The sequence below is a fragment of the Kitasatospora sp. NPDC002543 genome, assembly GCF_053594915.1.
On sequence record NZ_JBSFWR010000056.1, the window covers coordinates 1 to 52,363 of the forward strand.

Here is a 52,363-nt window from a genome sequence, read left to right on the forward strand (position 1 = left end):
TCGACGAGATCTACGAGTCCTTCGAGACCTTCGTGGGCCGGATCGTGCCCGGCGGCACCCTGGTCGTCTCCGCCGACCACGACGGCGCCCGCGAGGCGCCGGTAGGAGTCAGCCCGCGGCGGGGAAGCGCTCCCAGACGCGGTGCGTGCCGAGTTGATCGACCAGCGCGGAGACGGCCCGTTCACCGTCCGTCTCGGTGAACACGCCCGGGGCGTGCGGATCGACCCCCGCCGCCGACCAGAGGGCACGGGCGTCCGCGAGGCCGGCGATCGGCTTGGCGTGCCGGTAGGCCTCGTTCACCAGCAGGACGACCCGGGAGTCGAGCGTCCGCTGGCCGCCCGCGACCGCGCCGGACTTGGCATCCCGTGCCCCCCGGTCATCGGCACCCGGCTCGGGAGCGTGGGCCACCAGGAGCGCGTCGAACTCGACGGACCGGGCGGCGGCGAAGGTCCGCTGCACACCGAGGTCGTCGGCCAGCGGTGCTCCGGTGGGGCCGACGACCAGCGGCAGCAGGCCCGCCGCACGGGCGGCGTCGCGCATGCCGCGGACGACGGCGGGGTCCCCGCCGGGGCCGGCGACGATGCCGAGCACCCGGCCGGTCGCGGGCCACCGCTGCCCGACCTGGGACAGGGCAGGGCTCGGGGTGATGTCGGCCCGCACCGCGGCGCTCGGTGCCGGCAGGCCCAGTCCGGCGGCCACCTCCCGGCAGAGCTCGTCGTCGATCCGCGCCAGGACGGTCAGCACGCGTTCCCTGATCGCCTGCTCGTAGCACTTGGACAGTTCGAAGGTGTAGGCGGCGATCACGTGCTCGCGCTCCACCGGGCTCAGGCTCAGCCAGAACAGTCGGGGCTGGCTGAAGTGGTCGTCGAACGAGGCGGGTGCCTCGCGCACCTTGGCTCCGGCGGCGACCGGGGTGGGGTGCTCCACGAAGGCGTGGTCGGCGGTGCCGGCGAAGAACGGGCAGCCGCCGTCGAGCGAGTTCGGCTTGTACGGCGCGACGCCGGTGTGGACGGCGTCCTGGTGGAAGCCGTCACGGAGCATGTCGTTGACCGGGGCGTGGGTGCGGTTGACCGGGATCTGGGCGAAGTTCGGGCCGCCGAGCCGCGTGATCTGGGTGTCGAGGTAGGAGAACAGGCGGCCGGAGAGCAGCGGGTCGTCGGTGATGTCGATGCCGGGCACGAGGTGGCCCGGGTGGAAGGCGACCTGCTCGGTCTCGGCGAAGTAGTCGGTGGGGTTGGCGTTGAGCGTCATCAGGCCGATCGGCCGGACCGGGGCGAGTTCCTCGGGGACGATCTTGGTCGGGTCGAGCAGGTCGATGCCCTCGAAGGTCTGCTCCGGCGAGTCCGGGAACGTCTGGATGCCGAGCTCCCACTGCGGGAACGCCCCGGCCTCGATCGCGTCCGCCAGGTCCCGGCGGTGGAAGTCGGGGTCCGCGCCGCCGATCAGCTGCGCCTCCTCCCACACCAGCGAGTGCACCCCCGCCTTCGGCTTCCAGTGGAACTTCACCAGGGTGCTCGCGCCCTCGGCGTCGACCAGACGGAAGGTGTGGATCCCGAAGCCCTCCATCATCCGGTAGGAGCGCGGGATGCCGCGGTCGGACATGTTCCACAGGGTGTGGTGGGTGGCCTCGGTGTGCAGGGAGACGAAGTCCCAGAACGTGTCGTGCGCGCTCTGTGCCTGCGGGATCTCCCGGTCCGGGTGCGGCTTGGCGGCATGGACGATGTCAGGGAACTTGATCGCGTCCTGGATGAAGAACACCGGGATGTTGTTGCCGACCAGGTCGAAGACGCCCTGGCCGGTGTAGAACTTGGTGGCGAACCCGCGGGTGTCACGGACCGTGTCCGCCGAGCCGCGCGAACCCAGCACGGTGGAGAACCGCACGAACACCGGTGTCTCCACCCCCTCGGCCAGGAACGCCGCCTTGGTCACCCCCGCCGCCGTGCCGTAGCCCCGGAAGACGCCGTGCGCCGCCGCGCCGCGGGCGTGCACCACGCGCTCCGGGATCCGCTCGTGATCGAAGTGCGTGATCTTCTCGCGCAGGTGGTGGTCCTGCAGCAGCACGGGGCCACGGGGCCCGGCCTTGAGCGAGTGGTCGCCGTCGGGCAGGCGGACGCCCTGCGCCGTGGTCAGGAATCCGCCGTTCTGGGCCCGCGCGGCCTCGGTGCCGGCGGCTCGACCGGTCGCCGACACCGGGGCGGGCGCCTCCTGGTCGGGCTTCGGCGGCAGCGGCGCCCGCGGCTCGGTCGGTTCCGCCACGGACGGCGCCTGCGGACCGGGGGCACCGGGCCCCTGGTCGGTCGGCCGGCGTGCGGGATTGGGCTTGTCCATCAGTACTCCGATCGGAAGACTCGCCCCGCCGGGGGTCGGCGGGGCGCCGGACACTCGATCCGGGCCGTCCCGACGCCCGGGCGCTGTGATCGCGAGGCCGGCCCACCGCCGTCTGCCCGCGTTCGGCGGGAGCACGCGGCCAGAGGCCCGAGAGGGGCCGGCAGTCGCTCGACGATCCTCGCCCGCCGAGTCTCCCCCGCACGCGCCGCCCCGTCCCGCACCGCGTCCGCGGTTCACCCTGGCGCTGCTCCGAACGGGCCGTGGCCGCCGGGTCAGGACGCGCGGGAGCCGGTGGGGGTCAGGTCCGCGACCAGGAGCGCCAGCAGCTCCGCCGGTGCCTCGATGAACCGGTAGTGGCCCCCTTCCAGGAGTTCGAAGGTCGTGTCGCCGCAGGCCGACCAGCCGGCCATCAGGGACGGCGCGATGCCCGTGTCCTCGGTCCAGCCGACCGCGGTGACCGGGCACGGCAGCCGGACCGGCTCGGCGACGTGGTAGCGCTTGTTCATCTCGACGTCGTTGCGCAGGACGCCGAGGTAGAGCGCGAGCAGGCTCGGTTCCAGGGTGCCGCCCAGCTCCGCGACCAGTCCGCGCAGTTCGGCGGCCAGCTCGTCGTCGCTCATGCCGAGGAAGCGGCCGTAGGGGCCGTCCTGCGGCGCGACCTCGGAGGAGACGAACAGCCTGGCCGGGGCCGGGCAGCCCCGCCGGACCAGCCGTACGGCGGTCTCGTACGCCGCCAGCGCGGACCCGCAGTGGCCGAACAGGGCGTAGGGGCGGTCCAGGTACGGGCCCAGCGCTTCGCAGAGGTCGTCGGCCAGCGCCTCGTAGGTGGTGTGGGCGGGCTCGCGCATCCGGTTCTCCCGGCCGGGCGGCTGCACGGGGCAGACCTCGACGCCGTCGACCGACGACGGCCACTGGCGGTACATGCTCGCACCGCACCCGGAGTAGGGCAGGCAGAACAGCCGCGCCGGTGCCACCGGCGACGGCTCGCGCAGGAACCACTTGTTGCGGGTACGGGCCGTCGGAGCGTCCACTGATGACCTTCCGTGTGGGGTTTCTTCTCGGGTGCGCGGCGATGAGGGCGCCGCGGTGACGGCGGCCGGGGCGGCGGCCGCTACCGGGGCCGTGCGGTGATCGGCAGGTGGGTGAAGCCCGCGATGACGTTCGAGCGCATGCGCTGCGGCGCCCCGGCGAGCTCGAACCCGGTGAACCGGCCGAGCAGTTCGGCGAACAGGATCCGCAGGGCCACCCGCGCGACGGTGTGGCCGATGCAGTAGTGCGCGCCGACGCCGAAGGCGATGTGCCTGTTGGGCCGCCGCCGGATGTCGAAGGTGTACGGATCGGCGAACACGCTCTCGTCGCGGTTGGCCGACGCCAGCCAGACGACGACCGCGTCCCCCGCGGGGATCGGCACGCCCCGGACCTCGACGTCCCGGGTGGCGTGGCGCATGAAGTGCTGGGTGGGCGACGCCCATCGCAGGGCCTCCTCCACGCCGCTGCCGAGCAGCTCCGGGTGGGCCGCCCAGTCGTCCGGGACACCGGTCCCGGCCAGTTCGGCCATCGCCGCGACGGGCGGCTGGGCGGTGGTGACGGTCGCGCCGAGCAGCAGGCTGTAGCAGTTGGACACGATCTCGCCCGGCGACAGCCGGCGCCCGTCCAGTTCCATCGTGAGCAGCACGCTGACCAGGTCGTCACCCGGTGCGCGACGGCGCGCGGTGACGAGGTCCTGGAAGTAGGCGAACAGTTCGCGGTGGGCGGTCACCAGGGTGGCCTCGGGTCCGTCGGCGAGCTGGAACTCGGGGTCGTCCGCGGCGATGCAGGCGTGGGCGAGCCGGACCAGCCGCGGCCAGTCCGGTCGCGGCAGCGCCATCATGGTGCCGATCACCGCCATCGGCAGGGTGGCCATGGCGGCCGCGAAGTCGTACGGACCGCCGTCGGCCAGCGGCCGGAGCAGTTCGACGACGACCCCTCGGATGGCCTCCCGGTCGTTCTCCACCGTCTTGATCGACAGCGCCTGTTGCAGCGGGCCGCGCAGGTGCGCGTGCCGGGGCGGGTCGGTCGCGGCCATCTGGCGGCCGCCGGCCGGGTCGCCCTTGCCGAGGAGGTTGAGCAGGGTGCCCTGTTCGGAGGTGAACGCGGCGTGGTCGCGGAGGACCCGGTTGGCCTCGGCGTGGCCGACGATCGACCAGTAGCCGATGTCGCCGACCGGCTGCCAGCTCACCGGGGCCTCGCGGCGCAGCCGTCGCCACGCCTCGTGCGCCCCGCCCGTGCGGTAGAGGTCGGGGTCGATCAGGTCGACCGGCCGCGGGGCGAGGACGGGGCAGCGCGGGGTCGGGGGGACCGCCGTCATCGGGGCCGCTCCTCCCCCGCCGCGTCGGCCGGAACCTCCGCCGCGCCGGCCGGGCTCCCGCTCCCGGCCGGGCCGTCCGCCGGGCCGTCCGCCGGGCCGTCCGGGCGCGAGGTCCGCGTCCGCTCGGTGAGGGCCGCCGCCAGCTCGGCGACGGTCGGCGACATGTACAGGGTCTGCGCGGGGAGGTCCACGTCGAACTCGCGCTGGGTGGCGACCAGGAGGTCGGTGGCCAGCAGGGAGTGTCCGCCGAGGTCGAAGAAGTCGTCGTCGACACCGACCGGTTCGACGCCGAGGACGTCGCCCCACAGGTCGGCCAGCCGCGTCTGCACCTCGGTGCGGGGCGGGACGAACTCGTTGGGCACGTTGCGCGGTACCCGGGTGGCGGTGGGCAGGGCCCGGCGGTCGATCTTGCCGTTGCGGTTCACCGGCAGTTCGGGACGGACGAGGATCGCCCAGGGGATCAGGTAGTCCGGGAGCCTGTCCCGCAGTTCGTGGCGCAGCCGCCGGCCGAGGTCGGCGCTGCCCTCCGGACCGGACTCCGCGGGCACCACGTAGGCCAGCAGCCGGGTGCCGCCCGCAGGGTCGGACTGCGGCAGCACGACCGCGTGCCGTACGCCGGGGAGCCGTTCCAACTCGACCTCGACGGCGCGCGGTTCGGCGCGGTAGCCCTGGACCTTGACCTGGTCGTCCGCGCGTCCCACGAACTCCAGGGTGCCGTCCGGCAGCCGGCGCACGAGGTCGCCGGTCCGGTACATCCGGGCGCCGGGCTCGGTGCCGAACGGATCGGGCAGGAACCGTTCGGCGGTCGCGGCCGGGCGGCCCAGGTAGCCGCGGGCCAGGCCCGCCCCGGCCACGTACAGCTCCCCGCACTCGCCGACGGGCACCGGCCGGAGCCCGTCGTCGAGCACGGCGACCCTGGTGCCGCTGATCGGGCGGCCGATCGGCACGCTCCGCAGCTCCGGGAGGGTGCTGCTGGTCCAGCAGGTCGTGTACGTGGTGTTCTCGGTCGGTCCGTAGCCGTTGGTGAAGAGCAGTTGCGGGTGGCGGGCCAGCAGGTGCCGGACGTGGCCCGGGGAGGCCACGTCGCCCCCGGTGAGGACGTGCCGCACGTCGGCGAACGCCTCTGGGTGGGAGCTCACCATCTGGTGGAGGAGGCCGGTGGTCAGCAGCAGGACCGTCACGCGCTCGGCCCGGACGACGCGCGCCACGTGCTCCAGCGTGATGGCGACCGGGGGGAAGAGGACCAGTCGGCAGCCGTTGACCAGGGGGGCCCAGATCTCGAACGTGGACGCGTCGAAGGCGACCGGCGCGAGGTGGAAGAAGACGTCCCCGGCCCGGATGTCCACCCAGTCCGCGCCCCGGACGAGCCGGTCGATCGCCCGGTGGGGCACGCCGACGCCCTTGGGCTCGCCGGTGGAGCCGGAGGTGTAGCTGACGTAGGCGAGCCGGTCGGGGTCGCAGGGGCGGGCCGGTGCCGCCGACGCGGCGGCGGGCTCCCGCACGGGGCCGCCCTCCGTCACCGTGACGACGGTGCCGGGCAGTTGCCCCCGCCGGGCCTCCCCGGTGATCACCATGCCCGCGCCGGCGTCCTCCAGCAGCAGCGCGTGGCGGGCGGCCGGGTCGTCCGGTTCGAGTCCGAGGTAGGCGCCGCCCGCGATGAGGACGGCGAGCAGGGCCACGATCAGCTCCGGTGACCGGGGCACCAGCACACCGACGACGTCCTCCTGTGCCAGTCCGGCGGCCCGCAGCCGCTCGGCGAGCCGGTTGGCGCGGTCGTTGAGCTGCCGGTAGGTCAGGGTCCGTCCGTCGCAGGTGACGGCGGGCGCGTGCGGGGCCCGCTCCGCCTGTTCGGCGACCAGCTCGTGGATCGCCCGGGCTTCGAACGGCGGCCGTCCGGTGCCGACGAACGCCGGGATGTCGGAGGTGAGGACCGTGTTGGTCAACTGCTTCCCGCTTTCCTGTGCTGAAGGGTGTCCCCGTCGGGGTTGAAGGCGCGACCGCGAGGGCGGTCGCCGCCGGGTGCCGCTGCGGCCGTTTCGGCTGCCGCGGCCGTTGTGACCATTGCGGCCCGTCGTGGCCGGGCCTCAGACCGCCGGCACGTGGAAGAAGGTGTCCCGCGCGGCGATGCGGCCCTGCGGCGTCATCCGGAAGAAGTCCGCGAACCGCAGCTCGACCTCGTCGCCGCCGTGCAGCACGCCGCGGAACAGGCCGTGCACGGCCACCTCGTCATCGGTCGTGACCACGGTGGCCAGGGTGTGCACACCGGAGCGGATCACCCGCTGGTCGCGGTAGAAGCGTTCCAGTTCGGCGTGCCCGACCATGGGCGGGTATCCGGGGCGGTGGTAGCGGGCGTCCGGGGTGAACAGGGCGACCAGTGCGGGTACGTCGCCGGCGTCGACGAGCCGGTAGTACCGGCGGACCTGGGACACCGCCGGTGGCGGGGCCGTCGGGGCTTCCGGTGTCACGGACGGTGTCGTGGGCGGTGTCGCGGGCGGTGCCGGGGTCTCGTCGGATCGGGAAGGGCTGTGGACCATGCCGAAGGTGCTTCCTGTGATCGCCGTCAGGGGGCTCGGAGTCGGGTACGGGGTGAGAGGGCCGGCGCGGCCGCGGCGTCCGGGGCGTCCTCGATCGCTTCGGCCAGGCGCGCCGGCGTGGCCGCCTGGAACAGGGCGCCGAGGGTGATCTCCCGGCCGAACCGCGCCCGCACCCGGTTGACCAGCCGGGTCGCGAGCAGGGAGTTGCCGCCCAGCGCGAAGAAGCCGTCGTCGACGCCCACTTCGGGCCGGCCGAGCACCTCGGCGAACAGCGCGCACACCGCCTGCTCGGCCGGGGTGCGCGGGGCCGGCCCGGCCGGTGCCGGTGCCGGGTCCGGGACGGGCAGCGCGGCCCGGTCGATCTTCCCCCGGGGCGTCAGGGGGAAGGCCTCGAGCGTGACGATCGCCGAGGGCACCATGTAGTCCGGCAGCGCCGCGGCGGCGTGCTCCCGCACCGAGGCCGGATCGAGCGCCCGGTCCCCGGCGGGGACGACGTAACCGATCAGGCGCCTGCCGGGCGAGGCGCCCCGGCCGGCGACCACGGTCGCCTGGGCGACGGCGGGGTGCCCGGCCAGGACCGCCTCGATCTCGCCCAGCTCGATGCGGAAGCCGTGGAGTTTGACCTGCTCGTCCGCGCGGCCGAGGAACTCCAGCTCCCCCTCGGCGTTCCAGCGGACCACATCGCCCGTGCGGTACATCCGCTCCCCCGGTTCGCCGAACGGGCACGGCAGGAACTGGGAGGCCGTCCGGCGGGGGTGGCCGAGGTATCCGCGGGCCACGCCCGGACCGGCGACGTACAGCACGCCGGCCACTCCCGGCGGCACCGGCGACAGCGCCTCGTCCAGGACGTACACCCGCCGGTTGTCCACCGGCCGGCCGAGGGGGACGACGTCGGGCACGGCCCGGCCGGGGCGGAGCACCCGGCGCGTGGTGAACGTGGTGGCCTCGGTCGGGCCGTACCCGGCGACCACCACGGAGTCCGGGCACCGGGCCAGCACGCGCCGGACCGCGTCGGCCGGCACGATGTCGCCGCCGGTCCACACCTGGCCGACCCCGGCCAGCGTGCCGGGGGACTCCTCGGCGAACACCCGGAACAACCCGGCCGTCAGCCAGAGCGCGCCGACCTCGTGCTCGACGATGAGACGGTGGAGGTCCGCGAGCGCCAGCTCGCCGGGCGGGGCCACGACCACCCGGCCCCCGTTGAGCAGCGGCACCCACCACTCGAAGGTGGACGCGTCGAAGGCGTGCGGGGAGTGCGCGAGGACCCGCGGGCCGTCCGCCTCGCGCCAGCAGTGCTGCGCGGTCAGGCTGATGACGTTGCGGTGGCTCAGCGCCACCCCCTTCGGCGTGCCCGTGGACCCCGAGGTGTACAGGACGCAGGCCAGGTGGTCCGGGCGCAGCGGCACGACGGGGTCGGTGGCCGGCTGGTCGGCGAGGCCCGGGTCGGCGTCGACGACGACACCCGGTGTGCCGGGGGACGGCACCTGCTCCCGGGTCGCCCGGTGGGTGAGCAGCACTGCCGCCCCGGTGTCGTCCAGGACGCGGCGCTGGCGGGCCGCCGGGGCCCGGGTGTCCAGCGGCACGTAGGCGCCGCCGGCCTTGCTGACCGCCAGGACCGCGACCACCACGTCGACGGAGCGTTCCATGAGCACGGCCACCGTGCTGTCGCAGCGGACGCCGAGGGCGATGAGCCGGTGGGCCAGCCGGTTGGCCCGGGCGTTCAACTCCGCGTAGGTCAGGGTGGTTTCGCCGCACACCACGGCGGGCGAGTCGGGCGTGCGCGCGACCTCGGCGGCGAAGGCCGACGGCACCGTCGGGTGCGGCAGCGGCCGCGCGGTGCGGTTGGCGGCCACGACGGTCCGGTGCCGTTCCCCGGGCGTGAGGAGGTCGGGCCGGCCGATCGGCCGGTCCGGGTCGGCGGAGGCCACCGCGTCCAGGAACCGGAGGAACCGCCGCTGGTGGGCGGCGAGTTCGGCCTCGGAGTAGAGCGCGGGGTTCGCGTCGACGTCGAGCCGGGGCTCGGTGCCGTCGGAGCGGTCGTAGACGGAGAAGGAGAGGTCCTCGACCGGCCCGTTGGACAGGTTGTGCACGGTGGCCCGGACGCCCGCGAAGTCCAGGTGGTAGTAGAAGGACATGATGTTGACGACGGGCCCGAACAGGACCCGCTCCGACCGGGCCGGATCCAGCTCCCTGCGCAGGTCCTCGCTGCGGTGGCGCTGGTGGCGGCGCAGGGCGGCGACCTCCTCGGCCACCTGCCGCACGAGCGCGGACAGCCCCTGTTCGGGGCGGACGCTCAGCCGCAGCGGCACCACGTTCGCCACCATGCCGGGCACGGCCGGCGCGCCGGAGCCGGTGCGCCCGGTCACCGGCATGCTGAGCACGATGTCCCGCTCGCCGCTGAGACGGTGGAGGTACGCGGCGACCGTCGCGGTGAAGGCGGCGGGCCAGCTCGCCCCGGCGGGTCGCGCGGCCCGCCGCAGCGCGGCCAGGGTGGGCGCGTCGAGGCTGCCGGTCCGGCGCAGAAAGCCGTCCGAGGCGGGTGCCGAGCGGCGGGCGAGGCTGACCGGGTCCGGCCGTCCGGCGAGCCGGCCTGCCCAGAACTCCCGGTCCTGTCGGGGATGTTCGGACGCGCGGTAGGCGGCGTCGTGCTCCAGCAGCAGGCTCAGCGGCCCGAAGGCCGGTCCGGCGCCGGCCCTGCCCTGGACGAGAGCGGTGTAGGTCCTGGCGACGCGGCGCGCGATGAGCGACATGCTGAAGCCGTCGACCACGATGTGGTGGACGCGCTGGTACCAGACGTGGCGGTCCGGCGCGAGGGTGAACAGGGCCTGGCGGAAGAGCGGGCCCCGGGTGAGCCCGACCGGGGTGGACAGGTCCGCCCGCATCCAGCGCTCGGCCGCCCGCAGCGGATCCGGTGCCGATGTGAGGTCGGCGTGGTGCATCGACCAGTCAGGCGACGCGGTGACGACCTGGCGGGGGCCCTCGGCACCGTCGGTGAGGCGGACGCGCAGGGACTCGGTCTCGTCCACCACCCGCCGCACGGCCGTCTCGAACAGCTCCGGGTCGATCGGCCCGGGGATGTCCACGTACTCGCCGGTGTTGTAGGCGGGGCTGTCGGGGCGCAGCTGGTGGGCGAACCAGACGCCGGACTGCGCCGACGACAGCGGCAACTCGGGTCCGTGACTCATCCGAGCTCCTCCAGGACGGCCGACAGCGCGTCGGCGAAGGATGCGACGTGCGGCGGCGACAGCATGTCGTGGTGGTTTCCGGGGACTTCGAGCACGCTCAGCGCCCCCCGGGTGCGGTCCCGCCACCGGGCGGGGTCCACGGCCGGGCCGGCGAGTTCGGGGTGGGTCTCGGCGCTCGTGAACAGGTGGATCGGCGTCCTCAGCCGGGCCGTCGACCGGTAGCGCCGGGCGGCGGCCCCGTTGGCGGTGAACACCCGTGCCATGCGCCGCAGTTGCTCGGTTCGTCCGCGCTCGGGCAGGTGCTCGCCGGCGTGCGCGTCGTGGAACAGCAGGGAGAGGGCCTCCTGCTCGTCGGGTTCGTGGAGGTCCCCGCCCGGCCCGTCGACGGCTCCACCGGTGGACGCGGGCGCTCCGACGTCGATGATCCCGAGGAATTCCGGGGGGTTGCCCTGCTCCTCCAGCAGGCGGGCCATCTCGAAGGCGACCAGCCCGCCGAAGGACCAGCCGGCCAGCAGGTACGGGCCGTCGGGCAGGACGGAGCGCAGCTCCCTCAGGTAGCGTCGCGCCTGCTCCTCGACGGTGGCCAGGGGCGGCTCGTCGGTGTTGTAGCCGACGGCCTCCAGGCCGAGGACGGGCCGGGCACCCCCGGGGGATTCGGCGGGGTGCTCCGCCAGCCGTCCGGCCAGGTGCAGGAAGGAGGACACGTCCCCGCTCTGCGGGTGCACCAGGACCAGCGGCGCCCGGCGCCGGTCCCCTTCGGCCAGCGGGACGAGCAGCCGTCGCAGGGCCCGCGACGCGTCGGGCAGTTCCGCGCACAGCCCCTCGACGGTGGGGTGGCGGAACACCGTGTTGAGCGGCACGGTGACCCCCCACTCCCGCCGGATCGCCTCCACGAGCTCGACCGCCCTGAGGGAGTGCCCGCCCAGGGCGAAGAAGTCGTCCCGGACGCCGACCCTCGGGGTGCCCAGCACCCGCTCCCAGATCCTGGTCATCAGGAGTTCCGGCACGTCCCGCGGCGGGAGCGCGCCGGCCTCGTGGCCGTGGCGGGCGGGCGCGGGCAGGGCCGCGCGGTCCACCTTGCCGTTCGTCGTCAACGGGATCCGGTCGAGCGCGGTCAGCGTCGCGGGCACCATGAACTCGGGCAGGGTCTCGCGCAGGGAGCGGCGCACGTCCGCCAGGTCGCCGGGCCGGTCCTGCCACACCAGGTAGCCGGCCAGTTCGGCGTCCGTCCCGCCGCCCCGCACCGTCACCGCGGCCCTGGCGACACCGGGCCGCGCGCTCAGCGCGGCCTCGATCTCGCCCGGCTCGATGCGGTACCCGCGGATCTTCACCTGCTCGTCGGTGCGGCCGAGGAAGAGCAGGCTGCCGTCGGGCAGGTACCGGGCCAGGTCCCCGGTCCGGTACAGCCGGCCGCCGTCCGCGCCGAAGGGATCGGGCACGAAGCGTTCGGCGGTCAGCCCCGGCCGACCGGCGTACCCGCGGGTGACGCCGACCCCGCCGATGTGGATCTCCCCCGGGACGCCGACGGGCACCGGGGCGCCGGCCGGGTCCAGCAGGTAGATCCGGAGGTTGCCGAGCGGCCGGCCGATCGGAACGGACCCTCCCGGACGGGCGAGGTCCCGGTCGGCGTCCACCCGCCGGGTGACACAGCCGACGGAGGCCTCGGTGGGACCGTAGCCGTTCCACAGGGTGGAGACCCGCTCGAGGAGCCGCCGGGCCAGGGCGGGCTGGAGCGCTTCGCCCACGCAGATCGCCTGGAACCGGCCGCCCGGCCAGCCGCCGTCCAGCAGCAGGAGCCAGGTGGCCGGGGTGGCCATGAGCGTGGTGACGCCGAACTCGCGCATCATCTCCGTCAGGCGCGGGCCGTCGACCGCGACCTCCGACGGGGCGATCACCACGCTGGCGCCCCAGGCCAGCGGCATGAGCACCTGGGGGACGATGACGTCGAAGGAGATCGAGGCCACCGAGGCGACGACGTCGGCGCCGTCGAGGTCCAGCTGCCGGCCGCGGACCACCAGGTAGTTGACCACGCCCTCGTGCGGGACCAGCACGGCCTTGGGGCGTCCGGTCGAACCGGAGGTGTAGATCGAGTACGCCAGGTTGGCGGGCGTCGCGAGCGGCGGCAGCGCGTCCCCGGGCAGGTCCGCGACCAGCGGGGCCTCGGCGTCCAGCCACACCGTCTCGGCGCCGTGCCGCGGCAGCCGGTCGGCCAGGGAGCGCCGGGTGAGCAGCAGCGGCACGTAGGCGTCGGCGAGCATGAACGACATCCGCCGGGCCGGGAGGTCCGGGTCCAGCGGCAGGTAGGCGGCGCCCGACTTGAGGACGGCCAGCAGGGCCACCACCAGGTCCGCCGAGCGCGGCAGGCAGACGCCGACCAGGCGCTCGGGCCGTGCTCCCCTGGCCCGCAGGTGTCGGGCCAGGCGGTTGGCCCGTCGGTCGAGTTCCCGGTAGGTCAGTCGCTCGGTGCCGCAGCGGACCGCCACCGCGTCGGGGGTCAGCCGGGCCCGCTCCTCGACCAGCTCGTGCACGCAGAGGTCGGCGGGGACGGGTTCGTCGGTGGCGTTGGCGGCCACCAGCAGCGCCTCGCGCTCGGCCTCGGTGAGCAGGTCGAGGCGCGAGACGGGACGGTCGGGGTCGTCGGCCGCGGCGCCCAGCAGCCGGAGGTAGTGGCCGACCAGGCGCTCCACGGTCGCGCGGTCGAACAGGCCGGTGTCGAAGGCCACGGTCCCGGTCGTGCCGGCGGGCCCGGCCGGGCCGCTCGGCCGGTCGGCTATCACCAGGCTGAGGTCGACCTTGGCCGTGCCGTTGTCGACCTCCATCGGCTCCACCTCCGCCCCCGCCAGCCGGAGGGAGGCGGTCGGGTCGGACAGGCCGGCGACCATCACCTGGAACAGCGGGTTGCGGTCGAGGCCGCGGGCCGGCCGTAGCTCCTGCACCAGCCGCTCGAACGGCACGTCCTGGTGCGCGTAGGCGTCCAGGGCCGTCCGGCGGACCCGGTCGAGCAGTTCGGCGAAGCCAGGGTCGTCCGCGAGGTCGGTGCGCAGGACCACGGTGTTGATGAACGAGCCCACCAGCTGGTCGAGTTCCGGACGGGCGCGGCCCGCGACCGGTGTGCCGACCGCCACGTCGGACTGCCCGCTGTAGCGGGCGAGCAGGGCCTGGAACCCGGCGAGCATCGTCATGAACATCGTCGCGCCGTGCCGCCGGCCCAACCGCCGCAACCGCTCGGCCAGTTCCTCGGGCACCGTGAAGGTGATCCGCTCGCCCCGGCCCGCGCGGACCGGTCCGCGCGGCCGGTCGGTGGGCAGGTCCAGCGCCGATAGACCGGACAACTGCGCTCGCCAGTAGTCGAGTTGGCTCTGCAGGCGGTCGCCGGAGATCCGGGACCGCTGCCAGTGGGCGAAGTCCGCGTACTGGATCCGCGAGGGCGGCAGCCCGTGCTCGCGGCCTTCCAGCCGGCTCCGGTACATCGCCGACAGGTCGTCCCACAGCAGCGGCATCGACCAGCCGTCGACGGCGATGTGGTGGACGACCACCACCAGGACGTGCTCGTCCTCGTCGACCCGCAGCAGCGAGGCGCGCAGCAGCGGGGCGGCGGCCAGGTCGAACGGGCGCAGGATCTCGGAGTGGACGAGGTCGAGGGCCAGCCGCGTCCGGCGTTCCGCGGGCTCGGTCCGGAGGTCCGTGACGGGCAGGTCGACCGGCCGGGCCGGCTCGACCGAGGGAACGGGGCGCCCGTGCTTCTCGGGGAAGGCGGTCCGCAGCACTTCGTGGCGCCGCACCAGCTCGGTGAGGCCGTGCCCGAGGGCGGCCACGTCCAGCGGGCCGCGCAGCCGGAAGACCTCGTGGACGTTGTACAGCGCCGGGCCGTCGGACAGCCGCTCGACCAGCCACATGCGTTCCTGGGTGAACGACGTCACCCGTTCACCCGCCGGGCGGGGCGGGATCGCGGCCTCCGGCTCGCCCTCGGCGGCCCTGGCGCGGGCGGCGCGGACGCGTCGATCGAGCAGGGCCCGCGCACCGGCCGGCGTGGAACCGGCCCGTGGGCCGGGCTCGGGGTGACTGGGCTCGGGGTGACTGGGCTGTTCCTTCACGGGTGACGGGCCTTTCCGGCGGGGAGCGGGTCCGCCTCGGCGGCGCCGAGGTCGGCCAGCAGCGCCGCGTCGATGCCGTCGGCGAGTTCGGCGACGGTCGGGTGGTAGAAGAGCAGGACGACCGGCAGTTCGAGGTCGAGTGCCCGGCCGAGCCGGGACATGACCTTCGAGGCGAGGAGCGAGTGGCCGCCCAGCTCGAAGAAGTCGCTGTGCACACCGTCCGGGGTGACTCCGAGCACCTCGGCCCAGGTCTCCAGCACGAGGAGTTCGGTCTCGGTCCCGGTTCCGGCGGCGGGAGCGCCGGCCCGGTCGGCGCCGGGCCGCGGACCGGCGGGGCTCGGACCAGCGGGGCGCGGGGTGGGAGCGCCGGGAGCGGCGGGGCTCACCCGGAGGCCGGGTGGGGTCCCCCAGGCCGAGATCGGCCGGTCGGGAGCGCCGACGAGATGGTCGAGCAGCGCCGTGAAGCCCTCGGCGAGCTGCCGCACCGTGTCACGCTCGAAGAGGTCGGCGGCGTAGCGGATCACACCGGAGAGACGATCGCCGAGGTCCGTCAGGGAGACCTCGATGTCGAACTTCGCCACCCCGTTCGGGATCTGATGGGGACTCACCTCCAGGCCCGGCAGGCCGGACGGGATCGAGGGCGGATCCTCCAGCTGGAACATGACGGTGAACAGGGGGTGTTGGCCGAGATCGCGTTCGGGCCGCAGCTCCTGCACCAGCCGCTCGAAGGGGACGTCCTGGTGCGCGTAGGCGTCCACCGCGCACCGCCGCACCCGGGCGAGCACCTCGGTGAAGCCGGGGTCGCCCGACAGGTCGGTGCGCAGGACGAGCGTGTTGACGAAGAAGCCGACCAGCGGCTCCACCTCGATCCGGGTCCGCCCGGAGATCGGGGTGCCCACCGTCACGTCGGCCTGCCCCGTGCAGCGCGCGAGCAGGACCTGGAAGGCGGCCAGCAGCGTCATGAACGGCGTCACCTCGTGGGTGCGCCCCAGTGCGCGGATCCGGTCGGCGAGTTCCGCGGGGATCTCGATGCCGACCTGCTCGCCCCGACCCGACCACACCGCGGGGCGTGGCCGGTCCGTCGGGAGGGCCGACGGGGTCAGGTCGGACAAGTGCTCCCGCCAGTAGGCGAGTTGGCCTTGTAGTGCCGCTCCGTCGAGGTGGCTCCGCTGCCAGTCCGCGAAGTCGGCGTACTGGACGGGCAGGTCCGGCAGGGCGATCGGCCGACCGCCGACGGCGGCGCCGTACGCGGCGGAGAACTCCTGCCACAGCACCGGCAGCGACCAGCCGTCACAGGCGATGTGGTGGATCACCAGGACCAGCAGGTGGTCGTCGGTCGCGACGCGGACCAGTCGGGCCCGCAGCATCGGGGCGGTCCCGAGGTCGAAGGGGGTCGCCAGGTCGGCGGCCACCAGCTCCCGGGCCCGCTGCCAGGCCCGCTCCGCCGGGGTGCGGGTCAGATCGGTGACCGTCGGCACGAAGGTCCCGACCGGCTCCGTGACGTGGCACGGGCCGTCCTCCGAGTCGACGATCCTGCCGCGCAACACCTCGTGGCGCCGCACGACTTCGGTCAGCGCCCGGACGAGCGCCTCCTGGTCCAGCCGGCCACGCAGCCGGACCGCGGTCGGGACGTTGTGGTCGGGCCGGCCCGGCCGCAGCCGGTCGAGGAACCACAGCCGTTGCTGGGCGAAGGACAACGGGGTCGGAGCGTACGAGCTCCGATCGGAGCCAGGCATGACGGATCCACCTTTCACGGCGATCGGGACCGCATAAGCGTCCCGGAAATCCCCTCGCCGATTCGCTGGTTCGCGAACAGTACGGCGGATAGTAGGCAGCTCCCGTCTCACTCCGCAAGACGCGGAAGGGGGTCGGAGGCATCAGGACAATCTTTACGCCAGACCCCGGTAATCCTTATGCGGATTGAACGCACTCGACGGCTAACATCCGCGCGTCCGGCCGCGAGACCGGTCCTGACGTGCAGTCATGGTGCCGATCGGGCACACCACTTCCGTGGACGTGAACCACGTGATAATTCTTCTTTCGCCGGGAAGGCGGCCGGATGGGCCCCTTTCGTGTCGGCCCTTCATTGTTCCGAAAAAGATCGGTGAACCCATTGCATGAACTCATCCGTTGTCCATGGATCCCACCCTGTCGCATGAACTCGGAGAAGTCATGACGCAGCAGCAGAGCCTGGTGGGTTCATTCGTCTCGCACGCCGCCGACCACCCCGGCGATCCGGCCCTGGTGTGGCACGGGGAGGAGACGACCTACCGCGAACTCCACCGGCTGGCCGAGCGGGAGCGCCCGCGGATCGCCCGGCTCGCCCCGGACGAGGACGAGCCGATCGGCATCCCGGCCGCCAAGTCGCCCCCGACGATCGCCCTCGTGCTCGCCTGCCTGCTGGAAGGACGGCGCTTCCTGCTGCTGCCGGCGCCCACGGCGGAGGGGACCGCCTCCCACGCGTCGGCCGAGCGGGCCGGAATCCGGCACGTCCTGTCGCCGGCAGTCCCCCCGGCCCCCGGGCCGGAGGCCCCCGACCGGCGGGCGGAGCCGAGGGCGCCGCGCGCCACCGGAGCCGCCGACACGTCCTTCATGTTCACCACCTCCGGTTCCACCGGGCGGCCGAAGATCGTGCCCCTGAGCACGGGGGCGGTGGACCGCTTCACCACCTGGGCCGGCGAGCGGTTCGGCATCCGCCGGGGGACGACGGTCCTCAACTACGCCCCGCTCACCTTCGACCTGTGCCTGCTGGACGTCTGGACCACGCTCAAGTACGGCGGCCGCGTCGTCCTGGTCGATCCGGCCCGGGCCACCCAACCGGGCCACCTGCTGGACCTGCTGTCCCGCCACGAGGTCCGACTCGTCCAGGCGGTCCCGATGTTCTACCAACTGCTGGTCGACGGGACCGCGCGCAGCGGCCGGCGGTTCGACACCGTCGAGCACGTCGTCTTCACCGGCGACAGCCTGCCCGCCCGTTGCCTGGCCGAGCTTCCGCGCCTGTTCCCCGGCGCGCGGCTGCACAACGTCTACGGCTGCACCGAGACCAACGACAGCTTCCTGCACGAGGTGGACGGCACCGAGCCGGCGGACGGTCCGGTGCCGATCGGGCGTCCGCTGCCCGGAGTCCACGCGCTGATCGTCGGCGCCGACGGCGGGATCGTGACCGGGCCGGGCACCGGCGAACTCCACGTCGCGACGCCCTTCCAGACCGACGGCTACCTGGACCGGGCCCAGGACGCGGACAGGTTCGCGACCCACCACCACGACGGGGAGACGCGACGCTACTTCCGCAGCGGCGACCTCGTCCGGCGGGACGAGGACGGCCGCATCACCCTGGAAGGCCGGAACGACCACCAGGTCAAGGTCCGCGGCACCCGGGTCAACACCCACGAGGTCGAACAGGTGCTGCTCGACCACCCCGAGGTCGTCGAGGCCGCCGTGGTGGCCGTACCCGACCCGGTGGCCGGCCGCCTGCTGCGGAGCGTGGTCCGCCGCGCCCCGGGCAGCCGGCTGAACTCCCTGGCGCTGCGCCGGCACTGCGCACAGCGCCTCCCGCTCACCGCCGTCCCCTCGACCCTGCGGATCGTGGACGACCCGCTGCCCAGGACGTCCACCGGAAAGATCGACCGCAGGCCCGTCGAGCGCGACTGCTCCCCCTCCCAGCCCACCGAAGGATCGGCCACGTGAACCACGCCGCGGTAGTCACCCAGTTCATCATCGAGGAGTTCCTGCCCGACGTCGGCGCGGACGAGCTGGACTCCGACTACGACCTCGTGGACGGCGGGGTCATCGACAGCCTCGGTCTGCTCAAGACGATCGCCTGGCTGGAGGACCGCTTCGACGTGCGCGTCGAGGAGTTCGACCTCGACCCGGACAGCTTCCGCTCCGTCGGCTCGATCAGCAGGTTCATCGAGCAGGCCCAGCCGCAGCGGACGGACGCCCGCTAGTCATGCACGAGGTGCTGCGAGCGCTGATCCGCCGGGACCGCGCCGTCGACCAGGAACTGTGGGGGTCCTTCTGGGACCAGCTGCGGGACGGCGCCCTCCGGCCGGGCGAGTCGGTGGCGCTGCTGTCCTCGCTGTCCACCCGGATGCCCGACCGGGACACGCTGGTCGCGATGCTCCGCTCGCTGGACCAGCGGCGGCCGGCCGTCACCGCGCGGCTGGACGGCACGGCCAACATCGTCGGCACCGGGGGCGGGCCGGCCACCTTCAACATCTCCACGGCGGCGGCCTTCCTCGCCGCGGCCCTGGGCGTCCGCGTCGTCAAGACGGGATCCCGCGCCTACACGAGCACGTGCGGCTCCCACGACCTGCTCGACCGTCTCGGCATCGGAAGGACCGCCTCGTACGAGAGGACCGAGGCCCAGCTGGAACGCTTCGGCATCGCCTTCCCGGGGAACTTCGTCTACCCGCGGGAGGTGGCGCTGCTGGCCCGGAGCATCGTGCCGATGGACCTGCGGACGATCGGCGGGTTCGTCAACTCCGTCGGCCCCTTCCTGGCCGCGGTGCCGGTCTCCGCCCAGCTCGTCGGCGTCTCGGACCGTTCGCTGCTGCCGGCGCTGGGCGAGGTCGCCGCGACCGTCGCCGACCGGAGGATCTGGCTGTGCTCCAACGGGCTGGGAGTCGACGAGCTCGTCGACTCCGTCGACAACCTGGTCCTCAGCAACGACGGCACCGGCCCGATCCGGCTGCCGGCCGAGTCCACCGGCCCCGGGGCCGTGACCGCGACCTCGACCTCGACCTGGACCTCGACCTGGACCTCGACCGCGACCGGCACGATCGCCGGACTGCGGCCGGCCGGGGAGGGGGAGGACGTGGTCGACCACTTCCTCGGCGTGCTCTCCGGAGCGGGCACGGCGCCCGCCACCCGCACCGTCTGCCTGAACGCCGCCGCACTGGCCGTCGCGAGCGGGCTGATCGACGGGTGGCCGGAGGCGATCCGGGCGGCCGGCGAGGCCCTGCGCGGCGGTGCCGCCCGCGACCTCGTCGACCGCCTGCGCGCCCGGCCGGAGCGTGCCCGATGAGCGGGTTCTTCGCCCGCCGGCCGCCGGACCGGCCCGGCCTGGCGGTGTTCCTCAACGCCGGGGACCCATCGCTGCCCGTCCTGGCCGACGTCCTGCGGATGCTCGACGACTGCCGGGTGGACTGCCTGGAGCTGGCGGTGCCCTTCCCGGACTCGGCCACCGACGGGCCCGTCATCCGCCGCTCGGCCCAGCGGGCCCTGGCCGACGGCGTCGGACTCGACGAGGTGCTCGACTTCCTCGGCGGGGTCCTGCCCCGGCTGCGCCACCTGCGGGTGGCACTGCTGGCCGACTGGAGCCACACCGTCAGGGAGCTGACCGTGCCGGGCTTCGTCCGGCGGGTCGCCGACGCCGGCGTCCACGGGCTGCTGGTCCACGGACTGCCGCCGCGCCTGCGGGCCGGCTGCCTCGACGCGGTGCGGGAGGCGGGGCTTCCCCTGGTCGCCACCTGCTACGCCGCGTCGGCGCCCGAGGTGAAGGCCGCCGCCGCCGAGTGCGCCACCGCGTACCTGTACCTGGTGGCCCACTACGGCCGCAGCGGCGGCGGGCTCACGGCCGACCACCGGGAGCTGGCCGCCGCGCTGGCCGCGCTGCGGCCGCGGACCGCCGTACCGATCGCCGTCGGGTTCGGCGTCCGCTCCCGGGCGGACGCCGACCTGCTGCACGGCCTCGGCGCCGACGCCGTCGTCGTGGGCAGCGCCGGGGTCGCCCGGATCGAGCACGCCCTCGCCCGAGGGGCCGACGTGGTCGAGGAGTTCCACACCTTCGTTCAGACCGTTTCACCGCATTCGACAAGCCGCTAGGAGACACACCCGATGATCGTTCGACACCTTGCCGACGTGAAGACCGTGGACTGGGGCAACGGGCTCAGCCGCAGGTTCCTGCTCGAGTCCGACGGCCTGGGCTACACGATGACGGACACCACCGTCCGCGCCGGCACCAAGTCCCGGCTGGAGTACCGCCGCCACCTGGAGGCGTGCTACTGCATCGAGGGGAAGGGCGAGGTCGTGGACACCGACGGCACCTCCCACCCGCTCGAACCGGGCACCCTGTACGCGCTCGACCGGAACGACGCCCACTTCCTGATCGCGAGCCCGGACGAGGACCTCCGGCTGGTGTGCGTGTTCTCGCCCGCGCTGCGCGGCGACGAACGCCACGACCTCGACTCCGCCGAGTTCTCCGAGTACTGACGGGACCGACAGATGATCAGGTGGAACGACGACCAGATCGCCCTGGGCGAGGGGATCGCCCAGTGGTGCGAGGAGCTCAGCTCCGGCCACCTCGAAGGGGACGCCGAAGGAGCCTTCCCGTGGGACAAGTGGAAGCTGATCCAGAGGTCCGGAATCCTCGGCCTGCCCTTCGACGAGCAGTGGGGCGGCCTGGGCCAGGACCTGCTCACCACCATGCACGTGCTCGAACGACTCGGCACCGGATGCCGTGACGGCGGACTGAACTTCTCGGTCGCCACCCACCTGGTCGGCGTCGGGATCCCGCTGCAGCGGTTCGGCTCGCCGGAGCTCAAGGCGCGCCACCTGCCGGGGATCTGCTCGGGCGAGACGATCGGGGCGCACGCGATCAGCGAGACCGAGAGCGGCTCCGACGCGCTGGCGATGAGGACCACGGCCACCCGCGAGGGCGACGCCTTCGTCCTGCGGGGCGGCAAGGCCTTCATCACCAACGGACCGGTGGCCGACGTGTTCGTGGTGTACGCGCGCACCCACCCGAGCAGCGGCCCGCTCAGCGTCACCGCCTTCGTCGTGGAGCGGGACACCCCGGGCCTCGTCATCGGGCCGCCCGTCGCCACCATGGGCCTGCGGACCGCGCCGCTGAGCGAACTGCACTTCGACGACTGCAGGATCCCCGCGTCCGCCGTGATCGGCCGGGTCGGGTCCGGCTTCCTGGTCCTGGACCACGTGATGAAGTGGGAGATCCTCTGCTCCTTCGTCATCAGCACCGGACAGATGCGGTACCGGCTCGACCGCTGCGTCGAGTACGCCAAGGAACGCGTCCAGTTCGGGAGTCCGATCGGCTCGTACCAGTCGGTCTCCCACAAGCTCGTGGAGATGAGCATCGGCCTGGACACCGCGCGCAAGTGGCTCTACGACACGGCGGTCCGGCTGACGGCGGGCGAGAACGTCACACGGGACATCGCCGTCAGCAAACTCCTCGCCAGCGAGAGCAACCTCTCCTCCGCGCTGGCCGCCGTGCAGATCTTCGGCGGCAGCGGCTACCTGGCCGAGTACGGGCTGGAGAAGGACCTGCGCGACGCGGTCGCCGGCCCGATCTACTCGGGCACCTCGGAGATCCAACGCAACCGTGTCGCCGCCATGTTGGGACTGTGACGCCCGATGCTGCTCAAGATCTGCGGAGCCGCCTCGGCCGAGGACGTGGCATCGCTCGACCGGGCCGGAGCCGACCTCGTCGGCCTGTGGCACGGCGTTCCGGGCGGCCGCGCCGAACTGACGCTCCGTCAACTCACCACGGTCGCGCACGCCGTACACCGAACGGCGCGGCTGCGTCCGGTCCTCGTGACCTTCCTCGACGACGCCGGGGCGATTCGCACCGCGACGGGCGCCGGGCGGGTGCCGTGGGTCCAACTGCACGGCTACCAGCCGCCGGGACTGGTCCGCGCCCTGAAGAGCACCACGGACCTCACCGTGGTCAAGGTGCTGCACCTGGGTGCGGACACCCGCGCGGAGCGGTCGCTGATCCCGGCCTACGAGCGGGCGGGAACGGACCTCTTCCTGCTGGACGCGGTGGCCGGCGACGGCCGGATCGGCAGTACCGGGCGACCGGCCGACCGCGAGGCCGTCCTCGGGATCGCCGACCGCCTCTCCCGCCCCTTCCTGCTGGCCGGCGGCATCTCGGCCGACAACCGGGAGGACTACCGGGCGGTCGTGGACCACCCCCTGTTCCTGGGCGTCGACGTGGACACCGCGGCCAGGGACCCGGACGGACGGCTGAGCACCGACCGGATCACGGCCGTGCGGCGCGGCTGGCGGGTGCCGGACGGCGCCGGGGCTGCCGGAGGATCCGGATGACGGCCGCCTTCATCGAGGCGCTGCTGGACGCCCGCCGACCGGTGATCATGGAGCTCAAGCGCCAGGACGCCGCCGGGCGCGACCTGTTCGGCGGCAGGTCCGCCGCCCGGCTGGTCGCCGACTACCGGGACGCCGGCGCACCCTGCCTGTCGGTGGTGACCGGGCGGTGGTTCGGCGGCACCCCGGAGCTGCTGCGCGAGGTCGTGGAGGCGACGGACCTGCCCGTCCTGCAGAAGGACTTCATCACCCGCCGCGGCCAACTGCGCGAGGCCCGCGAGAACGGCGCGTCCGCCGTCCTGCTGACCGCCGCGCTGCTGCCGCGCGCCACCCTGGGCCACCTGGTCGAGCACGGCCTGCGCCTGGGCCTGACCCCGTTCGTCGAGGTCACCACCGAGGAGGAGATCAGCCGCGTACCGCGCGCCGAGGAGTGCGTGGTCGCGGTGAACAACAAGGACATCACCGACCGCGAGCGCGGCGCGGGCGACCTCGGGCGGAGCTCGTCGCTCCTGCCCGCGGTGCTGCGCGGCGGCACCCGGTGCCCGGTCAGCGCCGGAGCCGTCCGCTCCCCCGACGACGCCGCCCGCCTCCTCGACGAGGGCTTCGCCGGCGTGCTCATCGGCACGGGCCTGCTGCGCGCCCCCAGCCTGCCGGCCTGGCTGGACGGCCTCGACGCCCGCCTCGCCACCCACCTCGCCGCCCGTCGCGGCACCCGCCCCGACGCCGGCCACGAACCGGCTCCACTCTCCGCCGCCCGGCGGACCCCTTGAGCACCGACAACCGGAGGTAACGGCATGACCAGCACGACACCCGAGCAGTGGAAGGTCGTCGTCAACGACGAGGAGCAGTACTCGATCTGGTCCGCCGACCGCGAGACGCCGGCGGGCTGGCACGAGGCCGGCGTCCGGGGCGCCAAGGACGACTGCCTCGCGCACATCGAACGCGTGTGGACCGACATGCGCCCCCGCAGCCTGCGCCTGCGGTCCGTCCCGGAGGAGGGTGCGCGGTGAGCCCCGCGCTCGCGCCGCACGGCGCGCGCCCGGCTTCCGCGCCCGTGCTCTCCACCACCCTGAACCTCCCGGAGTGCCGGGCCCGCGGCTGGGTCGTCGTCGACTCCATGGTCGACGGCCTGGCCATGGGCGGCACCAGGATGACCCCGACGGTGACCGAGCAGGAGCTGGCCGGGCTCGCCAGGGCGATGACCCACAAGCTGGCACTGGTCGGCCTGCCCATCGGCGGCGCCAAGGCCGGCATCGCCCCCGATCCGGACGCCGCCGTCGAACGGCAGGAGGTGATGCGGGGGTTCGGCCGCGCCGCGGCCCCCCTGCTGCACGGCGGGGTGTACCTGGGCTGCGACCAGGGCACCACCTACGCCGACCGGCGGCTGGCCTTCGAGGCCGCCGGGTACGACGTCACCCGCCGCCCCGGCACCACCCGCCTCACCGTCGGCTGGGCCGAACTGTGGGACCACATGGCCGACATCACCGGCTACGGCGTGGCCGTCGCGGTGCTCGGCGCCCTGCGGGCCTCCGGTGCGCGGACCCCGCAGCGCGTCGCGATCCAGGGCTTCGGCACCGTCGGGCGCGCGGTCGCCGCCCACCTCGCCGCCCACGGCCACCTGGTGGTAGCGGTGGCCGACGTCCGGGGCACCGTCGAGGACCAGCAAGGACTGCCCGTCGCCGAACTCACCGCGCTCACCAGCAGCGACGGCACCATCGACCGCAGCCGGCTGCCCGCCCGGGTCACGGCCCACGGGCCCGGGCGGGCGTGGCTGCACGTCGACGCCGACGTGCTGGTGCTGGCCGCGTCCGCCTCCGCCGTCGACGAGGAGGCGGTCCCGGAGGTCCGGGCCCGCCTGGTGGTCGAGGGCGGGAACCTGAGCTGCACCGCACCGGCCCGCCGGCTGCTGCGCGAGGCCGGCCACACCGTCCTGCCGGACGTGGTCGTCAACGTCGGCGGGGCGGCGGCGACCGGGTGCGTGCTCACCGGCCTGGCCCCGTCCGACCTGCCGCTCCCGCGGCTGTCCGCGTGGCTGCGCGACTGGGTCTCCGGCAGGGTCGCCCGGAACTGCGAGCTGGTGCAGGAGCTGAGCGCCTCGGGCAGCGCCGACCCGGTCACCCAGCTCCTCGGTTCGCTGCCGGCCCGGGCCGGCGCCTCCGCACCGGAGGTGCCGGCCGAGCGGTGACCGGGCCGGCGGACGCGCCCTCGCGCCGGGCCGCTCATCGCGGAACCGCGGCGAGCGGCCCGGCGCGGCCCTCGCCGCCTCCGGCCCGCCGTCCGGCTGCCGCCTCCGCACCCGCCGCGCGGCGGCGCAGCCGGCCTGCGCCGAGGTCCGGCCGTCGCGGACCGCCTCCTGCCCCGGCGACCTCCTGGCCGCCCACCGCTCCCCCGGCGGCCCGCACCTCCCGGGTGAGGCCGTACCGCGGACCGGGTTCCTCCCGTAGCGTCGTCCTTCCACCGCGGGGACCCGCGGTGCACGAAGGGGAGGATTCCATGAACCCGCTTGTCTCGACGGCCCGTTGGCTGGGCTCCCTGGCGGTGGCGGGGGCGCTGCTGCTCACCGGGACCGGCACCGCCGGCGCCGTCGGCGGCACGTCCGGCAGCATGTCCGGCGGCACGTCCGGCGGACCGGTGGCGGGCGTCCCGCAGACCGTCGAACTGGACTCGTCACCCGCCTCGGTGGCCGTCAGCCCGGACGGGCGCAGGGCCTACGTCGCGGTGAAGGACACCACCAACGGCGCGAAGGTGAAGGTGGTCGACACCCAGAGCGGCGCGGTCACCGCGGTGGTGACCCTGTCCACCGGGTTCGGGGCCGGTCCGGGGCCGCTGGCCGTCAGCCCGGACGGCTCACGCGTCCACGTGCTGTTCTCGACCGCCCGCAAGGCACCGCTGTCCGTCCTGGGCACCATCGACACGGCCACCGGCACCGTCGTCTCCAGCACGGCGGCACCGGACCAGCCGCGACCCGACGGCACCCTCCCCGGGGCCCTCACCTCGCTGGCGGTCGGCCCGGACGGCGCCACCGTCTACGTCGGCCAGGACGGACCGGCCCGCTACCACCGCCCGGCCGAACCGGGCGCCCGGGTCCTGTCCTTCTCCCCGCAGCAGCAGGCCTTCACCGCCGCCGTGCCGGTACCCGGCCGCTACCTCGGCTCGATCGTCACGGCTCCGAACGGTGACACCGCGTACACCGCCACCGACGAGAACCTGGTCCGGCTGGACACCGGCACCGGGACCCCGACCGTCGCGGGAACCACCCCCGCCCCGATCGGCGCCGTCCCTAGCCTGGCCCTCTCCCCGGACGGCACCCGCCTCTACGGCGTGGGGAACAACGGCACCGGATACGCCGTCGACCTCGCCACCGACACCCTCGCCACCCTCGACATCGCCCCGGGCCAGTGGCTGCAGAACCCCTCGGTGGCCGCGGACGGCACCCGGCTGTACATGCTCCAGCAGGACCTCACCAGCTCCGACGGCAAGGCCTCGATCCTCGCTCTGGACACCGCGACCGGCGCCCTCGTCCCCGGCGAGGAGATCACCGGCCTCGCCTGGGTGACCGCCCTGGCCCTCGGCCCCGACGCCCACACCTTCTACCTCGCCGTCAATTCCACCCTGCGGATCCTCGCCCTCTGACCGGGCCCGCGCCGCCCCGCCCCGCCGCCGGGGCGGGGTGGCCGCGTCGGGCGGGGGCGGCCCCTGGAACACCTACCGCCCGGTACGGGGAGGAGGCCGTCGGAGGCCCGGGCCCGGGAACGAGCAGGCGCGTCTCCCCTGTGGACGTAATGAACGATTGTGTTCCCTATGTCCCGGGGATACCGTCGGTAGTGGTGAATGAATCCGTCTCCCCTACCCGCTCCTGACCCCTCACCCATTGGGGGACCTGCCATGGCCACCTCGCGCGCCCTGGCCGAGGCTTCGCCCGCGACCGCACGTCGGGGCCAGCACCCGGGGGTAGCACTCACCGTCATCGCGGCGACACAACTCATGGTCGTCCTGGACATCACGATCGTGAACATCGCGCTGCCGCACATCCAGCAGGCGCTGAGGTTCAACACCACCGACCTGTCCTGGGTCATCAACGCCTACACCCTCACCTTCGGCGGGCTGCTGCTGCTCGGCGGACGGGCCGGCGACATCCTGGGGCGGCGGCGGGTGTTCGTCGTCGGCGTGCTGCTGTTCGCCCTGGCCTCGCTGCTCGGCGGCGTCGCCCAGTCCTCCGCCTGGCTGCTGGCTGCCCGGGCGCTCCAGGGCGTGGGCGGGGCCATCGCCTCGCCGACCGCGCTGGCACTGATCGCCACCAACTTCAAGGAGGGCCAGGAACGCAACCGGGCGTTCGGCGTCTACTCCGCCGTCGCCGGGGCCGGCGGCGCGATCGGGCTGCTGCTCGGCGGCATGCTCACCTCCTGGCTGTCCTGGCGCTGGGTCCTGTTCGTCAATGTGCCGATCGGCATCGCGATCGCCCTGCTGGCGCCGCTCTACATCAACGAGTCCGAGCGCCACCCCGGCCGCTTCGACCTGCTCGGCGCCTTCACCGCCACCACCGGCATGGTCTCCCTGGTGTACGGCTTCATCCGCGCCTCCGACCACGGCTGGACGGACGCCGTGACGCTGACCTCGTTCAGCCTCGCCGTCGTGCTGATCGCCGCCTTCCTGGTCAACGAGCGTCGGGTGCCGCAGCCGATCACCCCGCTGCACCTGTTCCGCGACCGCAACCGCTCCGGCGCGTACGGGCTGCTGCTCTGCGTGGCCGCGACGATGTTCAGCATCTTCTTCTTCATCACCCTGTTCGTGCAGGAGATCCTGGGCTTCAGCCCGCTGCGGGCCGGCTTCGCGTTCCTGCCGATCAGCGTGGCCATCGTCGCCGCCGCCCAGTTCGCCGCCCGCAACCAGCTGCGCTTCGGGCCGAAACCCTTCCTGGTGACCGGCTCGCTGCTGGTGCTGGGCGGGGTGATCTGGGCGACCAGGATCGACCTCGGCACCAGCTACGTCGGCGGCGTCCTGGGGCCGACGATGATGTTCGGCTTCGGCATGGGTTCGATCTTCGTGCCCGCCACCCTCACCGTCGTCTCCCGGGTCTCCCCGCGCGAGACCGGCGCGGCCACCGGCATGCTCAACACCACCCAGCAGATCGGCGGCTCGCTCGGCCTGTCGATCCTCGTCACCGTGTACGGCACGGCGAGCGGCAACGAGGCCCGGCAGCAGGCCGCGGCCTTCCTCCGGCAGGCCACCCCGCAGCAGGCCGCCCAGTTCCGGGCGACCGGGCGGCTCCCGGCCCCGTACTCCTCGCAGGTGCTGGTGCACGGCATCGGCAGCGCCTTCCAGATGGGCCTGGTGTTCACGGCGCTGGCGGTGGCGATCGCGGTGTTCGTGATCAAGGTCGGCCGTCCGGTGCCGCAGCCCGCCGCCGGCCCTCCCGGGCGGGGTGCTTGACAGGGCGTCAGGGGGACCGGGAGAGTCTTCATTGCAATGGTTTTCATCTTCGACAACCGTTGCGGCCGACCGCTGCCCGCCATGCCCGGGCGCGGTCGGGCGTGCCTCGACACACCCCGGCACGCCCCCCGAACGCCCCGACACGCCCCCGAAAGAGGACACCCATGTCGCTCGACGTCTCCCCCGCCCTCCTCGCCCAGGCCCAGGAGGGCCGCGTCGACGAGGCCGACTTCCTCGACACCGTCCGCACCTCGCTCCCGTACGCCTACCAGGTCGTCGCCGGGCTCAGCACCGAACTCGCCACCGGTGAGCAGGAGTTCACCACCGACAACACCACGCCCAGCGACGAGCAGCGCGCCCAGCTGCTGCGCGCGCTCGCCAGCAACGCGATCCGGGGCAGCCTGGAGAACCACTTCGGGGTGAAGCTCGCCTTCGTCAACTGCCACCGGGTGGGCGCCTTCCGCCCCGGCACGGAGGACGGCGCGGCGTACCGGGAGTTCACCTCGCCGCACAACCAGATCCGCAACCAGAGCCCGGAGCTGCGCAGCTGCTGACGGCCACCGCACGGCGGCGGCCCCCACTCCGTGGCGGGGTGGGGGCCGCCGCCGCACGTGTCGCCGCGTTGCGCCCCGTTGCGGGCCGTTGCGGGCCCGTGTCCGGATCGCGCGTCGATCTTGTCCGGCGGCACGGCGGCTGCTTACGTTCGGAACGCACCCCGTTCGGAACGCGTCACGCCCGGAGCCCCATCGCACCCGGAACGCACCCCGTCCGGGAGTCGCCCCCCTCCCGGCCACCCCCTCACCATGCGGAGCCCACCATGTCGCAGGCCCCTCGCCCGCTGCGGAAACTCGGCTTCCTGACCATCGGCCTCTTCGACGAGGCCGACCCCCGCCGGGGCCACGAGTCCACCCTCGACCTGATCACCCTCGGCGAGCAGCTCGGCTTCGACAGCGCCTGGCTGCGCCACCGCCACCTCCAGTACGGCATCTCCTCCCCGCTCGCCGTGCTCGCCGCCGCCACCCAGCGCACCAGCCGCATCCAGCTCGGCACCGCCGTCACCCCGCTCGGCTGGGAGAACCCGCTGCGGCTCGCCGAGGACCTGGCCACCGTGGACGTGCTGTCCGGCGGCCGGCTCAACCCCGGATTCAGCGTCGGCCCGCCCACCCACTACGAGCACGTGCGCGGCGCACTCCACCCCGACACCGGCGAGCACGAGGACTTCGGCCCGCGGCGCGCCGAACGGCTGCTCGCCCTGGTCCGCGGCGAGGACGCCTCCGACTTCGCCGGCACCGAGGGCATCGAGACGTACTCCCGCCGCGTCCAGCCGCACTCCCCCGGCCTGGCCTCCCGGCTCTGGTACGGCGCCGGCAGCCTGCGCTCGGCCCGCTGGGCCGGCGAGCACGGGATCAACCTGCTCACCAGCAGCGTCGTGAAGCCCGAGGACGGGCAGGGGCCGTTCGACTTCGCCGCCATTCAGGCCGCCCAGATCCGCGCCTTCCGCGAGCGCCACCCCGACGGCGCCCGTGCCCGGGTCTCCCAGGGCCTGGTGGTCATCCCCACCGACAGCGCCACCCCCGAGCAGCGCGCCAGGTACCGGGCCTACGCCCTCGCCCGCACCCCGCGCACCCTCGCCCCGCAGGGACCGGCCCGACTGCTGTTCGCCCCCGACCTGGTCGGGACGACCGAGGAGCTCGTCGAACGGCTGCACGCCCACGCCGGGTACCGCGAGGTCGACGAGGTCGCCTTCGCCCTGCCGTTCACCTTCGGACACGAGGACTACGTACAGATCCTCACCGACCTGGCCACCCGCCTCGGTCCGGCCCTCGGCTGGAAGCCCGGACAGGACTGATCGGTCGGGGGCCGCGGGCCCCTGTCGCCTTCAGAACTCGCTTGTGTCGAGGTCGAGTTCGAACGGCTCGGGCAGCCGCACCGGCACGCCGAACGGGTGCGGCCCCTCGGCCCGGGTGTAGCCGAGCGCCCCCGGCCGGGAGAACAGGGTGCACGCCCGCTCCTGACGGTCCACCAGGAGGTAGAGCGGCGCACCGAACTGGGCGTAGCGCCGGCGCTTGACGGTCCGGTCGGTCTCGGCGTTCGACGGAGAGGTGACCTCGACCACGAGGACGGTCTGCTCAGGGAGCAGCGCACCAGGATTGTTCACGGCCAGTTCGACCGGAACCAGGGCCAGATCGGGGATGTAATAGTTCTCGGTACCCGGAAGGTCGAGATTGCCCGAGCCCGACCGCAGTCCGAGCTCCCGCTGGCGGGGTCCGATCTGCAAGCGGATCAGGTCAACGGTGTTCTCGTGCTCCCAGGAAGGCGACGCGGGGGTGATGACTCCCTCGACGATCTCGACGCGTTCACCCGCAATGTGTTGAATCGCATACTTGCGGGCTTGCTCCGGGTTCGGCACGCGACTGTAGTCTCCCGGGCCGATGTGTGCCGTGCTCACGTACTGCCCTCCTGTCCGGCGCGGTCTCCGCGCTCAGGGGCTGCCCGGCGAAAAGGCTACCGGCGCATCGCCCCCGCATGGGCACGCGCCACTGGGCCTACCCGCCGAATCCGGACAATCTCTAGTCATATGAATAAGCGCTTGCTTAGAATCGGGGCCCGCCGCCAGACGGCCCGAGCCCCCAGGAGACCTCATGACCGGAGTCAACCGTCAGATCCGCCTCGCCCGTCGGCCCGTCGGGGACGTGCGACCGGAGGACTGGGCGCGCGGGGAGGAGCCGGTGGCGGAGCCGGGGGACGGGGAGTTCCTCGGGCGGACCCGGTACGTGTCGCTGGATCCGGCGATGCGGGGGTGGCTGGACGACCGGCCGTCGTACCTGCCGCCGGTGGGGCTCGGCGAGGTGATGCGGGCGGGCTCGGTGGTGGAGGTCGTCGCGTCGAAGCACCCCGGGTTCCGGGTCGGGGACCACGTGGTCGGGGCCTTCGGGGTGCAGGAGTACACGGTGTCGGACGGGAAGGGCGCGCTCACCGTCGACCCCGCGCTCGCGCCGCTGTCGACGTACCTGGGCGCCCTCGGAATGCCCGGGATGACCGCGTACTTCGGACTGCTGGACGTCGGGGCGCTCCAGGAGGGCGAGACCGTCGTCGTCTCCGGCGCCGCCGGGGCGGTCGGCACCATGGTCGGGCAGATCGCCAAGGTCAAGGGCTGCCGGGTGGTCGGCATCGCGGGCGGCCCCGACAAGTGCGCGCTGCTCACCGGGGAGCTCGGCTTCGACGCCGCGATCGACTACCGCGCGGAGGACGTCCGCAAGGCGCTGCGCGCCCACGCCCCGGACGGCGTCGACGTCTACTTCGACAACGTCGGCGGGCCCGTCCTGGACGCCGCGCTGACCCGCCTGGCGATGCACGCCCGGGTCGTCGTCTGCGGCGCGATCAGCCAGTACAACAACGAGGGCGCCGTGCAGGGCCCGTCCAACTACCTGTCCCTGCTGGTGCACCGGGCCCGGATGGAGGGCTTCGTGGTGTTCGACTACGCCCGCCGGTTCCCGGCGGCGGCCGCCGAGCTGGCCGGCTGGATCGCGGAGGGCCGGATCAAGGTCAAGGAGCAGGTGGTGGAGGGCACCGTGGACGACTTCCCGCAGGCCCTCGGGATGCTCTTCCGGGGCGAGAACACCGGCAAGCTGGTGCTGCGCCTGGCCTGACCGGTGCTCCCGGGCGGCCACCGCACGAGGTGGCCGCCCGGGCCCCGGTCAGAGCAGGCGCTTGATCTCGCCGCGCGCCCGGTAGAAGCCGCCCGAGGCCGACTCCCGCACCTCGGCGACCAGGTAGCGGGCGCCGGGCACCCGGATGTCCTTGGGGAACTGCACCCGCCACGAGGAGTCGTAGCCCGGCGTGAGCACCCGCACCCGCACCCGGGCGCCGTCCTGGACGCACTCGACCTCCACCTCGGTGCCCGTCCGGGCGGTGGCCACCGAGACCGTCTCCACCCCGGTGCCGGCCAGCACCGGCTCCCAGCCCGCGCCCTTGACCTCGGCCGTCTTCGGCAGCGTGCCGGCCTCGGCCGCCCGCACCGCCTGCTCGCCGGCGTCGAGGCAGGCCAGCGAGCCGTCCGTGGTCACCAGGTAGAGCCGGCCGTCGCGGTACTGCATGCTGTACGCCGAGCCGCAGCCGGTCGCGAGCTTCCACAGCCGGGTGCCGTCGGCGGCGAAGCAGTACACCGAGGAGTGGTTGTCCCCGGCGAAGACGTACTCGCCGTCCGGGGAGGCCGCGCAGGAGAACACGGCGGCGTCGCAGCGGTAGGCGGCCACCTCGGAGCCGTCCGACTTGCGCAGCCGGTGCACCCAGCCCTGCCCGGTGCCGGCGAACACCTCGTCGGCCTCCTGCCAGCCGAACAGCACCCCGCCCCGGGTGGGGGTGTACCAGCGCTGGTCACCGCTGCGGTTGTCGTAGCGGGCGACGCCGCGCGAGTGGCCGTGGTAGACGCCGTCGGCGTCGCAGCGCACCATCCAGCCGGACCGGCCCTCGCCCTGACGGCGCCACTGGAACTCGTCCTCGTGGTCGACCGTGGTCAGGCCGCCGCGCTCGTCGGCGACGCCGAGCACGCCGTCGTGGATGTCGAGCCAGAAGATGTCCACGTCCTGGGCGATCTCGTACGCGACCCGCGGGATCTTGCCGCCCAGGTCGTACACCTTGCCGTCGTCGCAGCCGGCGTAGATCCACCAGTCGTCCGCGACGATGCACTTGACGCCGTCCGGCAGGCCGTAGCGGCCCGTCACCTCACCGTCGTGGGTGAGGGTGTAGACGTCGCCGCGCTCGTTGCCGACCCAGGCGTGCTCCTCGCCGACGAAGATCCCGAAGGCGGGCGAGCCGGAGCGGAAGCGCCACAGCAGCGGCGCCTGGCGGGCCGTCGAGCGAGTGCTGACGATCTCCCGCCTGGTCACCGCCCGGCGCTGGCGCACGCCCTGGACGGCCGGGGCGTAGCCCTTGCGGACCTTCTCGCCGATCTTCTTGGCCGCCGAGGCGGCCGCCTTCTCGGGGCTCGGGAACGTCGTCGACTTGCTCTGGCCAGGCTCGCCTATCCGCCCGTACCGTACGGTCACCACCTGGCCGGCGAGCCGCACTTCGTAGAACTTGTGCGCGCTCCCCTCGTCCTCGGACAGTTCGAGGTACGTGACCTGCTCTTCGACGGCGACGGACACGGCGGAGTCCCCTTTCGGGCAGCGGAGATGGGAGGCCGGTTCGGGACCGGCCCGCCGACACCTCCGAAGCTACGGCCTGGCACTGACATTCGGCTCCGGCCAGCCTAGGCGGAACCGACCCGGCCGGTTCCGGCGGGGCTGACCCGGCCGGTTCCGGCGGGGTTCAGTACAGCTCGGCCAGGAGGGCGCGCAGGCGCTCGTCCTCGCCGATGATCTCGTACGGGAGGCCGGAGGTGACGATCCGCCGGTCGCCCTCGACGAGGTCGCCGACGTACCGGCCCAGGTCGGCGTCCCCGGCGGCGGCGCCCAGCGCGTGCAGGGCCTCGCAGCCGCCCGTGACGTCGGCGCCCGTGACGACCGAGTGGAGCGCGGCCGCCGCGAGGCGGTCGACGTCGAGGGTGTCCGGGTCGACGATGTCGAGCAGGGCGCGGGCGGCGCCGGCGGCGTGCGCCGCCTCGGCGAGCAGCGCCTCCAGCCGGGGGACGAGGTCCTGACCGGCCGCCCCGAGGGAGGCCGCGGCGCGCAGGGCGCGGACCGCCGGCCAGCGGTTCCACGACCGGCCCCCGGCGATGCGGTCGAGCACGGAGGACAGGATCCGGACGGCCTCCTCCGCGTCGCCGTCGACCTGCCAGAACGCCCGGGCCGTCGCGATGGCGGCGTCCAGCTGAGGGGCGGTCGGCTCGGGGTCGTCGCCGACCGCGGCGAGCAGCTCCGGGAGCAGCCCGGCGGCGGCCGCGCCCAGGTCCGCGGCCGCCTGCGCAGCTTCGGCGACCTCCCGCGAGGCCGCCAGCCGTTCGGTGACGGCGGCGAGCAGGAGACCGGGCTCGCCGGTGACCTCGTGGTGGGCGCGGGCCACCTGGAGCGGGCCCGCCGCGGCCCGCAGCGCCTCGGCGGCCCGGTCGCGGGCCTCGGGCGGGCCGCCCATGACGACCGCCGCGACGGCGGAGGCCGCGTGGGGGAAGCGGGGCAGCACCGCGCACAGCTCGGGCAGCCCGGCGACGGCCCGCGGGCCCCAGCCGCGCAGCAACTGGACGAGGCCGGCGATCTCGTTGGTGTCGAGCCCGTCGACGGCCAGCCGGGCGCGGACGGCGGCGAGCAGCTCCCGGTCGAAGGGCAGGGCCGGGGCTCGGCCGTCGCCGGCGGCCCGGCGGGCCTGCGGGCGCCGTTCGAGGTCGCGGGCGAGCAGCGGGACGGCCTGCCCGGGGGCGATCCGGACGAGGGCGGCGAGGGCCTGGTCGGCCGCCCGGTCGTCGGGCCGGGCGGCGAGCTCGACGAGTGCGGGCGCGGCCTCGGCGGCGAGCGGTCCGAGTTTGGCCAGCAGGCTCGCCGCCGGGTCCTGGGCGGCGAGCCTGGCGACCGCCGGGACCAGCCGCGCCGGGGCGCGGCGCGAGACGTGGCAGGCGTGGTCGGCCGCCCACAGCGCCTCGGACTGCACCTCGGGGCGCGGGTCGCCGAGGGCGGTCTCCAGCAGGGCGAGGGCCGCCTCCCGGTCGGTGTCGGTGTCGCGTTCCAGCAGGGTGTCGACGACCGCGCACAGCAGTTCCTCGTGGTCGGAGCTGTAGCGGTCGACGGTGAGCTCGCGGGCGGGCAGCAGGCCGAGCACGGCCGCGTGGTGGGCGGCTTCCCAGCGGTCCTCGTTCCGCAGGCACACCAGGACCGCGGCCAGCCGCAGCGGCACCGGGGTCTCCCCGCCGAGCAGCGACCTGGCCTTCCCGGCGGCCGCGCCGAGGTCCACCCGGCCGAGCGCGACGAGCAGTTCGGCCGCCACGTCCGGATTCTCCTCGGCCGCCCAGCGCTCCCACAGCGCGGCGGGCGCGAGCGCGCCGTCCCCGGTGTGGCCGACGGCCCAGCCCGCGGCCAGCCGGACCTCCTCCTCCGGGTGGGCCAACAGTGGCAGCAGCAGCGGGAGTTGGGCGACGATGGCGGCCCGGACCGCGCCGTCGGCGACCTCCCACTCGTCCTGGCTCTCGGCCATTGCGCCCAGCAGGCCCAGCAGCTCCGCCGGCCGGCGCCCGGCGGCGGCGATCCGGGCCAGGTACGGCACGGCCTCGACGGTGGCCGAGTACACGGTGCCCTGGTGGAGGACGGTGCCGTACAGCTCGGAGAGCGCCTCCTCGGCCGCGCCGTCCTCGCCCTCGGCGAGCGCGCGCAACAGTGCGGGCAGGTCCTCGGCGCTGCCGTAGGCGTGCGAGAGGGCGGCCCAGGGGTGGTCGTCGAGCCCGGTGAGGGCTGTGATGGGATCCATGGCCGCGATCCTGGCAGGCGGGGCCGACAAGCCGCCGGGCCGGGCTGTCCGGGGAGTTGTCAGTGCCTCGGGTTACGCTCCCGGCACCCTGAGGAAACACCCGGGGCCCGCTCCTCCGAATTCGCCTACGGGGAGCGGGCCCCGGCCCAGGCAGACCGGGGCGTCGAACGGGTCGACGTCCGGCGACGCGTGCGCGGCGGCGCCGGCCCCGGCCCGGTTCAAGGGCGCCGCCCGGCCGTACGGGTGGGCCGGCGCTCGGGTGGAGCCGGCAAGCTGGCCCGGTCGGGCGCCGGAGGGCGCCCAGCGACGAGGGGGTGCCGGTGATGGACGGATCGACGGTTCGGCGGGTTCCCCCGCTGGACCCGCAGGTGCGGGCGGCGCTGGCGGCCGCCGGCGACCGGGCGCGGCAGGTGCTCCTCCCGGAGCAGCTGGCGGCCTGGCAGGAGCGGGACGCCGCGGCCCGGCCCCGCCCGACGGTGGAGCAGCTGCGGGACGGCGGACGGTTCGAGGTGACGGAGCTGCGCGTGCCGCGGACCGGTGACGAGGGCGAGGTCACGCTCGTCAGCGCGCGGCCCGCCGGGGTCCGCGGACCGCTGCCGTTGCTGTACTACCTGCACGGCGGCGGGATGGTGACGGGCAACGCGTGGTCCGTGCTGCCCCGGCTGCTGCACGGCTGGGCGCTGCCGCTCGGCCTGGCGGTCGTGTCCGTCGAGTACCGGCTGGCGCCGCGCACCCGCTTCCCCGGGGCCGTCGAGGACTGCTACGCCGGGCTCGCCTGGGCGGCCGAGCACGCGGGCCCGCTGGGCATCGACGCGCGGCGCGTGGTCATCGGCGGCAAGAGCGCCGGTGGCGGGCTCGCCGCGGCCCTGGCCCTGCTGACCCGGGACCGCGGCGGCCCCGCGCCGGTCGGCCAGCTGCTGCTGAGCCCGATGCTCGACGACCGCGGCGACACCTTCTCCAGCCACCAGATGGCCGGCCACGACACCTGGGACCGCGCCTCCAACGCCACCGCCTGGCAGGCGCTGCTCGGCGACCGGTACGGCGTCACCGACCTTTCGCCGTACGCCGCCCCGGCCCGCGCCACCGACCTGGGCCGACTGCCCGCGGCGTACCTCGACGTCGGGTCCGCCGAGACGTTCCGGGACGAGGCCGTCGCCTACGCCGACGCGATCTGGCGGGCCGGCGGAGAGGCCGAGCTGCACGTGTGGCCGGGCGCCTGCCACGGGTTCGACACCCTCGCCCCCGGGGCGGCCGTCAGCCGGGACGCCCACGAGGCCCGCACCCGCTGGCTGCGACGCGTCCTCCGGGGGTGACGCCGGGCCGCACCGGGGCCGGGCCGCACCGGGCCCGGCCGCAGCGAGGCCGAGACCAGGCCGCACCGCGGCCGGGCCGGACCGGACCGGGCCGGACCGGACCGGGCCGCCGGTCAGAGCCAGCCGCGCTCGTCGGCGACCCGCAGGGCCTCGGCGCGGTTGCGGGTGCCGGTCTTGGCGATGGCCGAGGAGGAGTAGTTGCGCACCGTCCCCTCGGAGAGGTAGAGCTTCGCGGCGATCTCCGCCACCCCGGCGCCCGAGCGCGAGGCGTTCAGCACGTCGCGCTCGCGGGCGGTGAGCGGGGAGGCGCCGGCGGCGAGGGTGGCGGCGGCCAGCTCCGGGTCCACCACCCGCTCCCCCGCCGCGACCCGCCGGATCGCGTCGGCGAGCACCTCGGCCGGGGCGTCCTTGACCACGAAGCCGACCGCGCCCGCCTCCATGGCCCGGCGCAGGTAGCCGGCGCGGCCGAAGGTCGTGAGGATGACGACCCGGCACCACGGCGCCTGCTGGGCCAGCACGGCGGCCGCGGCCAGGCCGTCCAGCCCGGGCATCTCGATGTCGAGCAGGGCGATGTCCGGCCGGTGCTCCCGGGCCGCCTCCGCGACCTGGTCGCCGCGGCCGACGGCGGCGACCACCGCGAAGTCGTCCTCCAGGTCGAGCAGGGTGCGCAGCGCGGTGCGGACCAGCTCCTGGTCCTCGGCGAGCAGCAGGCGGATCGTCATGGCGTCCCTTCGTGGGCGGAGTCGGGCCTGCCGGTCGGCGCCGCGCCCGTCGGGACCGTCACCAGCAGCCGCCACCCGCGCGGGTCGAGCGGGCCGGCCTCGACCGTACCGCCCGCCGCGGCGACCCGTTCCCGCAGGCCGGTCAGGCCCTTGCCGCCGCCGGTGCCGCTGCCCTTGCCCTCGACGGTGCCGTTGCCGTCGCCCGGCCGGTTGCCGGCGCCCGTGCGGTCCGTTCCGCCGGTTCCGTTCCGGGCGCCCGTTCCGTCGTCGCGGATCTCCACGGAGGTCGCGGTGAGCAGCACCGAGCAGCGCTCCGCCCGGGCGTGCCGGACGACGTTGGTGATCCCCTCGCGCAGCACCCAGCCGAACAGCTCGCGCTCCCGCGGCGCGACCGCGTCGGCCGCCGTCGGGAGGTCGGCCACCACCCCGGCGGCGCGCAGCAGTTCGCGGCCCCGGGCGAGTTCACCGGCGAGCGTCACCTCGCGGTAGCCGGAGACGGCGGCGCGGACGTCGGACAGCGCCTGACGGGAGAGCGTCTCCACGGCCGCCATCTCCGCCACCGCGTGCTCCAGGTCCTTGCCCGCGAGCCGCTGGGCGAGGCGGGACTTGACGGTGATCGCGGTGAGCGAGTGCCCCAGCAGGTCGTGCAGGTCCCGGGCGATCCGGTTGCGCTCGGCCTCCGAGGCGAGCCGCGCCACCTCGGCGCGGGCGGCGACCAGGGCCTCGTTGGTGGCGGCGATCTCCGCGAAGGCCACACAGGTGAGCGAGGTGAACAGCAGGGCCAGGGCCTGGAATCCGCCGGGCCCGGTGTGCCAGGGGCGCACCGCCCACGGCACCAGCAGCGCGGCCGCCGTACCGGCCGCGATCACCTTGGCGGCGTGCTGGCGCCACTGGATCGCGACCGCGGAGACGACCACGGTGGCGAGGAAGAACGCGGCCTCGTGGGCGAACGGCAGCACGGCCAGGAACAGCAGCGTCATCACCGCGAGCAGCGGCCCCGCCCAGCGCCGTCGGCCCCGTCCGAGGGCGAGGGCCAGCAGCACGTGGCAGAGGCCGAACGCGACGACCACGGTGTATCCGGCGACGGCGGCCGCCCCGGAGACGGTACCGCTCATGGCGACGGCGGTGAGCGCGGGGAAGACCATCATCCCGCTGCCCAGCAGGAGGCGGCGCCACCCCCGGGCCCAGCGCTTGACGGGGCTCGCCTCGCCCTGCTCCCGGGCGGAGGGCGCGGACGCCCGGCCCGCGCTCCGCCGGCCTCCACCGGAGTGGTCGTGCTCGCTCACCGTCGTCTCCCCCGTCCTCACAGCCCGGCGAACAGGCTACGCAGGTGCCGCCCGTTGACGACCGCGGCCACACCCAGCAGGGCGAGCCCGCAGACCCCCTGCTCGACCTTCATCCACACCGGGAAGGCCCCCGGCAGGGCGATGATCGCGGCGATGGCGACGAGCATGACGGCCGAGACGATCCGCAGCCGCCGGAACGCGCCGCGGGAACCGTTGGCGGCCCGGACGGTCAGCAGCAGGGTGAACAGGGCACTGGCCACGACGATGGTGCCGCGGACCAGCACCGGCGCGTTGACCATCGCGTGGTGGTCGCGGAGAGCGAGGGCGGCCGCCAGAGTGACGACGCTGAGGCCGAGGTAGGCGAGCACGAGCCACCTCACGGTACGGAAGGCACGACGGGTGTCGGGGTGCTGCAGGTCGGTGGAGGTCATGGCATCCATGCTGGTCGCCGGCCCGCCGACCGGGGCAGTGTGTTCGCGCACCGGCCCGCCGTGACAATTGTCAGCGGGCCGCCGTCACGGGACCGTTGCCGGCGGGCCGCCGTCCGGGGCCGTTGTGAACGCCCGGGGCTCCTCTCCCGCCGGTTCGGCGTCCAGCAGGCACACCATGTGCAGCTTCGTGACGGCCAGCCCGTCGACCACGACGGCCCGGGGCTCCCGCCCCCACACCTCGAAACCGCAGGCGGTGTAGAGCCGCAGGGCCCGCTCGTTGCCCTCCGAGACGGTCAGCAGCACCTGCCGCAGCCCGCCGTCCCGCGCCGCCGTGCGCAGCACCTCCCACACCAGCGCGCGGCCGATCCCCCGCCCACCGGCGCCGCGCGCCACCGCCATGCCGTACAGCGTGCCCTTGTGCCGCTCCTGGCTGCGGCGCGGCACCTTCAGCCCGGCGGTGCCGACCAGTTCACCGGCACCGTCGAAGGCGCCGATCAGCACGCCCGGCCCGGCCTCGGCCGCGGCCAGCCGGTCCAGCGTCGCGGACAGCGGCTTGCCGGCCTCCTCGGCGTGGCTGGAGGTGAAGGCGCTCGGCGTCTCGCGCAGCGCCGCCAGCCGGAAGGCCCGGTACGGTACGGCGTCCGCGACGCCCAGCGGGCGCAGCCGGACGGCCCCCGGGGGGCGCCCGGCCGCCGTGCGGTCCGCCGTCGGGCACCCTGCCGTCGCGTGGTCAACCGGGTGGCATCCGGCCGTCGCCTGGTCAGCCGCCGAGCGCTCAACCGAGACGGACACGGGTGCACCTCGTCACGTACGGCAGGGCGATCTCCTCTCGGCCGGCCAGGTCCGGGTGGGTGGCCAGCAGCTGCTCGACGTCGGCCAGCAGGCGGACCCGCTCGTCCTCCGGGAGCGCGATCACGTAGCTGCGCGAGGCCACCATGTCGACGATCCCCGCCGGGGTGGTGGCGTGCTCCCAGCGGATCTCCAGCCGCTCGGGTGTCCCGAACGGCGCCGGAAGGAGCGGCAGGGTGTCGATCCGCGGCGGCGTCGACCGGTGCATCAGCAGACCCAGGGCGGCCGCCCAGGGCTCGGACTCGTCCCGGACGTTCCACACCAGCGCGAGCGTCCCGCCGGGGGCGAGCACCCGGGCGATCTCCGGCAGCGCGGCCGCCGGGTCGAACCAGTGCCAGGCCTGCGCCACCACGACGGCGTCCACGCTGTCGTCGGGCAGCGGGATGCGCTCGGCCGAGCCCGCCCGGACGGCCGCCTTCGGCACCGCCGCGGACAGCCGCGCCCGCATCCCCTCGTCGGGCTCGACCGCCACCACGTCCAGGCCCGCCTCCACCAGCAGCGCGGTCAACTTGCCCGTCCCGGCGCCCAGATCGAGCACCCTGCGGGCCTCCCGGGGCACCGCCGAACCGACCAGCGCCCGGGGATAGCCCGGCCGCCCGTGCTGGTACGCGTCCACCGCCGCCCCGAACGACCGCGCCCGCAGCCGCCCGGCCCACCGCCTGGTCGCCCCCTGCCGGGTCATCCCGCAGGCCCGCCCGATCTCCTCCCAGGTCGCCTCCCGCCCGCGCCTCAGCTCCTCCACCAGCTCCGTCCGCCGCTCCTCCAGCGCCTCGATCACCCCCGACAACCTCCGCAGCCCGTCGACGCCGCCCCCACCGGCCACGTCCTCCGCCACCCGCCGACCAAGATCGCCCATGTCCATGGCCCGGCACTGTACGGACCGTCGACGGAAACGTCAACAACCATTGCCACTACAGGCAACAGATGTTGCCCACAGCGCCCTGCGCGCGCCCCGCCCGCGGCACGGCCGGCGCCTCGATCCAGCAACACTCGGCACGGATGATCGCACTGGCACCGGCCGACGCCGTGCGGCGTGCCGGGTGTGACCGGGGATTCCCGTCCGGGTGATTGGCGCGTTGCCGGTTGACCGGAGTCGCCGTACGTAGCACGAACTCGGCGCGAAGTTCGGGGACTTGGCGAGGAAACCCTTCGCATGAGCGAATCCGGAGCGGGTCGGCGGCGCGCGGGCGGCGGGACGAGAAGCCTGGTGGGAGGGCGGCGGCCGCTCCCGGCTGCGACTGGTGTGCGAAATGTCGGGGTTGCCCGACAGATTGCCACAAGTCGGTTGCGGGACGGTATTTTTGACTTTCGGTCAGGATGTCCTGAACTTGGCTATGCTGCACCACCACGCCTCCGGAGCCGGTCCCCCCGTTTCCCCGTACTGTTCCGATCGTTTGAGGATGCTGAATGCTTCGAGCTGGATCGTCACCCGCCAGACGGCGCCGAGCGCCCCTGCTCGGCTGGTTGTTGCCGACGGCCGTGATGGCGGCGGCCGTGGCGGTCGCCGCGGTGGCGGTGTCCGCCGGGGCCCGGGCCGGGGTGCTGTGGTGCGGAGCTACGGGCACCGTGCTGGTGGCCGTGGTGGCCGCCGAGTCGGCCCGCCGGGGGCGGGCGCTGGGCGAGTCCCGTGACCTGCACGCCCGGCAGGTGGAGGAGTGGCAACGCCGCCTGGCCGCACAGGAGGACGAGCTGGACCGGCTCGCCCGGCTGGAGATGCGCCGGGTGGTCGCCGGAGCCCGGTACGGCTACTCCTTCGACGTCCTGACCCGCCCGCTGGAGGAGAGCGACGCACCCGTCTCGCCCAGGTTCCGCCGCTCCCTGGTGGCCGTCGCCGAGGCGGTCGCCAAGGCCGTCGACGACGAGGTCAGCCGGCGCGACTCGGCCGAGCGGGCCTTCGTGAACATCGCCCGCCGGGTGCAGGCCATCATCCACCGGCAGGCCAAGGACCTGCGGGAGATGGAGGACCGGCACGGCAACGACCCGGCGGTCTTCGACGACCTGCTGCGCCTGGACCACGGCAACGCGCTGACCGGCCGCCTGGCCGACAGCATCGCCGTCCTGTCCGGCGCCCGCCCCGGCCGCCAGTGGACCCGCCCGATCGCGCTCTACAGCGTGCTGCGCGGCGGCATGTCCCGGATCCTGGAGTACCAGCGGGTGGACCTCCACCCGGTGGCCCAGATCTCGGTGACCGGACCGGCCGTCGAACCGCTGATCCACGCCGTCTCCGAGCTGCTCGACAACGCCACCCGCTACTCCCCGCCGCACACCCACGTGCACCTGAGCGCCTCCGAGGTGCAGAGCGGGATGGCCATCGAGATCGAGGACGGCGGCCTCGGCCTCACCGACGAGGCCCGGTTCCGCGCCGAGCGCTCGATCCGCGAGGCGATGGTCTCCAAGGACTTCGACGACCTCACCGAGTCCCCCCGGCTGGGCTTCGCCATCGTCGGCCGGCTCTGCCAGGCGTACGGCTTCCAGGTCTCGCTGCGCCGCTCCGCGTACGGCGGCGTGCGGGCGGTGCTGGTGGTGCCGCAGGAGCTGCTGACCACCGCGCCGCCGACCGGGCGGGCGCACGGCATCGGCGCCTTCTCCGGCCCCCGCCCGCTGCCCGCGAACCCGTCCCGGCACACGGCCTCCGGGCGCCCGTGGGGCACCCGGACGACCTCGGCCGGCGTCGGCCCCTCCTACGGCTCGACCAACCCCTGGGGGCCCTCCGGCCCGGGCGCCGGGGACGACGAGGTGATCGTGACCGAGTGGACGCCCAACGGTCTGCCGCAGCGCCGGCGGAGCCGCCCGATGGTGCCCCGGGGCGGCTACCGCGGGGCCGCGCGCACCGCCGCGCAGCCCGCCGGGCCGACGCCGCAGCCGACCGGGCCGATGGCCGGGCCGCCGGACCGGGCGCCGCGCCCCGCCAAGGAGCCGAAGCAGCCGGGCCTGTGGCTGGAGGCGTTCATGGACGGCATCAAGGGCACCGGCCCGAGCCCCTCCGGGCCGGCGGGCGCGCAACCCGGCCCCGGCACGCACCCCGTGTCCGGCGCCCGGCCCGGCCCCGGCACGGATCCCGGCCCCGGCGTCGGCCTCGGACAGGGCCACGGCTCCGGGCAGGAACACGGGCAGGAACGCGGCTCCGGTCAGGAACACGGACACACCACGGACGCCGGGCAGGCGGGTACCGGACGCACCGGCACCGCGCCCACCGGTGAAGAGACGGCAGGGAAAGGCGAGCAGTGATTCCGCACCGTAACAACATGGACTGGATCCTCAACGACCTGGCGCACAGCGTCCCGTGCGTGCGCCACGTGATCGTGCTGTCCGCCGACGGCCTGCGGATCGCCCAGTACGGCACCGACCCGGACACCGCCGACCGCCTCGCCGCCGCCTGCGCCGGGCTGCAGAGCCTGGCCGGCGCGATCGGCCACGAGTTCCCGCACGGCGACGGCTCGATGCGGCTGGTGGTGATCGAGGTGGACGGCGGCTACTTCTACCTGATGGCGGCGGGCGACCGCGCCTACCTCGCGGTGCTCGCCGACGAGGGCGTGGACGCCGGGCTGGTCAGCCACCAGATGCGCGACCTGGTCGCCCGGATCGGCGAGCACCTGTCCACGCCGCCGCGCAACCCCGAGGCGGTCGCGTGAACCGGCCCCCGGTCCGGTCCGTCTCCACGGGCTCCGGCTGCGGGACGGTCACGTGAACGAGCACAGTGAGGCGGCGGCATGACGGCCGAGCAGGGCGGCTGGGAGGGCCCCGAGCCCGACCGGCTGTACGTCATCACCCGGGGCCGCAGCGGCCCCTCCGGGCCGGGGGTCTTCGACCTGGTCACCCTGATCGTCTCCGGCGCGGAGCCGACCCCCGCCCATCAGCCGGAGCACGCCGCGATCCTGCGGCTGTGCCGTTCCCCGCTCTCGGTCGCGGAGGTTTCCGCCTACCTGGAGCTGCCCGTCAGCGTGGTCACCGTGCTGCTGGCGGACCTGCTCGACGACGGGCTGATCGAGGCCCGCAGCGCCGCCGTGCCCGCGGCGGAACTCCCCGACCGTGCCCTGTTGGAGGCGGTGATCCATGGACTTCAACGGCTCTGACACGGTGGCCGGGCCGGCCGGCCCGGACCTGCTGCCGGACAGCGTGACCACGGCGGTCAAGGTGGTGGTGGTCGGCGGCTTCGGTGTCGGCAAGACGACGCTGGTCGGCGCCGTCAGCGAGATCCGGCCGCTGACCACCGAGGAGACCATGACCCAGGCCGGGGTCGGGGTGGACGACCCGACCGGGGTCGAGCAGAAGACCTCCACCACCGTCGCCATGGACTTCGGCCGGATCAGCATCAGCGAGCGGCTCGTGCTGTACGTCTTCGGCACCCCCGGCCAGGAGCGGTTCTGGTTCCTCTGGAACGGCCTGTTCGAGGGCGCCCTGGGCGCGGTCGTCCTGGTGGACACCCGCCGACTGGAGGTCAGCTTCGAGGTGATCGGGCGGCTGGAGGAGCGCGGCGTGCCCTTCGTGGTGGCCGTCAACGGCTTCCCGGAGGCGCCGTCCGTCCCGCTCGACGAGCTGCGCGGCGCGTTGGACCTGCCGGCCGAGGTGCCGATCGTCAGCTGTGACGCGCGCAGCCGGGAGTCCAGCCGGGACACCCTGATGACCCTGATGCACTACCTGTACGAGCTGGCCGCCCCGTCCGCCGCCCGCTGAGCCCGCGGCCGCCCCGCACCTGGCCGTCACACCGACGACCATCGCCGACGACCGTCACCGAAGCCCGAAGCCCGAAGCCCGCCACCGACCCCCATCCGCGACCGGAGACCCCGTGACCACCGCGTTCCCCGAACCCGCCGGCCCCGCCCCGGCCACCGCCCCGCCGCCCGGCTGCCCGGCCCACGCGGGCGGCGGCATCGCCCCGACCGGCCCCGGCGGCCTGCTCCGCCTGTACGGCCCCGAGGCCGAGGCCGACCCGGCGGGCCTGTACGAGAAGCTGCGCGCCGAGCACGGCGAGGTGGCCCCGGTGCTGCTGCACGGCGACCACCGGGCCTGGCTGGTGCTCGGCCACGGCGCCAACATCACGGTGATGCGCACCCCCACGCTGTTCTCCCGGGACTCGCGCCGGTGGAACGCCTTCCGCAACAACGAGGTCCCGGCCGACTCCCCGCTGCTGCCGGTGGTCGCCTGGCAGCCGATCTGCGTGTTCGCGGACGGCGACGAGCACCGCCGGCTGCGCGGCGCGCTGCTGGACGGCCTGAACGGCTTCGACCGGCGGGGCATCCGTCGGCACGTCCGCCGCTTCACCACCGACCTGGTCCAGGTGGTCGGGCCGACCGGCCGGGCCGAGCTGATCTCCCAGTTCGCCGAGCACCTGCCGATGCTGGTGATGACCAAGCTGCTCGGCATGCCGGACGAGTACGGGCCCCAACTGGTCACCGCCGCACGGGACCTGATGAAGGGCACCGAGACGGCGATCGCCAGCAACGAGTACGTGGTCGCCGGTCTGCGCCGGACCATCGCCATCAAGCGCGACAGCCCCGGCGACGACCTGACCAGCCGCCTGCTGGCGCACCCGGCCGGGCTGACCGAGGACGAGGTGATGGAGCACCTGCGGGTGGTGCTGCTCGCCGCGAACGAGACCACCGTCAACCTGATCGCCGACTCGCTGAAGATGGTGCTCACCGACCCGCGCTTCCGCGCCCACCTCTCCGGCGGGCAGATGACCCTGGGCGAGGCCCTGGACCAGGTGCTCTGGGACTCCCCGCCGATGTCCCTGGTGGCCGGCCGCTGGGCGACCGCCGACACCGAGCTGGGCGGGCAGCGGATCGAGGCCGGGGACCTCCTGCTGCTCGGGCTGGCCGCGGGCAACGTCGACCCGGTGGTCCGGCCCGACCTGGCGGCCCCGCTGTACGGCAACCGCTCCCACCTGTCCTTCGGCGCGGGACCGCACGAGTGCCCCGGCCAGGACATCGGGCGGCACGTCGCGGAGGCCGGGATCGACATCCTGCTCACCCTGCTGCCGGACGTCCGGCTCGCGGTGCCGGAGGAGGAGCTGACCTGGAGCTCCGCCTGGATCTCCCGGCACCTGACGGCGCTGCCGGTGGAGTTCACCGCCCGCGACATCGAGCCGGACCCGGTCTCGGTGGCCGAGGCCGAGCTGGCGGAGGCCGACCAGGCGAAGGCGGAGCGCACGGACGCGGGCCAGCCGGGCGAGGGGCGGGCGGCCGCCGCACCGGAGCCGGACGGCCGAGCGGGCCCGGCGGCCCCGGCAGCCCCGGCAGCCCCGGCAGCCCCGGCAGCCCCGGCGAGCCCGACGGTGCCCGCGCAGCGGCGCGGCTGGTGGGACGCGCTCATCCGGCTGTTCCGCGCCTGACCCGCGCCCGCCCGACCGCACGCACGCACACCCGGCCGCCCGCCTGACGGGCGGTCGGGCGGTCGGGCGCTCACGTGCTCAGCCGTCGGTCCGCCGCCGGTACAGGGTGAAGACGTCCACCGGCGTGAGGTCCGCGTGCGGCCCGTCGAAGGTGTAGTAGGTGACCTTCATCGTGGTGGTTCCGCCGCGCCGGTCTCCCGGGTCGACCTCGAAGGCCGCGAAGCCGTGGGGGTGGGTGCGGTCCTGGACGGCGGCCCAGGGCGCGTCCTCGGTGAGCCAGATCGACTCCCGGTACGGCATCCCCGGTTTCTGGTCCTCCAGCCCGATGACCACCCGGCCCTTGGGCTGCTCGAAGAGGTCGTCCTGGGTGGTGGCGGCGTTGCCGCCGGCGCCGATGACCATGTGGACGGTGCCCCGTCCGGTGTCGACCATGTCGGTGCGGGTGCCGGTCGGCACCGGGGTGCGGGCGTCGTTGGGCAGGGTGCCGCGGACGGGGTGGGAGCGCTCGTAGTAGTGCTCGTGGCCGCAGACCACCAGGTCGACCCCGTAGGCGTCGAACAGCGGGCCCCAGGTCTCCCGGAGGCCGAGGTCGCTGCCGGCGCCGTGCTTCGAGCTGGAGACCATCGGGTGGTGCATGCAGACCACGATCCAGTCGATCGACCTGCTGCTCCGCGCCACCCGCAACTCCCGCTCCAGCCAGCGCCGTTGTGCGCCGCCGGAGAAGCCGCGCAGATAGATGTCGCCGGAGTTCTGGATGGCCTCGTCGTCGTTGGCGAGGCTGATGAAGCGCACCGAGCCGACGGTGAAGGCGTACCACAGGCCCCGGGTCTCCTCGTCGGAGGAGGCCGAGGAGTCGGGCAGGGAGTAGTAGGCCTGGTAGCCGAGCGCGCCGATCGGGCCGTTGCCGCCCTCGTTCTCGTGGTTGCCGACGCAGGGCATCCAGGGCCGCAGCCGGGTGGACCGGCTGTTGCTGATGAACCAGTCGGCCCAGGTCGCGGTGCGGCTCTGGCCGTGGCGGCCGGCGTAGGAGGAGTAGCAGAGGTCGCCGTTGATGAGGTTGAACAGCGGCCCGACGCGTTCGACGGCGGTGACGATGTCGGCGGAGGCCGCGGTGCCGACCTGGCTGCTCATGTACACCGGGTACTTGCCGAGCGGGGAGGGCATGCCGTCGGGGAAGGTGATCCGGCGGCGGAGGTTGGGCGCGCCCTGGTCGCCGAAGCTGGTGAAGGTGAAGGGGGCGCGTCCGCGCGGGGCGGTGGTGAAGGTGCCGGTCTCGGGGGTGGCCCCGTCGTGGCCGGCGCTGTAGAGGTAGGTGGTGCCCGGGCGCAGGCCGGTGAGGCGCGCGTGGTGGACGTACACCTCGGCCTTGTCGAGCGAGTCCCGGTAGGTGCGGGTCTCGGCCTGGACGACCCGGCCGAGGCCGCCGTCCGTCGAGCCGTACCGGACCTGAGGGCGGCGCACGGACTGGGGGCTGATCCACGAGACCGTCATCTCCGTGCCGGCGTCGGTGCCGAACTGGAGGTGCAGTCCGGCCACTCCGGCCGTGCCCGCGCGGTGCGGGGTGGTCAACAGCAGTGGGCTGGTGGGCGCGTCGTCGGCCGGTGCGGCGGCCGCGGGTTGCGCGGCCGCCGTCGTGCCCGCTGCCACCAGGGCGGCTCCGGCCGCCGAGGTGCCCTTGAGGATGGACCTGCGTGCAATGGTCATGAGGACTCCGCCTGTCGAGTGGGGGGTTCGACAGGCAGTCACTTTAATGACATGTGCACGTAAAGACGATCGTTTTGGCAGAGATGATCGATCGCATGGTCGGGGCGGCGCCGACCGGGAGACTCGATCCGGCCACCGAACGGGATCCGGCCGCGGCGCGGGCGCCCGGCTACTCCTTGCGGCCCACTCCCCCGTACAGCCCGACCTTGCCCTCGCCCGCGGCCGCGGCCTCGGCGGGCTCCGGGTGCCAGCGGTCGACGAGGACCACGCCCGGCTCGTCCAACTCCAGCCCGGCGAAGAAGCGTTCGAACCGCTCGCGCGAGCGGAAGTGCAGGCTGATCCCGGCCTCCGCGTAGCGGCGGTCGGCGACCTCCGCGCGCTCCGGCGCGAGGTCGGCGGTCGCGGCGGTGAGCGCGAGGAAGCTGCCGGCGGGCAGGGCGTCCAGGAGCTTGCGGACGGGCGGGTGCGCGACCTCGTCGGAGAGGAAGTGGACGATGTTGACGAGCGTCAGGGCGACCGGCTCGCGCAGGTCCAGGGTGGCGGCCACCCCCGGGTCGGCGAGGAACCGCTCCGGCTCGCGCAGGTCGCCCTGGACGTAGGCGGTACGGCCCTCGGGGGTGCTGGTGAGCAGGGCCCGCGAGTGGGCGAGCACGATCGGGTCGTTGTCGACGTAGACCACGCGACAGGCCGGGTCGACGGCCTGCACGACCTCGTGCAGGTTGGGCGTGGTGGGGATGCCGGTGCCGACGTCCAGGAACTGCCGCACGCCGTGCACCTCGGCGAGCCGGCGGACCATCCGGTGCATCACGGCCCGGGCGGCTGCGGCGTCCGCGCGCACGCCGGGCAGTTCGGCCAGGACGCGGTCCCCGACCTCGCGGTCGGCCGGGAAGTTGGTCTTGCCGCCGAGCAGGTAGTCGTAGACCCGGGCGGAGTGCGCCCGGTCGATGCGCAGGTCCACCTCGGGCGGCGCCTCGTAGTCGGCCTCGGTGAGCCAGCTCTCGGAGACGGCGGCGCCCGCCGTCCCGGTGTCCGCCGTGTCGGAACCCCATGCGTCCGTGTCCACGCTCGCCCTCCCCGCTCCGCGTTGGTCCGGACCACTCAACCACAACCGGTGACTGTCCGTCAGGCGGTTCCCGGTGTCCGCTGAACCGAGGCTTCCGCCCGGCCCGTCGCCGCCACGAAGGAGGGCACCCGCATCGCCGTCAGCAGCCCGAGGGCCGGGCCGGCCGTGCAGACGGTGACGTACACCGGGATGACGCCCAGCCAGTGCCGGTCGCCCAGCCACTCGGCGAGCAGCGGGAAGGTCCCGCCGAACGCGGCGATGGTGGTCGCGTTGACGACGCCGAGGCCGACCGCCCGCACCTCCGTCGGGAACAGCAGCCCGGTGAAGACGTTGAGCGTGCCGAGCACCGTGGCCACCAGCATCCCCAGCAGCACGGCGACGGCCTGGAACGGCAGCCAGCCCTGGCGCAGCCCGGCCAGCAGGACGCCGACCAGCGGGATCGGCAGGACGAAGGCGATCCGGGCGACCGGCAGCAGGCCGAAGCGGTCGGCGGCGGCGCCGGTGAGCAGCATGGTGACCAGCACCACGCCGAGCACCACGGTCATGAAGGAGGCCGCGTCCTCCTTGTCGATCACGTGGTAGGCGGCGGCGTACTGCGGCAGGTAGACCAGAGCGAAGTAGTAACCGACCGTCCCGCCCAGGGTGTTGAGGAAGACGGTGAGCACCGCCCAGCGGTGTTCGCGCAGCGTCCGCAGGAACGGCGGGCGGGCGGTGCGGGCGGAGCGCTCCCGGGCGCGGTGGAACTCCGCGCTCTCCGGCGCCCGGCGCCGCACCCAGACGGCGGCCAGTCCGAGCAGCGCGGCGATCACGAAGCCCCACCGCCAACCGCCGTTCTCCAGACCGGACTTGCCGAGGGTGTGGAGCAGCAGGGTGAGCACGCCGAAGGAGAGCAGCGAGCCGAGGATGATGCCGCCGTAGGAGACCGAGCTGAACGCGAAGCGGTGCCGCGCCGGGGCGGTCTCGGTCACGTACGCGGCCACGCTCGGCGCCTCCCCTCCGAAGGCGAGGCCCTGCACCACCCGGGCGAGCACGGCCAGTACCGCCGCCCAGACCCCGATGCTGCGCTGGCCCGGTACGGCGGCGAGGCCGAGGCTGGCGGCGGCGATCACCGCCATGCCGAGGCTGAGCGCGAAGCGCCGCCCCCGGCCGTCGCTGAGCCGCCCGATCAGGTAGGAGCCGACCGGTCGGGCGCCGAAGCCCACGGCGAAGGTGACGTAGGCGCCGAGGACGCCGCTGACGCCGTGCTTGCCGTGCCCGAAGAGGTCGGCCGCGAAGTAGGGCGCGAGGACGGCGTAGACGTTCCAGTCGAAGGACTCGACGACCGATCCGACCGTCGCCGCGGCCAACTCCCGCCGCCGGCCGCCGGTTTCCGCCTGTTCACGGAGCGGTGCCACCGCACTGCTTTCTGTCATGGCCTCAGCATGGCACCGTTCGGATCCGCGCGGAATCACACCGCGCGCCCGACCGGAGGCCGTCGCCGACTCCTCCACCGATAGGCGGATGAGAATCCCATGTGACTGGTGTGACAGGCAGGTGATATTCCTGTGCCGTGCCTTTCATGATCACCCGAAACCCTCGGCGCGCCCTGCCCGCCGCCGTCGCAGCCCTCGCCACCGCCGCCCTGCTGGCCGGCTGCACCAGCGGGAGCGGCACCGCCGCCGCCCCCGCGAGCAACCCGGCCGCCGCCACACCGAGCGCCGCCCCGACGCCGACGCCGACGGCCAAGCCCACCGGCGCCGACGACCCGGCGCTCAAGACCTTCTACGGCCAGCAGCTCGGCTGGGGCGCCTGTGCGAAGGACCCGCGGAACGTCGAGGACACCTCGGCCCTCCAGTGCGCCGCCCTCAAGGTCCCGCTCGACTACACCGCCCCGGCCGCCGGCACCCTGGACGTCGCCGTGGTCCGCAACCCGGCCACCCGGGCCGACCAGCGGATCGGCTCGCTGCTGCTCAACCCCGGCGGCCCCGGCGGCACCGGCGTCGGCATGGTCACCGGCGACCCGAAGCGCTTCGACGGCCCGCTCCACGACCACTACGACATCGTCGGCTTCGACCCGCGCGGCACCGCCGGCACCAGCCCGCTGAACTGCCTGGACGACAAGGTCCGGGACGGCTGGCTGGGCACCGACCAGACCGGCGACGACCACGGCAAGCAGCTGGCCGACGCCTGCCAGGCCAAGTACGCCCAGATCCTCCCCTTCGTCAGCACCCGCAACAGCGCCCGGGACATGGACGTGCTGCGCGCGGCCCTCGGCGACCAGAAGCTCAGCTACCTCGGCCTGTCCTACGGCACCTACCTGGGCTCGCTCTACGCCGAGGAGTTCCCGGAGCGCGTCGGCCGGCTCGTCCTGGACGGCGCCACCTCGGCCTCCACCTCGCTGATCCAGCACAACATCGAGCAGGAGGCCGGCTTCGAGCGGGCCCTGAAGGCCTTCGTCGCGGACTGCGTCACCAAGGAGTGCCCGTTCGGCAAGGACCCGGACCAGGGCCTGCAGAAGCTCGCCGCGTTCCTCGACGGCCTCAAGGACAAGCCGCTCAAGACGGAGAAGGGCCGCACCCTGACCTCCAGCCTGGCCTGGACCGGCGTGGTCAGCCGGCTCTACGGCGGCGAGAAGGCCTGGACCGGTCTGCGCAACGCGCTGGGCTGGGCGATGGTCCGCGGCAAGGGCGACGACCTGCTCGCCTTCGCCGACGGCATGAACGGCCGCGACAAGGACGGCAGCTACGGCCCCTCGGTGGACGCCTACACCGCCATCCACTGCGCCGACGGCGCCACCGAAGCCCCGGCCGGGGAGCAGCTCCAGGCCGCGCTGGCCGACCTCGCCGCCAAGGCCCCGGTGATCAGCAAGCACGACCCGATGGCCGCGTTGTTCGACCCGGACTGCCGGAGCTGGCCGGCCCGCTCCACCGAGAAGCCGCACGTGATCAAGTCCGCGGCCGCCACCCCGATCGTGGTCGTCGGCACCACCGGCGACCCGGCCACCCCGTACGCCTGGGCCGAGAAGCTCACCGCCGAGCTGGGCAACGCCGTCCTGATCAGCCGCGACGGCGAGGGCCACACCGGGTACGGCGCCAGCAAGTGCGTCCGCGCCTCGGTGGACGCCTTCCTGGTGGACGGCACCGTCCCGGCCGCGGGCATCCACTGCCCGACGGACTGACCGCGGGAGCGCGGAGAGGGGGGGGGGGGGGCGGGGGGGGGGGGGGGCCCGCCCCGGGGGGGGGGGGGGGGCGGGGCGGGGGGGCGGGCGGGGGACGAAAGGGGAGAGCGGGGGGGTGGGAGGGAATTGAAATGAG

Annotated in this window: 41 protein-coding genes; 22 read left to right on the forward strand and 19 right to left on the reverse strand. The window is 74.4% G+C overall.

The genetic code is table 11. The features are described from left to right. Nucleotides 1-108: 108 nt before the first annotated feature. From ACWD4P_RS22820 to ACWD4P_RS22855, 8 genes are all read right to left on the reverse strand, one after another. Nucleotides 109-2,328, reverse strand: coding sequence for a catalase (locus ACWD4P_RS22820; RefSeq protein ID WP_449780836.1), 2,220 nt, complete (start codon nt 2,326-2,328; stop codon nt 109-111). A 272-nt stretch (nt 2,329-2,600) separates the two neighbouring features. Next, on the reverse strand, nt 2,601-3,359 hold the full coding sequence (locus tag ACWD4P_RS22825; RefSeq protein ID WP_449780837.1) for a thioesterase II family protein: 759 nt from the start codon (nt 3,357-3,359) through the stop codon (nt 2,601-2,603). 80 nt (nt 3,360-3,439) lie between these two features. Continuing rightward, nucleotides 3,440-4,675: a cytochrome P450 gene (locus ACWD4P_RS22830; protein WP_449780838.1), complete on the reverse strand. Its 1,236-nt coding sequence runs from the start codon at nt 4,673-4,675 to the stop codon at nt 3,440-3,442. After that, complete coding sequence (locus ACWD4P_RS22835; protein ID WP_449780839.1) at nt 4,672-6,618, reverse strand: amino acid adenylation domain-containing protein; 1,947 nt, start codon at nt 6,616-6,618, stop codon at nt 4,672-4,674. Before ACWD4P_RS22835 ends, ACWD4P_RS22830 begins: the two co-directional genes overlap by 4 nt. Nucleotides 6,619-6,759: 141 nt before the next feature. Next, entirely contained in the window at nt 6,760-7,140 is a 381-nt protein-coding gene (locus ACWD4P_RS22840) for a nuclear transport factor 2 family protein (RefSeq protein ID WP_359828545.1), read from the reverse strand. Between the two features lie 95 nt (nt 7,141-7,235). Then, nucleotides 7,236-10,394, reverse strand: coding sequence for an amino acid adenylation domain-containing protein (locus ACWD4P_RS22845; RefSeq protein ID WP_449780840.1), 3,159 nt, complete (start codon nt 10,392-10,394; stop codon nt 7,236-7,238). Continuing rightward, nucleotides 10,391-14,488 carry a non-ribosomal peptide synthetase gene (locus tag ACWD4P_RS22850; protein WP_449780841.1) on the reverse strand — a complete coding sequence of 1,366 codons (4,098 nt, stop codon included), beginning with the start codon at nt 14,486-14,488 and terminating at the stop codon, nt 10,391-10,393. Before ACWD4P_RS22850 ends, ACWD4P_RS22845 begins: the two co-directional genes overlap by 4 nt. Further along, nucleotides 14,485-16,224: a condensation domain-containing protein gene (locus ACWD4P_RS22855; RefSeq protein WP_449780842.1), complete on the reverse strand. Its 1,740-nt coding sequence runs from the start codon at nt 16,222-16,224 to the stop codon at nt 14,485-14,487. Before ACWD4P_RS22855 ends, ACWD4P_RS22850 begins: the two co-directional genes overlap by 4 nt. 436 nt (nt 16,225-16,660) lie before the next feature. Here ACWD4P_RS22855 and ACWD4P_RS22860 point away from each other — a divergent pair, with 436 nt between their 5' ends. The 14 genes from ACWD4P_RS22860 (at nt 16,661) to ACWD4P_RS22925 (ending at nt 29,828) form a co-directional block, all read left to right on the forward strand. Continuing rightward, nucleotides 16,661-18,175 carry an AMP-binding protein gene (locus tag ACWD4P_RS22860; RefSeq protein ID WP_449780843.1) on the forward strand — a complete coding sequence of 505 codons (1,515 nt, stop codon included), beginning with the start codon at nt 16,661-16,663 and terminating at the stop codon, nt 18,173-18,175. After that, a complete protein-coding gene (locus ACWD4P_RS22865; protein ID WP_359829207.1) occupies nt 18,172-18,435 on the forward strand; it encodes a phosphopantetheine-binding protein in 264 nt (87 codons plus the stop codon). The genes ACWD4P_RS22860 and ACWD4P_RS22865 overlap by 4 nt, the downstream gene beginning before the upstream one ends. A 2-nt stretch (nt 18,436-18,437) precedes the next feature. Then, entirely contained in the window at nt 18,438-19,514 is a 1,077-nt protein-coding gene (locus tag ACWD4P_RS22870) for an anthranilate phosphoribosyltransferase (protein ID WP_449780844.1), read from the forward strand. Then, nucleotides 19,511-20,314, forward strand: a complete 804-nt coding sequence (trpA, locus tag ACWD4P_RS22875) for a tryptophan synthase subunit alpha (protein ID WP_449780845.1) — start codon at nt 19,511-19,513, stop codon at nt 20,312-20,314. The genes ACWD4P_RS22870 and trpA overlap by 4 nt, the downstream gene beginning before the upstream one ends. Before the next feature lie 12 nt (nt 20,315-20,326). Further along, nucleotides 20,327-20,701 carry an ectoine synthase gene (locus ACWD4P_RS22880; protein ID WP_359829210.1) on the forward strand — a complete coding sequence of 125 codons (375 nt, stop codon included), beginning with the start codon at nt 20,327-20,329 and terminating at the stop codon, nt 20,699-20,701. 12 nt (nt 20,702-20,713) lie between these two features. Beyond that, nucleotides 20,714-21,853 carry an acyl-CoA dehydrogenase family protein gene (locus tag ACWD4P_RS22885; protein ID WP_449780846.1) on the forward strand — a complete coding sequence of 380 codons (1,140 nt, stop codon included), beginning with the start codon at nt 20,714-20,716 and terminating at the stop codon, nt 21,851-21,853. Nucleotides 21,854-21,859: 6 nt separating this feature from the next. Further along, on the forward strand, nt 21,860-22,552 hold the full coding sequence (locus tag ACWD4P_RS22890) for a phosphoribosylanthranilate isomerase (RefSeq protein WP_449780847.1): 693 nt from the start codon (nt 21,860-21,862) through the stop codon (nt 22,550-22,552). After that, complete coding sequence (locus tag ACWD4P_RS22895; protein ID WP_449780848.1) at nt 22,549-23,319, forward strand: indole-3-glycerol-phosphate synthase; 771 nt, start codon at nt 22,549-22,551, stop codon at nt 23,317-23,319. The genes ACWD4P_RS22890 and ACWD4P_RS22895 overlap by 4 nt, the downstream gene beginning before the upstream one ends. A gap of 24 nt (nt 23,320-23,343) precedes the next feature. Further along, nucleotides 23,344-23,559, forward strand: a complete 216-nt coding sequence (locus tag ACWD4P_RS22900) for an MbtH family protein (RefSeq protein WP_359829214.1) — start codon at nt 23,344-23,346, stop codon at nt 23,557-23,559. Beyond that, nucleotides 23,556-24,734, forward strand: a complete 1,179-nt coding sequence (locus tag ACWD4P_RS22905; RefSeq protein ID WP_449780849.1) for a Glu/Leu/Phe/Val dehydrogenase dimerization domain-containing protein — start codon at nt 23,556-23,558, stop codon at nt 24,732-24,734. Before ACWD4P_RS22900 ends, ACWD4P_RS22905 begins: the two co-directional genes overlap by 4 nt. A gap of 308 nt (nt 24,735-25,042) precedes the next feature. After that, nucleotides 25,043-26,182, forward strand: coding sequence for a hypothetical protein (locus tag ACWD4P_RS22910; protein WP_449780850.1), 1,140 nt, complete (start codon nt 25,043-25,045; stop codon nt 26,180-26,182). Nucleotides 26,183-26,434: 252 nt separating this feature from the next. Continuing rightward, the gene (locus ACWD4P_RS22915) at nt 26,435-27,979 is read left to right on the forward strand and encodes an MFS transporter (RefSeq protein ID WP_449780851.1); all 1,545 of its coding nucleotides are present in this window, start codon (nt 26,435-26,437) and stop codon (nt 27,977-27,979) included. 164 nt (nt 27,980-28,143) lie between these two features. Beyond that, nucleotides 28,144-28,533 carry an SCO5389 family protein gene (locus ACWD4P_RS22920; RefSeq protein ID WP_449780852.1) on the forward strand — a complete coding sequence of 130 codons (390 nt, stop codon included), beginning with the start codon at nt 28,144-28,146 and terminating at the stop codon, nt 28,531-28,533. A gap of 263 nt (nt 28,534-28,796) precedes the next feature. Further along, nucleotides 28,797-29,828 (forward strand): LLM class flavin-dependent oxidoreductase, encoded by a 1,032-nt coding sequence (locus tag ACWD4P_RS22925; RefSeq protein ID WP_449780853.1) that lies wholly within the window; start codon nt 28,797-28,799, stop codon nt 29,826-29,828. Between the two features lie 30 nt (nt 29,829-29,858). Here the strand turns inward: ACWD4P_RS22925 and ACWD4P_RS22930 are convergent, their stop codons facing one another. Next, nucleotides 29,859-30,428 (reverse strand): Uma2 family endonuclease, encoded by a 570-nt coding sequence (locus tag ACWD4P_RS22930; protein ID WP_449780854.1) that lies wholly within the window; start codon nt 30,426-30,428, stop codon nt 29,859-29,861. A gap of 193 nt (nt 30,429-30,621) precedes the next feature. On the opposite strand from ACWD4P_RS22930, the gene ACWD4P_RS22935 reads away from it, so the two are divergent. Next, nucleotides 30,622-31,629, forward strand: a complete 1,008-nt coding sequence (locus ACWD4P_RS22935) for an NADP-dependent oxidoreductase (protein WP_449780855.1) — start codon at nt 30,622-30,624, stop codon at nt 31,627-31,629. 48 nt (nt 31,630-31,677) lie between these two features. Here ACWD4P_RS22935 and ACWD4P_RS22940 read toward each other — a convergent pair whose 3' ends face one another. Both ACWD4P_RS22940 and ACWD4P_RS22945 read right to left on the reverse strand, forming a co-directional pair. Then, a complete protein-coding gene (locus ACWD4P_RS22940) occupies nt 31,678-33,126 on the reverse strand; it encodes a WGR domain-containing protein (protein WP_449780856.1) in 1,449 nt (482 codons plus the stop codon). Between the two features lie 163 nt (nt 33,127-33,289). Further along, nucleotides 33,290-35,371, reverse strand: a complete 2,082-nt coding sequence (locus tag ACWD4P_RS22945; RefSeq protein WP_449780857.1) for a hypothetical protein — start codon at nt 35,369-35,371, stop codon at nt 33,290-33,292. Nucleotides 35,372-35,694: 323 nt separating this feature from the next. Between ACWD4P_RS22945 and ACWD4P_RS22950 the strand changes: the two genes are divergently transcribed. Then, the gene (locus ACWD4P_RS22950; RefSeq protein WP_449780858.1) at nt 35,695-36,684 is read left to right on the forward strand and encodes an alpha/beta hydrolase; all 990 of its coding nucleotides are present in this window, start codon (nt 35,695-35,697) and stop codon (nt 36,682-36,684) included. A 113-nt stretch (nt 36,685-36,797) separates the two neighbouring features. On the opposite strand, the gene ACWD4P_RS22955 is transcribed toward ACWD4P_RS22950, so the two are convergent. The 5 genes from ACWD4P_RS22955 to ACWD4P_RS22975 all read right to left on the reverse strand — a co-directional run bounded on the left by ACWD4P_RS22955 (nt 36,798) and on the right by ACWD4P_RS22975 (nt 40,834). Continuing rightward, nucleotides 36,798-37,406 carry a response regulator transcription factor gene (locus ACWD4P_RS22955; RefSeq protein WP_359829814.1) on the reverse strand — a complete coding sequence of 203 codons (609 nt, stop codon included), beginning with the start codon at nt 37,404-37,406 and terminating at the stop codon, nt 36,798-36,800. Further along, nucleotides 37,403-38,692, reverse strand: coding sequence for a histidine kinase (locus ACWD4P_RS22960; protein ID WP_449780859.1), 1,290 nt, complete (start codon nt 38,690-38,692; stop codon nt 37,403-37,405). The genes ACWD4P_RS22955 and ACWD4P_RS22960 overlap by 4 nt, the downstream gene beginning before the upstream one ends. A 17-nt stretch (nt 38,693-38,709) precedes the next feature. Continuing rightward, nucleotides 38,710-39,123: a hypothetical protein gene (locus tag ACWD4P_RS22965; RefSeq protein WP_449780860.1), complete on the reverse strand. Its 414-nt coding sequence runs from the start codon at nt 39,121-39,123 to the stop codon at nt 38,710-38,712. An 84-nt stretch (nt 39,124-39,207) separates the two neighbouring features. Further along, complete coding sequence (locus ACWD4P_RS22970) at nt 39,208-39,915, reverse strand: GNAT family N-acetyltransferase (RefSeq protein WP_449780861.1); 708 nt, start codon at nt 39,913-39,915, stop codon at nt 39,208-39,210. Beyond that, entirely contained in the window at nt 39,899-40,834 is a 936-nt protein-coding gene (locus ACWD4P_RS22975; protein ID WP_359829810.1) for a class I SAM-dependent methyltransferase, read from the reverse strand. The genes ACWD4P_RS22970 and ACWD4P_RS22975 overlap by 17 nt, the downstream gene beginning before the upstream one ends. 602 nt (nt 40,835-41,436) lie before the next feature. Here ACWD4P_RS22975 and ACWD4P_RS22980 point away from each other — a divergent pair. The 5 genes from ACWD4P_RS22980 (at nt 41,437) to ACWD4P_RS23000 (ending at nt 46,303) form a co-directional block, all read left to right on the forward strand. Then, the gene (locus tag ACWD4P_RS22980) at nt 41,437-43,200 is read left to right on the forward strand and encodes an ATP-binding protein (RefSeq protein ID WP_449780862.1); all 1,764 of its coding nucleotides are present in this window, start codon (nt 41,437-41,439) and stop codon (nt 43,198-43,200) included. A 17-nt stretch (nt 43,201-43,217) separates the two neighbouring features. Then, nucleotides 43,218-43,604 carry a roadblock/LC7 domain-containing protein gene (locus ACWD4P_RS22985; protein ID WP_181970384.1) on the forward strand — a complete coding sequence of 129 codons (387 nt, stop codon included), beginning with the start codon at nt 43,218-43,220 and terminating at the stop codon, nt 43,602-43,604. A gap of 78 nt (nt 43,605-43,682) precedes the next feature. Next, nucleotides 43,683-44,045, forward strand: a complete 363-nt coding sequence (locus ACWD4P_RS22990; protein WP_359831541.1) for a DUF742 domain-containing protein — start codon at nt 43,683-43,685, stop codon at nt 44,043-44,045. Continuing rightward, the gene (locus ACWD4P_RS22995; protein WP_359831539.1) at nt 44,026-44,646 is read left to right on the forward strand and encodes a GTP-binding protein; all 621 of its coding nucleotides are present in this window, start codon (nt 44,026-44,028) and stop codon (nt 44,644-44,646) included. The genes ACWD4P_RS22990 and ACWD4P_RS22995 overlap by 20 nt, the downstream gene beginning before the upstream one ends. Before the next feature lie 112 nt (nt 44,647-44,758). Then, nucleotides 44,759-46,303 carry a cytochrome P450 gene (locus ACWD4P_RS23000; protein ID WP_449780863.1) on the forward strand — a complete coding sequence of 515 codons (1,545 nt, stop codon included), beginning with the start codon at nt 44,759-44,761 and terminating at the stop codon, nt 46,301-46,303. A gap of 78 nt (nt 46,304-46,381) precedes the next feature. Here ACWD4P_RS23000 and ACWD4P_RS23005 read toward each other — a convergent pair whose 3' ends face one another. From ACWD4P_RS23005 to ACWD4P_RS23015, 3 genes are all read right to left on the reverse strand, one after another. Continuing rightward, nucleotides 46,382-48,007 carry a purple acid phosphatase family protein gene (locus ACWD4P_RS23005; protein WP_449780864.1) on the reverse strand — a complete coding sequence of 542 codons (1,626 nt, stop codon included), beginning with the start codon at nt 48,005-48,007 and terminating at the stop codon, nt 46,382-46,384. Nucleotides 48,008-48,176: 169 nt separating this feature from the next. Then, entirely contained in the window at nt 48,177-48,965 is a 789-nt protein-coding gene (locus ACWD4P_RS23010) for an SAM-dependent methyltransferase (protein WP_449780867.1), read from the reverse strand. 164 nt (nt 48,966-49,129) lie between these two features. Further along, nucleotides 49,130-50,482: an MFS transporter gene (locus tag ACWD4P_RS23015; RefSeq protein WP_449780865.1), complete on the reverse strand. Its 1,353-nt coding sequence runs from the start codon at nt 50,480-50,482 to the stop codon at nt 49,130-49,132. A gap of 146 nt (nt 50,483-50,628) precedes the next feature. Here ACWD4P_RS23015 and ACWD4P_RS23020 point away from each other — a divergent pair, with 146 nt between their 5' ends. Further along, the gene (locus tag ACWD4P_RS23020) at nt 50,629-52,227 is read left to right on the forward strand and encodes an alpha/beta hydrolase (protein ID WP_449780866.1); all 1,599 of its coding nucleotides are present in this window, start codon (nt 50,629-50,631) and stop codon (nt 52,225-52,227) included. The last annotated feature ends 136 nt before the right edge of the window (nt 52,228-52,363 follow it).

Bases quoted from the DNA above. Each gene is read 5' to 3' on its own strand.
- ACWD4P_RS22925 (WP_449780853.1), top strand. From the start codon at position 28,797: ATGTCGCAGGCCCCTCGCCCGCTGCGGAAACTCGGCTTCCTGACCATC.
- ACWD4P_RS22990 (WP_359831541.1), top strand. From the start codon at position 43,683: ATGACGGCCGAGCAGGGCGGCTGGGAGGGCCCCGAGCCCGACCGGCTG.
- ACWD4P_RS22895 (WP_449780848.1), top strand. From the start codon at position 22,549: ATGACGGCCGCCTTCATCGAGGCGCTGCTGGACGCCCGCCGACCGGTG.
- ACWD4P_RS22995 (WP_359831539.1), top strand. From the start codon at position 44,026: ATGGACTTCAACGGCTCTGACACGGTGGCCGGGCCGGCCGGCCCGGAC.
- ACWD4P_RS22985 (WP_181970384.1), top strand. From the start codon at position 43,218: ATGGACTGGATCCTCAACGACCTGGCGCACAGCGTCCCGTGCGTGCGC.
- ACWD4P_RS22950 (WP_449780858.1), top strand. From the start codon at position 35,695: ATGGACGGATCGACGGTTCGGCGGGTTCCCCCGCTGGACCCGCAGGTG.
- ACWD4P_RS22935 (WP_449780855.1), top strand. From the start codon at position 30,622: ATGACCGGAGTCAACCGTCAGATCCGCCTCGCCCGTCGGCCCGTCGGG.
- ACWD4P_RS22975 (WP_359829810.1), bottom strand. From the start codon at position 40,834: ATGGACATGGGCGATCTTGGTCGGCGGGTGGCGGAGGACGTGGCCGGT.
- ACWD4P_RS22910 (WP_449780850.1), top strand. From the start codon at position 25,043: ATGAACCCGCTTGTCTCGACGGCCCGTTGGCTGGGCTCCCTGGCGGTG.
- ACWD4P_RS22920 (WP_449780852.1), top strand. From the start codon at position 28,144: ATGTCGCTCGACGTCTCCCCCGCCCTCCTCGCCCAGGCCCAGGAGGGC.
- ACWD4P_RS22870 (WP_449780844.1), top strand. From the start codon at position 18,438: ATGCACGAGGTGCTGCGAGCGCTGATCCGCCGGGACCGCGCCGTCGAC.
- ACWD4P_RS22915 (WP_449780851.1), top strand. From the start codon at position 26,435: ATGGCCACCTCGCGCGCCCTGGCCGAGGCTTCGCCCGCGACCGCACGT.
- ACWD4P_RS23015 (WP_449780865.1), bottom strand. From the start codon at position 50,482: ATGACAGAAAGCAGTGCGGTGGCACCGCTCCGTGAACAGGCGGAAACC.
- trpA (WP_449780845.1), top strand. From the start codon at position 19,511: ATGAGCGGGTTCTTCGCCCGCCGGCCGCCGGACCGGCCCGGCCTGGCG.
- ACWD4P_RS23020 (WP_449780866.1), top strand. From the start codon at position 50,629: ATGATCACCCGAAACCCTCGGCGCGCCCTGCCCGCCGCCGTCGCAGCC.
- ACWD4P_RS22845 (WP_449780840.1), bottom strand. From the start codon at position 10,394: ATGAGTCACGGACCCGAGTTGCCGCTGTCGTCGGCGCAGTCCGGCGTC.
- ACWD4P_RS22860 (WP_449780843.1), top strand. From the start codon at position 16,661: ATGACGCAGCAGCAGAGCCTGGTGGGTTCATTCGTCTCGCACGCCGCC.
- ACWD4P_RS22945 (WP_449780857.1), bottom strand. From the start codon at position 35,371: ATGGATCCCATCACAGCCCTCACCGGGCTCGACGACCACCCCTGGGCC.
- ACWD4P_RS22965 (WP_449780860.1), bottom strand. From the start codon at position 39,123: ATGACCTCCACCGACCTGCAGCACCCCGACACCCGTCGTGCCTTCCGT.
- ACWD4P_RS22955 (WP_359829814.1), bottom strand. From the start codon at position 37,406: ATGACGATCCGCCTGCTGCTCGCCGAGGACCAGGAGCTGGTCCGCACC.
- ACWD4P_RS22890 (WP_449780847.1), top strand. From the start codon at position 21,860: ATGCTGCTCAAGATCTGCGGAGCCGCCTCGGCCGAGGACGTGGCATCG.
- ACWD4P_RS22820 (WP_449780836.1), bottom strand. From the start codon at position 2,328: ATGGACAAGCCCAATCCCGCACGCCGGCCGACCGACCAGGGGCCCGGT.
- ACWD4P_RS22885 (WP_449780846.1), top strand. From the start codon at position 20,714: ATGATCAGGTGGAACGACGACCAGATCGCCCTGGGCGAGGGGATCGCC.
- ACWD4P_RS22900 (WP_359829214.1), top strand. From the start codon at position 23,344: ATGACCAGCACGACACCCGAGCAGTGGAAGGTCGTCGTCAACGACGAG.
- ACWD4P_RS22855 (WP_449780842.1), bottom strand. From the start codon at position 16,224: ATGCCTGGCTCCGATCGGAGCTCGTACGCTCCGACCCCGTTGTCCTTC.
- ACWD4P_RS22880 (WP_359829210.1), top strand. From the start codon at position 20,327: ATGATCGTTCGACACCTTGCCGACGTGAAGACCGTGGACTGGGGCAAC.
- ACWD4P_RS23005 (WP_449780864.1), bottom strand. From the start codon at position 48,007: ATGACCATTGCACGCAGGTCCATCCTCAAGGGCACCTCGGCGGCCGGA.
- ACWD4P_RS22830 (WP_449780838.1), bottom strand. From the start codon at position 4,675: ATGACGGCGGTCCCCCCGACCCCGCGCTGCCCCGTCCTCGCCCCGCGG.